This is a genomic window from Enterocloster clostridioformis (genome assembly GCF_020297485.1).
Taxonomy (GTDB): domain Bacteria; phylum Bacillota; class Clostridia; order Lachnospirales; family Lachnospiraceae; genus Enterocloster; species Enterocloster clostridioformis.
Genome location: NZ_JAIWZC010000002.1, coordinates 288,358 through 343,627, shown reverse-complemented (window position 1 = coordinate 343,627; position 55,270 = coordinate 288,358). Strand labels below are relative to the sequence as shown.

Annotated in this window: 67 protein-coding genes and 1 pseudogene (2 of these 68 running past the window's edge); 61 read left to right on the top strand and 7 right to left on the bottom strand. The window is 54.2% G+C overall.

Annotation, left to right across the window (positions count from 1 at the left end):
- The 7 genes from ilvD to ltrA all read left to right on the top strand — a co-directional run.
- Positions 1 to 918, top strand: the 3' portion of a protein-coding gene (ilvD, locus tag LA360_RS28835; RefSeq protein ID WP_022202787.1) for a dihydroxy-acid dehydratase. 762 nt of this gene lie to the left of the window's left edge; only the last 918 of its 1,680 coding nucleotides appear in the window; its start codon lies off the left edge, out of view; its stop codon occupies positions 916 to 918.
- Positions 919 to 947: 29 nt separating this feature from the next.
- On the top strand, positions 948 to 2,219 hold the full coding sequence (locus tag LA360_RS28830) for a GntP family permease (RefSeq protein WP_022202788.1): 1,272 nt from the start codon (positions 948 to 950) through the stop codon (positions 2,217 to 2,219).
- Between the two features lie 18 nt (positions 2,220 to 2,237).
- Positions 2,238 to 3,119: an acetaldehyde dehydrogenase (acetylating) gene (locus tag LA360_RS28825; RefSeq protein ID WP_022202789.1), complete on the top strand. Its 882-nt coding sequence runs from the start codon at positions 2,238 to 2,240 to the stop codon at positions 3,117 to 3,119.
- Positions 3,116 to 4,126 (top strand): 4-hydroxy-2-oxovalerate aldolase, encoded by a 1,011-nt coding sequence (gene dmpG / locus LA360_RS28820; RefSeq protein ID WP_112482536.1) that lies wholly within the window; start codon positions 3,116 to 3,118, stop codon positions 4,124 to 4,126. The genes LA360_RS28825 and dmpG overlap by 4 nt, the downstream gene beginning before the upstream one ends.
- Before the next feature lie 216 nt (positions 4,127 to 4,342).
- A complete protein-coding gene (locus LA360_RS28815) occupies positions 4,343 to 5,107 on the top strand; it encodes a 4Fe-4S binding protein (protein WP_022202791.1) in 765 nt (254 codons plus the stop codon).
- Between the two features lie 102 nt (positions 5,108 to 5,209).
- Positions 5,210 to 5,860 carry a GntR family transcriptional regulator gene (locus LA360_RS28810; protein ID WP_057572480.1) on the top strand — a complete coding sequence of 217 codons (651 nt, stop codon included), beginning with the start codon at positions 5,210 to 5,212 and terminating at the stop codon, positions 5,858 to 5,860.
- A gap of 557 nt (positions 5,861 to 6,417) precedes the next feature.
- On the top strand, positions 6,418 to 7,578 hold the full coding sequence (gene ltrA / locus LA360_RS28805; RefSeq protein ID WP_225537849.1) for a group II intron reverse transcriptase/maturase: 1,161 nt from the start codon (positions 6,418 to 6,420) through the stop codon (positions 7,576 to 7,578).
- A gap of 647 nt (positions 7,579 to 8,225) precedes the next feature.
- On the opposite strand, the gene LA360_RS28800 is transcribed toward ltrA, so the two are convergent.
- Positions 8,226 to 8,702 (bottom strand): helix-turn-helix domain-containing protein, encoded by a 477-nt coding sequence (locus LA360_RS28800; RefSeq protein WP_003499814.1) that lies wholly within the window; start codon positions 8,700 to 8,702, stop codon positions 8,226 to 8,228.
- Positions 8,703 to 8,845: 143 nt separating this feature from the next.
- Between LA360_RS28800 and LA360_RS28795 the strand changes: the two genes are divergently transcribed.
- Genes LA360_RS28795 through LA360_RS28735 form a run of 13 tightly spaced genes read left to right on the top strand, consistent with a single transcriptional unit; the run spans position 8,846 to position 17,695 of the window.
- On the top strand, positions 8,846 to 9,007 hold the full coding sequence (locus LA360_RS28795) for a DUF6906 family protein (RefSeq protein WP_166433712.1): 162 nt from the start codon (positions 8,846 to 8,848) through the stop codon (positions 9,005 to 9,007).
- Positions 9,008 to 9,034: 27 nt separating this feature from the next.
- A complete protein-coding gene (locus tag LA360_RS28790; RefSeq protein WP_003499815.1) occupies positions 9,035 to 10,162 on the top strand; it encodes a hypothetical protein in 1,128 nt (375 codons plus the stop codon).
- A 51-nt stretch (positions 10,163 to 10,213) separates the two neighbouring features.
- The gene (locus LA360_RS28785; protein WP_003499817.1) at positions 10,214 to 10,423 is read left to right on the top strand and encodes a helix-turn-helix domain-containing protein; all 210 of its coding nucleotides are present in this window, start codon (positions 10,214 to 10,216) and stop codon (positions 10,421 to 10,423) included.
- A 19-nt stretch (positions 10,424 to 10,442) separates the two neighbouring features.
- Positions 10,443 to 12,524 (top strand): Mu transposase C-terminal domain-containing protein, encoded by a 2,082-nt coding sequence (locus tag LA360_RS28780; protein WP_225537838.1) that lies wholly within the window; start codon positions 10,443 to 10,445, stop codon positions 12,522 to 12,524.
- A gap of 13 nt (positions 12,525 to 12,537) precedes the next feature.
- Entirely contained in the window at positions 12,538 to 13,509 is a 972-nt protein-coding gene (locus LA360_RS28775; RefSeq protein ID WP_003507806.1) for an AAA family ATPase, read from the top strand.
- Between the two features lie 19 nt (positions 13,510 to 13,528).
- Complete coding sequence (locus LA360_RS28770) at positions 13,529 to 13,861, top strand: hypothetical protein (protein ID WP_044910911.1); 333 nt, start codon at positions 13,529 to 13,531, stop codon at positions 13,859 to 13,861.
- Positions 13,782 to 14,303 (top strand): host-nuclease inhibitor Gam family protein, encoded by a 522-nt coding sequence (locus tag LA360_RS28765; protein WP_003499823.1) that lies wholly within the window; start codon positions 13,782 to 13,784, stop codon positions 14,301 to 14,303. The genes LA360_RS28770 and LA360_RS28765 overlap by 80 nt, the downstream gene beginning before the upstream one ends.
- A gap of 31 nt (positions 14,304 to 14,334) precedes the next feature.
- A complete protein-coding gene (locus tag LA360_RS28760; protein ID WP_003499826.1) occupies positions 14,335 to 14,889 on the top strand; it encodes an MT-A70 family methyltransferase in 555 nt (184 codons plus the stop codon).
- Positions 14,890 to 14,892: 3 nt separating this feature from the next.
- Positions 14,893 to 15,396 carry a regulatory protein GemA gene (locus LA360_RS28755; protein WP_003499829.1) on the top strand — a complete coding sequence of 168 codons (504 nt, stop codon included), beginning with the start codon at positions 14,893 to 14,895 and terminating at the stop codon, positions 15,394 to 15,396.
- Complete coding sequence (locus LA360_RS28750; RefSeq protein ID WP_003507803.1) at positions 15,353 to 15,727, top strand: hypothetical protein; 375 nt, start codon at positions 15,353 to 15,355, stop codon at positions 15,725 to 15,727. The genes LA360_RS28755 and LA360_RS28750 overlap by 44 nt, the downstream gene beginning before the upstream one ends.
- Positions 15,728 to 15,740: 13 nt before the next feature.
- Positions 15,741 to 15,986, top strand: a complete 246-nt coding sequence (locus LA360_RS28745) for a hypothetical protein (protein WP_003499831.1) — start codon at positions 15,741 to 15,743, stop codon at positions 15,984 to 15,986.
- Positions 15,983 to 17,356, top strand: coding sequence for a glycoside hydrolase family 25 protein (locus LA360_RS28740; protein ID WP_003499832.1), 1,374 nt, complete (start codon positions 15,983 to 15,985; stop codon positions 17,354 to 17,356). The genes LA360_RS28745 and LA360_RS28740 overlap by 4 nt, the downstream gene beginning before the upstream one ends.
- A gap of 15 nt (positions 17,357 to 17,371) precedes the next feature.
- A complete protein-coding gene (locus LA360_RS28735; protein WP_003499833.1) occupies positions 17,372 to 17,695 on the top strand; it encodes a Mor transcription activator family protein in 324 nt (107 codons plus the stop codon).
- Between the two features lie 20 nt (positions 17,696 to 17,715).
- Here the strand turns inward: LA360_RS28735 and LA360_RS28730 are convergent, their stop codons facing one another.
- Positions 17,716 to 17,898, bottom strand: coding sequence for a hypothetical protein (locus LA360_RS28730; RefSeq protein WP_044910910.1), 183 nt, complete (start codon positions 17,896 to 17,898; stop codon positions 17,716 to 17,718).
- Between the two features lie 183 nt (positions 17,899 to 18,081).
- On the opposite strand from LA360_RS28730, the gene LA360_RS28725 reads away from it, so the two are divergent.
- From LA360_RS28725 to LA360_RS29870, 18 genes are all read left to right on the top strand, one after another.
- On the top strand, positions 18,082 to 18,519 hold the full coding sequence (locus LA360_RS28725; protein WP_003499834.1) for a hypothetical protein: 438 nt from the start codon (positions 18,082 to 18,084) through the stop codon (positions 18,517 to 18,519).
- 10 nt (positions 18,520 to 18,529) lie between these two features.
- Positions 18,530 to 18,853 (top strand): hypothetical protein, encoded by a 324-nt coding sequence (locus tag LA360_RS28720; protein WP_225537837.1) that lies wholly within the window; start codon positions 18,530 to 18,532, stop codon positions 18,851 to 18,853.
- 3 nt (positions 18,854 to 18,856) lie between these two features.
- Complete coding sequence (locus tag LA360_RS28715; RefSeq protein WP_003499841.1) at positions 18,857 to 19,171, top strand: hypothetical protein; 315 nt, start codon at positions 18,857 to 18,859, stop codon at positions 19,169 to 19,171.
- Positions 19,171 to 19,734: a phage protein Gp27 family protein gene (locus LA360_RS28710; protein WP_003499843.1), complete on the top strand. Its 564-nt coding sequence runs from the start codon at positions 19,171 to 19,173 to the stop codon at positions 19,732 to 19,734. Before LA360_RS28715 ends, LA360_RS28710 begins: the two co-directional genes overlap by 1 nt.
- Complete coding sequence (gene terL, locus LA360_RS28705; RefSeq protein ID WP_003499844.1) at positions 19,724 to 21,496, top strand: phage terminase large subunit; 1,773 nt, start codon at positions 19,724 to 19,726, stop codon at positions 21,494 to 21,496. Before LA360_RS28710 ends, terL begins: the two co-directional genes overlap by 11 nt.
- Positions 21,497 to 21,547: 51 nt before the next feature.
- Positions 21,548 to 23,098, top strand: coding sequence for a DUF935 domain-containing protein (locus LA360_RS28700; protein WP_003499846.1), 1,551 nt, complete (start codon positions 21,548 to 21,550; stop codon positions 23,096 to 23,098).
- Entirely contained in the window at positions 23,091 to 23,834 is a 744-nt protein-coding gene (locus LA360_RS28695) for a phage head morphogenesis protein (protein WP_003499848.1), read from the top strand. The genes LA360_RS28700 and LA360_RS28695 overlap by 8 nt, the downstream gene beginning before the upstream one ends.
- A 135-nt stretch (positions 23,835 to 23,969) precedes the next feature.
- Positions 23,970 to 25,040, top strand: a complete 1,071-nt coding sequence (locus LA360_RS28690) for a phage protease (protein WP_003499850.1) — start codon at positions 23,970 to 23,972, stop codon at positions 25,038 to 25,040.
- Complete coding sequence (locus tag LA360_RS28685; protein WP_003499853.1) at positions 25,040 to 25,438, top strand: hypothetical protein; 399 nt, start codon at positions 25,040 to 25,042, stop codon at positions 25,436 to 25,438. Before LA360_RS28690 ends, LA360_RS28685 begins: the two co-directional genes overlap by 1 nt.
- A 24-nt stretch (positions 25,439 to 25,462) precedes the next feature.
- Complete coding sequence (locus tag LA360_RS28680) at positions 25,463 to 26,407, top strand: Mu-like prophage major head subunit gpT family protein (protein WP_003499855.1); 945 nt, start codon at positions 25,463 to 25,465, stop codon at positions 26,405 to 26,407.
- A 29-nt stretch (positions 26,408 to 26,436) separates the two neighbouring features.
- Positions 26,437 to 26,886: a DUF1320 domain-containing protein gene (locus LA360_RS28675; protein ID WP_003499856.1), complete on the top strand. Its 450-nt coding sequence runs from the start codon at positions 26,437 to 26,439 to the stop codon at positions 26,884 to 26,886.
- Positions 26,886 to 27,389: a phage virion morphogenesis protein gene (locus LA360_RS28670; protein ID WP_003499858.1), complete on the top strand. Its 504-nt coding sequence runs from the start codon at positions 26,886 to 26,888 to the stop codon at positions 27,387 to 27,389. The genes LA360_RS28675 and LA360_RS28670 overlap by 1 nt, the downstream gene beginning before the upstream one ends.
- Positions 27,390 to 27,392: 3 nt before the next feature.
- Entirely contained in the window at positions 27,393 to 27,953 is a 561-nt protein-coding gene (locus LA360_RS28665) for a hypothetical protein (protein WP_003499860.1), read from the top strand.
- Entirely contained in the window at positions 27,907 to 28,134 is a 228-nt protein-coding gene (locus tag LA360_RS28660) for a hypothetical protein (protein WP_003499861.1), read from the top strand. The genes LA360_RS28665 and LA360_RS28660 overlap by 47 nt, the downstream gene beginning before the upstream one ends.
- Positions 28,135 to 29,559 carry a DUF2586 domain-containing protein gene (locus LA360_RS28655; protein WP_003499862.1) on the top strand — a complete coding sequence of 475 codons (1,425 nt, stop codon included), beginning with the start codon at positions 28,135 to 28,137 and terminating at the stop codon, positions 29,557 to 29,559.
- A gap of 14 nt (positions 29,560 to 29,573) precedes the next feature.
- Positions 29,574 to 30,008, top strand: coding sequence for a hypothetical protein (locus LA360_RS28650; protein WP_003499863.1), 435 nt, complete (start codon positions 29,574 to 29,576; stop codon positions 30,006 to 30,008).
- Positions 30,009 to 30,039: 31 nt separating this feature from the next.
- Positions 30,040 to 30,420, top strand: a complete 381-nt coding sequence (locus tag LA360_RS28645; RefSeq protein ID WP_003499864.1) for a DUF6848 family protein — start codon at positions 30,040 to 30,042, stop codon at positions 30,418 to 30,420.
- An 80-nt stretch (positions 30,421 to 30,500) separates the two neighbouring features.
- Positions 30,501 to 30,632, top strand: a complete 132-nt coding sequence (locus LA360_RS29870) for a hypothetical protein (protein WP_263870331.1) — start codon at positions 30,501 to 30,503, stop codon at positions 30,630 to 30,632.
- A 13-nt stretch (positions 30,633 to 30,645) separates the two neighbouring features.
- On the opposite strand, the gene LA360_RS28640 is transcribed toward LA360_RS29870, so the two are convergent.
- Entirely contained in the window at positions 30,646 to 31,044 is a 399-nt protein-coding gene (locus LA360_RS28640) for a hypothetical protein (RefSeq protein ID WP_225537836.1), read from the bottom strand.
- Between LA360_RS28640 and LA360_RS28635 the strand changes: the two genes are divergently transcribed.
- The 18 genes from LA360_RS28635 to LA360_RS28550 all read left to right on the top strand — a co-directional run bounded on the left by LA360_RS28635 (position 30,938) and on the right by LA360_RS28550 (position 49,166).
- Positions 30,938 to 34,282 (top strand): phage tail tape measure protein, encoded by a 3,345-nt coding sequence (locus tag LA360_RS28635; RefSeq protein WP_003499865.1) that lies wholly within the window; start codon positions 30,938 to 30,940, stop codon positions 34,280 to 34,282. The two genes, LA360_RS28640 and LA360_RS28635, sit on opposite strands and share 107 nt — an antisense overlap.
- A 4-nt stretch (positions 34,283 to 34,286) precedes the next feature.
- Entirely contained in the window at positions 34,287 to 34,889 is a 603-nt protein-coding gene (locus LA360_RS28630) for a hypothetical protein (protein ID WP_003499866.1), read from the top strand.
- Positions 34,890 to 34,903: 14 nt separating this feature from the next.
- Positions 34,904 to 35,659: a hypothetical protein gene (locus LA360_RS28625; RefSeq protein WP_003507796.1), complete on the top strand. Its 756-nt coding sequence runs from the start codon at positions 34,904 to 34,906 to the stop codon at positions 35,657 to 35,659.
- Between the two features lie 21 nt (positions 35,660 to 35,680).
- Entirely contained in the window at positions 35,681 to 36,046 is a 366-nt protein-coding gene (locus LA360_RS28620; protein ID WP_003499868.1) for a hypothetical protein, read from the top strand.
- Entirely contained in the window at positions 36,046 to 36,459 is a 414-nt protein-coding gene (locus tag LA360_RS28615; protein WP_003499869.1) for a hypothetical protein, read from the top strand. The genes LA360_RS28620 and LA360_RS28615 overlap by 1 nt, the downstream gene beginning before the upstream one ends.
- Positions 36,452 to 37,609, top strand: coding sequence for a baseplate J/gp47 family protein (locus LA360_RS28610; protein ID WP_003499870.1), 1,158 nt, complete (start codon positions 36,452 to 36,454; stop codon positions 37,607 to 37,609). The genes LA360_RS28615 and LA360_RS28610 overlap by 8 nt, the downstream gene beginning before the upstream one ends.
- A gap of 1 nt (position 37,610) precedes the next feature.
- Positions 37,611 to 38,837 carry a hypothetical protein gene (locus LA360_RS28605; RefSeq protein ID WP_003499871.1) on the top strand — a complete coding sequence of 409 codons (1,227 nt, stop codon included), beginning with the start codon at positions 37,611 to 37,613 and terminating at the stop codon, positions 38,835 to 38,837.
- A gap of 10 nt (positions 38,838 to 38,847) precedes the next feature.
- On the top strand, positions 38,848 to 39,189 hold the full coding sequence (locus LA360_RS28600) for a hypothetical protein (RefSeq protein WP_003499872.1): 342 nt from the start codon (positions 38,848 to 38,850) through the stop codon (positions 39,187 to 39,189).
- Positions 39,186 to 39,629 carry a hypothetical protein gene (locus LA360_RS28595; RefSeq protein ID WP_003499873.1) on the top strand — a complete coding sequence of 148 codons (444 nt, stop codon included), beginning with the start codon at positions 39,186 to 39,188 and terminating at the stop codon, positions 39,627 to 39,629. The genes LA360_RS28600 and LA360_RS28595 overlap by 4 nt, the downstream gene beginning before the upstream one ends.
- Positions 39,629 to 39,790 (top strand): hypothetical protein, encoded by a 162-nt coding sequence (locus LA360_RS28590; protein ID WP_003499874.1) that lies wholly within the window; start codon positions 39,629 to 39,631, stop codon positions 39,788 to 39,790. Before LA360_RS28595 ends, LA360_RS28590 begins: the two co-directional genes overlap by 1 nt.
- Entirely contained in the window at positions 39,790 to 40,173 is a 384-nt protein-coding gene (locus tag LA360_RS28585) for a hypothetical protein (RefSeq protein ID WP_003499875.1), read from the top strand. Before LA360_RS28590 ends, LA360_RS28585 begins: the two co-directional genes overlap by 1 nt.
- Positions 40,166 to 41,305 carry an SUMF1/EgtB/PvdO family nonheme iron enzyme gene (locus tag LA360_RS28580; protein ID WP_225537834.1) on the top strand — a complete coding sequence of 380 codons (1,140 nt, stop codon included), beginning with the start codon at positions 40,166 to 40,168 and terminating at the stop codon, positions 41,303 to 41,305. The genes LA360_RS28585 and LA360_RS28580 overlap by 8 nt, the downstream gene beginning before the upstream one ends.
- 160 nt (positions 41,306 to 41,465) lie before the next feature.
- Entirely contained in the window at positions 41,466 to 42,023 is a 558-nt protein-coding gene (gene avd, locus LA360_RS28575) for a diversity-generating retroelement protein Avd (protein ID WP_225537833.1), read from the top strand.
- Positions 42,024 to 43,271: 1,248 nt separating this feature from the next.
- Complete coding sequence (locus LA360_RS28570) at positions 43,272 to 44,474, top strand: RNA-directed DNA polymerase (RefSeq protein ID WP_003507783.1); 1,203 nt, start codon at positions 43,272 to 43,274, stop codon at positions 44,472 to 44,474.
- Between the two features lie 466 nt (positions 44,475 to 44,940).
- Positions 44,941 to 45,906 (top strand): uroporphyrinogen decarboxylase family protein, encoded by a 966-nt coding sequence (locus LA360_RS28565; RefSeq protein WP_002584630.1) that lies wholly within the window; start codon positions 44,941 to 44,943, stop codon positions 45,904 to 45,906.
- Between the two features lie 33 nt (positions 45,907 to 45,939).
- Positions 45,940 to 47,376 (top strand): ABC transporter substrate-binding protein, encoded by a 1,437-nt coding sequence (locus LA360_RS28560; RefSeq protein ID WP_089776102.1) that lies wholly within the window; start codon positions 45,940 to 45,942, stop codon positions 47,374 to 47,376.
- A 63-nt stretch (positions 47,377 to 47,439) separates the two neighbouring features.
- Entirely contained in the window at positions 47,440 to 48,318 is an 879-nt protein-coding gene (locus LA360_RS28555; RefSeq protein WP_022201909.1) for a carbohydrate ABC transporter permease, read from the top strand.
- A gap of 14 nt (positions 48,319 to 48,332) precedes the next feature.
- Complete coding sequence (locus LA360_RS28550) at positions 48,333 to 49,166, top strand: carbohydrate ABC transporter permease (RefSeq protein WP_002593449.1); 834 nt, start codon at positions 48,333 to 48,335, stop codon at positions 49,164 to 49,166.
- Between the two features lie 280 nt (positions 49,167 to 49,446).
- Here the strand turns inward: LA360_RS28550 and LA360_RS31735 are convergent.
- The 3 genes and pseudogenes from LA360_RS31735 to LA360_RS28535 form a co-directional block, all read right to left on the bottom strand.
- Positions 49,447 to 49,542: pseudogene (locus LA360_RS31735) on the bottom strand (GNAT family N-acetyltransferase); the annotation flags it as partial.
- Between the two features lie 69 nt (positions 49,543 to 49,611).
- The gene (locus LA360_RS28540) at positions 49,612 to 50,196 is read right to left on the bottom strand and encodes a dipicolinate synthase subunit B (RefSeq protein ID WP_022201908.1); all 585 of its coding nucleotides are present in this window, start codon (positions 50,194 to 50,196) and stop codon (positions 49,612 to 49,614) included.
- A gap of 17 nt (positions 50,197 to 50,213) precedes the next feature.
- Positions 50,214 to 51,062 carry a dipicolinate synthase subunit DpsA gene (locus tag LA360_RS28535; RefSeq protein ID WP_022201907.1) on the bottom strand — a complete coding sequence of 283 codons (849 nt, stop codon included), beginning with the start codon at positions 51,060 to 51,062 and terminating at the stop codon, positions 50,214 to 50,216.
- Positions 51,063 to 51,186: 124 nt separating this feature from the next.
- On the opposite strand from LA360_RS28535, the gene dapA reads away from it, so the two are divergent.
- From dapA to yqeB, 3 genes are all read left to right on the top strand, one after another.
- Positions 51,187 to 52,110 (top strand): 4-hydroxy-tetrahydrodipicolinate synthase, encoded by a 924-nt coding sequence (gene dapA / locus LA360_RS28530; RefSeq protein ID WP_022201906.1) that lies wholly within the window; start codon positions 51,187 to 51,189, stop codon positions 52,108 to 52,110.
- A 185-nt stretch (positions 52,111 to 52,295) separates the two neighbouring features.
- Positions 52,296 to 52,685, top strand: coding sequence for a winged helix-turn-helix domain-containing protein (locus LA360_RS28525; protein ID WP_057572492.1), 390 nt, complete (start codon positions 52,296 to 52,298; stop codon positions 52,683 to 52,685).
- 27 nt (positions 52,686 to 52,712) lie between these two features.
- The gene (yqeB, locus tag LA360_RS28520; RefSeq protein ID WP_112482541.1) at positions 52,713 to 53,540 is read left to right on the top strand and encodes a selenium-dependent molybdenum cofactor biosynthesis protein YqeB; all 828 of its coding nucleotides are present in this window, start codon (positions 52,713 to 52,715) and stop codon (positions 53,538 to 53,540) included.
- A gap of 9 nt (positions 53,541 to 53,549) precedes the next feature.
- On the opposite strand, the gene LA360_RS28515 is transcribed toward yqeB, so the two are convergent.
- Positions 53,550 to 53,840 (bottom strand): DUF2325 domain-containing protein, encoded by a 291-nt coding sequence (locus tag LA360_RS28515; RefSeq protein WP_002575462.1) that lies wholly within the window; start codon positions 53,838 to 53,840, stop codon positions 53,550 to 53,552.
- Positions 53,841 to 54,104: 264 nt separating this feature from the next.
- Here LA360_RS28515 and LA360_RS28510 point away from each other — a divergent pair, with 264 nt between their 5' ends.
- The gene (locus LA360_RS28510; RefSeq protein WP_002593450.1) at positions 54,105 to 54,602 is read left to right on the top strand and encodes a CarD family transcriptional regulator; all 498 of its coding nucleotides are present in this window, start codon (positions 54,105 to 54,107) and stop codon (positions 54,600 to 54,602) included.
- 101 nt (positions 54,603 to 54,703) lie between these two features.
- Positions 54,704 to 55,270: the 5' portion of a YoaK family protein gene (locus LA360_RS28505; protein ID WP_002584311.1), read on the top strand. 123 nt of this gene lie beyond the right edge of the window; only the first 567 of its 690 coding nucleotides appear in the window; it begins with the start codon at positions 54,704 to 54,706; its stop codon lies beyond the right edge, outside the window.

Genomic DNA, 55,270 nt, shown 5'->3' with positions numbered 1-55,270 from the left:
GAGGAGTCTATTCGCAATGCTATTAAAGTAACTATGGCGATCTGCGGGTCTACCAATGCTGTACTTCATATTGCAGCCATTGCCAATGAGGCGGAACTGGATATGAACGTGGTGGAGGAGTTCAGAAAGCTGAATCTGACAACACCTCAGATTGCGAAAGTGAATCCGGCAGCGAAGTGGGATATGGAAGCATTTTACCGCGCAGGCGGAATCTCGCGGGTAATGGATCATCTGGCTGATATTATTGACCGCAGCGCCGTCACATGTACCGGGGAGTCTGTGGATGAAAACCTTAAAAAGCAGGTGTACTGGTATCCGGAGAACCGTGAAATCATTAAGACAGTGGATGATCCATTCTCCGTAACAGGCGGTGTTGCCGTATTATCAGGAAATCTGGCGCCTGATACAGCAATCTCTAAACCGGGTGCTATTGCTCCTCCTCTCCACCGTTTTACGGGAAAGGCCAGATGCTTTAATTCAGAGGAAGAAGCGGAAACAGCGATTCTGGGTGGTGTGATCCGGAAGGGGGAGGTTGTGGTTATTCGATACGAGGGACCCAAAGGAGGCCCCGGAATGAGAGAGATGTTTAAGGCCATGAAGTATATTTATGGCATGGGATTGGCAATGGATACGGCCCTTATTACGGACGGACGTTTTTCCGGGACAAATAACGGATGCTTTGTAGGGCATATCTCGCCGGAAGCAGCAGAAGGCGGTCCGCTGGCCCTTGTAGAGGACGGAGATGAGATCCTGATTGATGTTATAGATGGAAAGCTTGAACTCCATGTCCCGGATGAGGTCATCAGTGAGCGCAGAAAACATTGGGTAAAACCGGAAAAAGAGATTCCGAATGGTTATTTAAGGCTTTATTCCAAAGTGGCTTCTTCCGCAGACAAAGGTGCGGTAATTCAGTGTTGATCAGATAGACAATATGACGGGGGTATATTATGGCAACAATAAGTACATTAGGCGCTGCCGCCGGACTTGTAATAGCAATTATATTAATTATTTTGAAGGTCCCGCCGGTATATGGCATGATGCTGGGCGCATTGGCAGGCGGACTGATTGGAGGGGCAGGACTGTCAGAAACAGTCGGCCTGATGGTGTCCGGCGGAAGCGGCATGGCGTCCGGTATCCTGCGTATCATTGCAGCCGGGATGCTGGCCGGATTCCTGATTGAATCTGGTTCGGCGGAAACCATTGCTCATACGATTGTTGTAAAGATGGGCAGTCGTTTTGCTCTTCTGGCAATCATTCTTTCTGCATGGGTCCTTCAGGCGGTAGGAACCTTTGGAGATGTGGTAGTGGTAATTGTGGCTCCCATTGCCCTGGATATCGCTGCTTCTACCAGATACTCTAGGGCGGCTGCGACTATTGCCCTGATTGGAGGTATCCATGCCGGTAATATTATTTCTCCTAATCCGAATACCATTGCCTTATCAGAGAATCTGGGTATTCCCATGACCTCTGTTGTGCTGGGGGGAATGATTCCTGCATTAGCTGGAATTGCATTTACATATATATTTATGACAGTACTTAAGAATAAGGGTGAAATGGTGGGTTCCAAGCCTGTCAATAGTGCGGTTATTGAGATGAAGCAGCTTCCTTCCATTGGCCGTGCGCTGGCCGGACCCTTTTGCACAATTATTCTGCTGATGCTCCGTCCAATCTGCAATATTACCATGGATCCTATTGTAGCTCTGCCCATAGGAGGAGTGATTGGCGCCATCGCTATCAGAAAGCCCAAGGAGATGTTGAAGTACGCCAATACGGGTATTCAGAGAATGAGCGGCATTGTATTGCTTCTTTTGGGAACAGGAACCATATCAGGTATTATCTCTAATTCCGGACTGAAAGATACACTGATTAACCTTGTGGAGGTATCCGGAGTCCCCGGATATATCCTGGCGCCGTTGTCTGGTATTGTTATGGGTGGGGCTACCGCATCCTGTGTAGCAGGAGCTACCGTGGCATCCCAGGTATTCGGCCCAACCATCCTTTCCTTAGAGGTGACGGCGGTCCAGGCCGCAGTAATGATTCATGCAGGCTGCTGTGTATTTGACTGTCTTCCCCATGGCAGCTTCTTCCATATCAGTGCAGGAACGCTGCAGCTGTCAATCAAAGAAAGGCTTAAGATTATTCCGTATGAGTCGCTGATTGGATTGGGTATGACGGTTGTGGCAACATTTGTCTACGGTGTATTAGGATTTACATTTTAATTTTAGGAGGCATTTTCTGTGAAAAAAATAAAAGCAGGTATCATCGGTCCAGGTAATATAGGAACCGATCTGATGTATAAGATAATGAAGAGCAGCAACCTGGAAATGAAGCTGATGGCCGGTATTGTGGAGTCTGAGGGGATAAAGCGGGCTGCGGGACTGGGGTTTGAAACTTCGATTAGAGGCGTGGATGCAGTGGCTGCTGATGATGAAATCCGAATTGTTTTTGATGCAACCAGTGCAAAAGCACATTTACATAACGCGCCTATTTTGAAGCAGGCGGGAAAAATTGTTATGGATATGACACCGGCTGCAGTTGGTCCCTATGTGGTGCCATGTGTTAATCTGGACAGCCTGCCATCTGATACAGATAACTTTAACATGGTGACCTGTGGTGGACAGGCCGCGGTTCCTATCGCTTATGCGATTAATCGTGCAGCTGATTCAGAGTATACCGAGATTGTGTCAGCACTTTCATCTAAAAGTGCCGGGCCAGGAACCAGGGCCAATATAGATGAATTCACGGAGACTACGTCCAGGGCGCTGGAGATAGTGGCGGGGTCGGATAAAGGAAAGGCTATTATTGTATTAAATCCAGCTAATCCTCCGTTAATGATGACCAACACAATATATGCACTGGTTAAGACTCCGGATGTAGCAAGAATAAGGGAATCAGTAGAAGCAATTGTAAAAGAAGTAAAAAGTTATGTTCCGGGCTACCGTCTGCGCGTGCCTCCGGTTATTGACGGAAATAAGGTTACGGTTATTGTAGAAGTGGAAGGTGCGGGAGATTTTCTTCCGGCCTATTCCGGTAATCTGGATATTATTAACCAGGCGGCTGTGGCAACGGCTGAAAAGGTGGCGGCCAGACTGCTGAATGGAAAGGAAGAGATGGCATGAGTGGAAGAAGGATTAATTTAATAGATACAACCCTGCGGGATGGCAGCCATGCCGTAAGCCATAGTTTTACAGTTGAACAGGTGAAGGCGATAGCTGGCGGGTTAGACAGGGCCGGAGTGGATTTTATAGAGCTGAGCCATGGGGATGGAATTGGCGGTTCATCCATTAATTACGGGTTTTCTGCCGTCGATGAACTGACATTGCTGCGTGCGGCCAGTGAGGTGATTAAAAATGCCAAGCTTACCGTGCTGCTTCTGCCGGGCGTGGGCACGATAGAGGATTTGAAACGGGCGGAGGATACAGGAATCAGGGCAGTGAGAGTGGCAACCCATGTTACAGAGGCGGATGTATCGATTCAGCATATACGGTATGCCAAAGGCAAGGGCCTGTTTGTTGCAGGATTCCTGATGATGTCCCATATGGCGGAACCGGACAAGATTGTGGAGCAGGCAAGAATTTTTGAGGCGGAAGGGGTTGATTATATTAATTTGGCAGATTCCGCCGGGTATATGGTTCCGGATGATGTACGCAGGCGTATCTCAGCATTAAAGGAGTCAGTAAGTGTCCCCATCGGATTTCACGCTCATAACAACATGGGGCTGGCTATGGGCAACAGTCTGGCTGCCCTTGAGGCGGGTGCAGAATATATTGATGGCACATGCAGGGGACTGGGAGCCGGCGCGGGGAACACCCAGATTGAGGTGTTGTGTACGGTTCTTAACCGTATGGGTTATGATATTAATGCGGATATCTATCAGATGATGGATGTGGCTTCGACAGCAGTGGAGCCGCTGATGCGCCGTCCGCAGGTAATCCGCACAGATTCCCTTATGCTGGGGTATGCAGGGGTCTATTCAAGCTTCCTTCTTCACGCGCGCCGGGCCGCAGACCGGTTTGGTATAGATATCAAAGATATCCTTATAGAACTGGGACGCCGCGGCATGGTTGGGGGACAGGAAGATATGATTGTTGATGTTGCTTACGAATTATCAAAAAATAAGCTATAGTTATAGTATTGTATTGACAATGCGCGGCCATGTAAAGGTTCATGCAGGAACGAAAAATCAAAGACGGGTATATCGTTGTAAAAAATCTAGTATACTGATGTCCTCATGGACATGCCTGGGCTCCGGTAAACGGCAGATACGTGATGCTTTTCCGCTCATAATGTGATAAAATAACTAGAATATCGAATGAATATACAAAATTCCGGAGGTAACAGCATGAATAAGATGGAACATATAACCGTTGTGTATTTCAGCCCCACAGGCGGAACCAGAAAAGCCTGTCTCAGCCTGGCCATGGAGATGGGGAAGAAGGTAAAGGATGTGGACCTTTGCAGCCTGGAGGGAGAGTATTCCTTTGGACCGGAGGATACCGTAATTGTGGGTGTGCCTGTGTTCGGCGGCAGGATACCCGGATATGCGGCGGAGAAGCTTACATATCTGAGAGGCGGCGGGGCAGCGGCAGTGACGGCGGCTGTCTACGGCAACAGGGCCTTTGAGGACGCCCTGCTGGAACTGGACGACTGCTTAAAGGCGCAGGGATTCAGGATTGGGGCAGGGACAGCGCTGCTGGCAGAACACTCCATGGTCCGGGACGTTGCGGCAGGCCGGCCGGACGGCAGGGACCAGAAGGAAATGGCTGACTTTGCGGCCAAAATTCTGGAAAAGCTGGAAGGGGACGGCTGGCAGGAGCCCCAGGTTCCCGGAAACTGTCCTTACCGTGACTGGAAGCAGATGCCGGTGATTCCGCTTACCAACGCATCCTGCATATCCTGCGGGCTGTGCGCTGCCAGATGTCCTGTACAGGCCATTCCTGTGAGCAATCCTTCCTCAACGGACCAGTCCCGCTGCATCCTCTGTATGCGCTGCATTTCCGTCTGTCCGGTGAAGGCCAGAAGCCTGCCTGAGCAGGCCTGCGCCATGCTGGAGCAGAAGCTTTCTTCTGTCAGGGATATCAGACGGGAAAATGAGCTGTTTTTATAATCCACCTATTGAATCCCGGTGCATTTCGGATTATAATCTTAAGATGTACTTGTAAAAGGATGGAAAACGGGTTTACAAAAAAGGGAAGGCATTGGAGAAAAGATGATGAAAACAAAGAAGACCCTGAAAGAAACCGTGGTGGAGGGAATCTACCGGGAGATAGAAGAAGGTATCTATAAGCCTAACGATATCATCCATGAAGGGGAAATCATGGAAAAGTATGCCATGAGCAAATCGCCGGTGCGGGAGGCCCTTATTGAGCTGTGCAAGGATAATGTACTGAAAAGTATACCAAGGGTGGGCTATCAGGTGGTTCCGGTGACCTTGAAGGAGATACTGGATCTTCTGGAGTTCAGAATTGATGTGGAGACAGGCAACCTGAGGCGGCTGTGCCAGAGGATTACCCCTGAGCAGATAGAACATTTAAGACAGCTGGACACCATCACAAAGGATAACCACGAGAGGATGGTGGCCATCCATTGGAACCGGAACACGGATTTTCATTTAAAGCTCTGTGAGATGGGTGGAAACAGTTACATATGCGATGTGATTGCCGCGGCCCTTCAAAAATCCTGCTCGTATATTTCCCAATATTTCCAGACAGCCTGGAAGAAGAATGCCGAATCCAACAGCTTTTACCACAGGGAAATCATTGAGGCCCTGGAAAAACGTGATACGGAGCGGGCCATTGAAATGCTCCAGAAGGATATACTGAATGTAAAAGAGCAGATTCAGGAGAATTATTCTCTTTGAGAGCAGGCCGCGGGATACGGGAAAATGCATAAATGTTAAGGATGTAAGATTGATGACGTCAATTTTACATCCTTTTTGTTTGCCCAGCATGGGCGTTTTCTAATGGGTGAAAGTCCCAAGTGCGCGTAGGCAACAACGAAGCACATAGCCGAACAGCAAGGGTGTCCGCCGTGAGACGGAATCTGAAAGAAGCTGTAAGCAAACCTCTGACCTGACGGACAGGAACCGCATATAAGGCTCGGAAATACGGATAAGGTGGCAAAAGGCACTGAAGTCCAAAAGGTTGCCGGAAGTACGAGTAAATGCGGCAGGTACATGGAGGAAAAGAACACGCACCTTAACTGGGGAGGTCTCACAGGCGGTCTCATTAGCCGTAGTAACAACGAATTGTGAGAAGTCAGCAGAAGCCATAGTAGTGAGGAAGTTCCTGTAATGGGGACGGAGCGAAGGGCTGAACAATCAATCAGTTGAAGTACGTTCCACTTCGTAGCCGGAGCATACGCCTGTCGATGACTTCAAAGGCGGCAAAGGCAAAAGGGGCAGAAAGGAAACAACGCATGGACACAAGCAGTCTCATGGAGCAGATATTAAGCAGGGATAATCTAAATGCGGCGTATCTGCAAGTCGTAAGGAATAAAGGAGCGGCAGGCGTGGACGGGATGACCGTTGAAGAACTTGGCGCATATCTTTCGGAAAACGGCGAAAACATTAAGGAACAGTTGCGGACGAGGAAGTATAAGCCGAAGCCAGTCCGCAGGGTGGAGATACCCAAACCCGATGGTGGTACAAGAAATCTTGGAGTGCCAACAGCAGTAGACCGCTTTGTACAGCAGGCGGTGGCACAGGTGCTTACCCCGATATTTGAGGAGCAGTTTCACGACCACAGCTATGGATTCAGACCCAAGCGGTGTGCACAGCAGGCAGTCCTTAAAGCATTGGAAATGATGAATGACGGACACAACTGGATAGTGGATATCGACCTAGCGAAATTCTTTGACACAGTAGACCATGACAAGCTGATGACGATTTTCGGACGGACAATAAAGGACGGAGATGTCATATCGGTGGTAAGAAAGATTCTGGTCAGCGGCGTAATGATTGATGATGAGTATGAAGATACGGTAGTCGGCACACCGCAGGGTGGAAATATCTCGCCGCTGTTAGCAAATATCATGTTAAATGAGCTGGACAAAGAACTGGAAGCAAGGAGGCTGGATTTCGTCCGGTATGCAGATGACCTTATTATAATGGTCGGGAGCAGACAGGCGGCAGAGCGGGTAATGAAGAGCGTGGCTCGGTTTATAGAGGAAAAGCTTGGACTGAAAGTGAACGCGGAAAAGAGCAGGGTTGATAAACCAAAGGGCATTAAGTATCTGGGGTTTGGATTTTACTATGACTCATTTGCCAAAGGGTACAAAGCCAGACCACACCCGAAAGCGGCAGCAAAGTTCAAGGCGCAGATGAAGAAATATACAAGCAGGAGCTGGGGAGTGGGCAATGGTTATAAAATTGGGAAACTCAACCGGCTTATCCGAGGGTGGATAAATTATTTCAAAATCGGAAGCATGAAAAGGCTGTGCGCAAAAATGGACGGACAGATTCGGTATCGACTGCGCATGTGCATATGGAAACACTGGAAAACGCCAAAGAACAGGGAAAAGAATCTTATCAAACTTGGTCTGCCGCCAAATGCGGCTGTGACTGTGCAACGTATTTGACAAAACCGGGATAACGCGGGACGACCCGGGAGACATCGAGAAAACCTTGTATTTATGCGAGTTTACGGGAGATGCCCCGCGAACGCCTTGACAAAAAAGATGCGAGCGACGCCGAGAAAATCGACGCCGCTCTTTTTTTGCGTCCGAAGCCCCTTAGACGGCAGATCGACGGACGCGACCTTTTTCACGCAATGCCCGGAAAACCGCGTCAACCGCCGTTTTCAAGGCGCAAAAGAGCCGCTCGGCGCGTCCCGGAAGTCACAGCAGCAGACCATAGAGGACGTCCTCACGGCCCTTTATGATAGTATAGCAGACAGGGGCCCGGATGTCGAGGGGCCCGGCGTGCTAACGGAGCGTTACAACGTGCGGAAATCGACCCGATCGCGTGCGTGGCGTGGACTTTTTACAGCCGATCGGCGCGTCGGAAGACGTTACAAAGCGTTACTCATGGCGTGCCAGCGTTTACGGCGCTTGCCATTTCAGATAGAAAAAGATAGCAAAGCAAAGGGACATTTTCCTCAAAACAAGGGGACAGTGTCCCTTTGCTTTATTTATGCGGGTTTGCGGGCTTTTCTTGAGCTTGTCTATTAGTGCAAACCAATGGGACAAAAAAAAGATTAAAAATTTAATCAAACAGAGCAAAAAAATTAAGCGGTTCCTGTTTTTTCCTCATCACTTTCAATACGGCCTTCTACACCGTTCTCGTCGAAGTATGTCGAGTAGATAGATTCTTTTTTATCTTCAACGGCTCGTTTGTACTTGAAGTAAACGAGATCGAAAAGTTCCTCTTGATGAGACGGAGGCAAGAGGCGAAACATCGCCACAAGGTCAGCCTCTATGGGGGACAATGGGCTTCCATCACAGGCCAGCCCTTGATCCTTTTTGTAAGTATCTAAATCTATGCTATCTCCGTTTGGAGAAGTCTCCGATTCGCTACCGAAGACGAGATAGTCTAATGAGACTTGTAGATATTCGGCGACAGTAACGAGCTTGTCCAGACGGGGACTTTGTTCGGCCCATCGTTTTATTGTTCCGTTTCCGAGACCACATTCTCGCTCTACACGCTTAAAATTAAGCCCTTTTTCTTTTATCTTAGTTTCAATTCTATCAACAAGGGATGACATAGTATTCCTCCTTTTATGGTCTCCGATTGGAGAAATATCTCTTGACAAGTCTCTGAACGGAGATTATAATGATTATAAGATTAAAAAATTAATCAAGTCAAGAATACCACAAATGCAAACAAAAAGATATAGGAGGCGAGAAATTGAGACACGGAAAAAGGCCGACAAGGGCTCAAAAAATCAGGCTCGGACAGGCGGGCCTCAGCCCGGAGAATTGGCTCGTCATCCGGCAGAAGCAGAACGGCGAGCTCGTCATCATACACAAGCACACTGACCGAGTGAGGGTCATTCCGCAACTTGGATAAATTCAGAAATGGAAGGAGCAGCAGAACATGAGAAAGATGAAGAAAATCAACGGCTTTTTAGTCGTGAAGTTTAACGCTCGGGAGCTTCGGGAATGGGAAGGCACGGCTCTCGGAAATTATGGGGTCATCGACGAGGAGCTCTACACGGGCAAGCTCGAAATCGACAGGGGCTCTATGGAGTATGACAACATTGAAACCATTGAGGAGGCCGTCGAGATGGCTCGCGGCCTTTACACGGAGGAAGACTACAACGAGCAGCCCTCGACCTATGCAGTCGTTGAAGCGGCCGGGGAGACGGTCGTCGAGCGTGTGACAGTCGAGCCTCAGAGCATGATCGACGGATGGACGAAGAGCCTCAAAGAGCAGATCAAGAGCCCGCACTATCCGGGCGTCAATGCGAACACGGCCCGACATGAGCTTTACGGGTTCAAGGTCGCCCTCACCGAGCTCGGCCTTTTGGATTCCGATGCTTGCCTCGTTCTCCCGAACGCCTTCGGCCCGGAGGAGCTTCTGCTCTATCAAGAGCCGGAGGAGCTGCTCGCCTACATATGCGACAAGGTTTGTAAGGAGCGAATCCCCGGACGCACACAGGAGGAGCTCGACGCGGTTTGTGCAAAGTGTGAGGTCAATCGGCTTGCCGCTGCTCCCGCACTTACGCCTCCCCCTGAGCCCCGGGCTGCTTTCCGACACATCGGGAACGGCGGAGGCATAGCGCGGGAAACCTACGCTCTCGGTCTCAAGCTCTCGAAGGATTGCCCGATGAATGACTGTCACCTATATCTCAATATTTTCAACATGTGCCGAGAGCTTGACGAGCAGATCGACCGCGTTGAGGGATGGCCTCGAAAGCTCCTCGAGATGGAGCTCAAGCGGAAGTATCTCGAGCTTGAAAAAATGTTCATGTTGAATTATGCCGTCAAGGAATACAAGCACGGGCGGAGGGCCCCCGCCTCTGTAAAGGCCCCGGAAGAGCCGGAGGCAGCGCTCAGGATGTTCACGCTTGAATATCAGGAAAAGACCTACCAGCAGCCGGGAGAGACCGCTGAGACCGCAAAGCGGCATCTCTGTCTCAGGCTCGGAGACGACCCAAACGAGAAGACCATCTTCGAGGCCGTGAAGGTGCTAAACGAGGAGGCGGGCTCCCCCGAGGAGTAGAGGGCCCGAGGCTACCCGATTAAGGCAGATCACAGGAAAGGAGGATATTCGATGACGAATCTCACCCCATTCGGCAAGCTCGTCGTGAAGGCACTCACAGACAAAGACATGACGAAGACCGAGCTCGCCTCGCAAGTCGGCACATCGCCGCAATATTTGAGCTACATCCTTTTCGGCGTCCGCTCCGGGAAGAAGTACATCCCGAAGATCATCGAAGTCCTCGGGATAGACCCGGCCCGCGTTGAGCGGTACATAGCATAGCGGAAAGGAGGGACGCAGATTGTCGGAGGTATTTGTGACGCTGGAAGAGGCGGCAGCTCTCGAAGGCGTCGTGTATGAAACAATGAAAAAACGGATTCAACGCAATCCGGGGGGCTTCAGGACGAAGTCGCAGCCCCGGGAGGGCGGCGGAAAGGATCAAGTCATGGTCGCGGTCTCGTCCCTCACGTCGAAGGCGAGGAGGGCACACAAGGCCGCGCAGAAGGTGGACGGAGGCGATGCAATCATAGAACAGAGAGTAAACGCGACGCCGTGGTACGTGGACGTCGATTTGAATTGGTACATTGAGACACACAAGAAACAGTATTACGAAGCGGTCGAGCTTGCGAAACAGGTGCAGCAGTTTGTCGAGCACGACGAGGCGGAGCGCACGGCCTACGCCGACGAGACAGCCCTGAAGCTCGGGGTCAGTCAGAGAACGCTCTATCGCTACGCTGAGGGCCTCCTCGAGGCGAACGCGTGGGCCCTGAAGATGGAGAAGGAAGAGGGCAAAAACTACGAGTATTTTCGAGCTCTCTCCCTTTGCAGGAAGCCGAGGGATTCGCACACATTCCCCTCTATCACCGACGAACAGAGGGCGCTCATTGAAAATATATGGTTTGACGAACGGTTTGCCCGCAACCTCGGAACGGTCGAGATGCTTTACACAAAGTTCACAGCGGTCGCCCGTGAGAGGGAATGGTCGGGATGTCCTTCCTATTCCACCGTCGCCCGATATGTCTCTTACCTCATGAACGACCTCCGGGGCGAGAGCGCGAGGTTCCTCGCGTCGAACGGTTCCCGGGAGTGGAAGAATCAGCGGATGATTAAGGGCAAGAGAAACGTCTCCGCGCTTCAGGTCATGGAGTTCGTACAAGGCGACGAGCACACGTTCGATTGTTGGGTTCAGGTTACTTACCCGAACGGCAAGGTCGCCGCCGTGAGGCCGAAGCTGGTCGCATGGCTCGACACCCGCTCGCGCTGCATTCTCGGTGACGTCATGTGTATCGACGCGAACGCGCAAACGCTGAAGGAATCCCTCGTCAAGATGCTTTACTCGACGCCGGGCGGCGTCCCGAAGCACTTGCACATTGACAACGGCAAGGACTACACCGCCGAGACCAACCTCGGGCAGAGCCGCAAGGAAAGGGCTTGCAAAGAGCTCGCGTTTGACAGTGAGACGAAGGGCTTTTACAGGTCAATCGGAATCGAGGAATGGAGCCGATCGCTTCCTTATCAGCCGTGGGGCAAGGGTCAGATCGAGCGGTTTTTCGGGACGGTCTGCTCCCTGTTTACAAAATGGATGGACAGCTACGTCGGGACGCTCACCGGGTCAAAGACCTCGGCAAAGCGTAAGAAGGACGTCAAGCAGATGCTCGAGCGTGGGGAGTTGCTCACAATGGAGGAGTTCTTTGAGCTTTGGACGCGCTGGAAGAATGAGGTCTATCACAAGCGGGAGCACGACGGTCTCAAGAAAGACCGGGAGAAATGGGTCACACCGATCGAGCTCTTCCAGCACGGGCAGCGGTACGAGAAAGCCGCGCCTCCTCGGGAATATGCGGCGATGCTGCTCATGAAGGCGGACACGGCCCTCGTCAGGAATCAGGGCATCATGAAGTTCGGCACGCTATACACAGACTACGAGCTCGCGAAGTACGTCGGTGAGAAGGTCGGTATCAAGTGGGACATCGACGACGTGACGAAGCTCTACGTTTACACCCGGGACGGGCGGAAGATATGCGAGGCAGTTTCCGCCGAGCTGCTCATGATTGCCCCGAAGGTATCACAGGAGGCCCTCGAGAAGCATCTCCGCAATCAGAAGCGGCAGCTCAAGGAAGTCCGGGAGACCCTCGAAGAGTTCCGCCGCCCCTACGAGCTCCGGCTTGAGGAGGGGGACGGGAAGGCCCGGGCGGTCGGCGCGCTCGACCTTACAATCAGATCGGAGCGTAGCCAGACGCCGAAGGTCATCACGCTCCCCACCGACAAGGAGTTCCGGGGAGAGGCCGAGGCAAAGCGGAAGGCAACCGCGAAGGCCGGAGGCGATTCGGAGTTTATCACCGCGAAAGCGGAAGCGGCCCTCTCAAAGCTGAGGGGAATCGGATAAGGAGGATTTACACATGGAAGCAACAGCAGCAGCAATTTACACGGGCGAAACGCAGACGATCGCGGAGCGCGTGAATAACTATATCGCCGCCACAAAAGGCAGCATCGCGGGAATTGCCCGCGAGATCAACTACTCAAGGACGACCATCTCCCGCTATCTCTCGGGCAAGTATGACAGCGACCCGAGCGACCTCGAGCGGAAGCTCTCCGAGTACCTTCGGGAGCAGGGCGAAGAAATTGACGCCAGCGCTCCCGGGGAGGCTCCCCGGAAGTTCCTAAAGAAGCGGACGGACATCTTCGAGAGCCGGGACATGAAGAAGGTCATCGGCGTATGCAGCGCAGCACAGGAGGACATCGGCCTCGGCATCGTGGTCGCGAAGAGCGGATTCGGCAAGACCTACGCCCTCAAGTATTACGCAAAGATGCCCCGGGTCGCCTATGTGGAATGTGACGACACCATGAGCAGCCGCGACCTTGTGGAGGCGATTGAGCGGGCGCTCGGAATCCCCTCCTCCTACGGCACAATCTGGAAGCGGGTCAACGGCATCCGGGAGTTTTGCAACGTCAACAAGGGTTATCTCATTATCATCGACGAGGCCGACAAGCTCATAAGCAAGTATACACAGAAGAAGATGGAGATTCTCCGGGGTATATTCGATCAGGCCGACGTCGGCCTCGTAATCGCCGGAGAGCCCCGCCTCGAGGCGCAGATCAAGACCTACCTCAACCGCTTCGCGAACAGGGTCGACTTTTATGCCTCCCTGAAGGGGCTCTCGGGCGCAGAGGTTGAGAGCTACCTCGACGGCTACGACATCGACAGGGACGCCCTCGAGGAGCTCAAGGCCCGGGCGTGCAACAGTCAGACGGGATGCTTCCGTCTCTTCGACCGGACGCTGAACAATATTATCAGGATTCTCAACGCCAACAACGAAACGACGATCACGCTCAAGGTCATCGCTCAGGCGTCCGACATGATGATGCTCTAACGGACAGGAGGCCGAAGCAATGAAAATGATAAAACAGCGGCTCATGGGGCTCGCCCTCGTCGTGATCTCCGTCCTCATGCTGCTCCTCGCCTCCACCGGTGAGACGCTGGAAGACCGGGACGTGACCGCCGTGCTCATCACCCTCCCCCTCGGGGTTTTCATGATGGTAACAAAGCAGTATGTCCTCTATGACGGGGAGGGGCCCGTCGAGGAGGAAAATGAACAGCCGGGGACACAGCGCCCCGAACACATAGCAAGAAAGGAGTTCCAAAATGGGACGAAAAAGAATTGTAGAGGCCCCCGTCTTCAAGACGTGGGAAGAAGTAGATGCCGCGCTCCGGGAAATCGCTGAGGAGGAAATCGCGATCGCCGACATTGAGGGCGAAATGAACAAGCAGATTAACGGCATTAAAATCACGGCAGCGCAGGAGGCAAAGCCTCACCATGACAGAATCAGCACGCTCGAGAAGGACGTCAAGGAGTTCGTCACGGAGCATCGTGACGAGCTCGGAGGTAAGAAAACGCGGACGCTCAACTTCGGCGAGACCGGGTTCAGGAGGAGCACGTCGGTCGTGATTCCGAAAGACAAAGGGCTTGTCGCTGAAATTATCCGCCGTCTGAAGGTGAAGAAGCTCACGGACTGCATCATCACCGAGGAGAAGGTAAACAAGGATGCCCTCCGGCAAAAGGGCGAGGACATTGTCATCGCGGTCGGGGCGCGCTGGAAGCAGGAGGATGCCTTTTGGTATGAGGCCCATCAGGAGAAGCTCGAGGCTTCCCGGAATATTCAGTAAAGGACAGTAAAGGAGACAGCACAGACACAGAATGAAAGTTGACATCTTCAGTACAGACCGAAAATACCGGGTCATATATGCCGACCCGCCGTGGAAGTACAGCAGCAAAGAAGCGTTAGGGAAGAAATTCGTCCCGCTTGAAAAAGTTTACCAGACAGAGGAAACGGCCTCCATGTGTGAATGGGATGTCGGAAGGATTGCGGAAAAGGACGCGGCGCTCTTTATGTGGACGACGGATTCACACATCGAAGACGCGCTCAAGCTCTTCAGAGCGTGGGGGTTCCGTTATGTGACGGTCGCGTTTGTCTGGAAGAAGGTAAGTATCAACGGGAAGACCCTATCGAATCTCAGTCAATGGACGCTTAAAAATTGCGAGTTATGCCTTTTTGGAACAAGGGGGAGGATGCTCCAATATAAGAAAGCGAACAACGTGCAGCAGCTTGTCGAAGCGGTCAGGAAACGGCACAGTGAAAAGCCTGAAGAGGTCAGGAGGCGGATCGAGCAGCTATTCGGAGACGCTCCGAAGATTGAGCTCTTCGCCCGGGAACGTGCTGAAGGGTGGGACTATTGGGGAAATGAGGTGTAAAACATGGCGACAACAAAACAGGGGCGCACGTCCGCCCCCCGCTCTTCCATCCGTACAATATGGGCTATTGCAAAGAGCCCGGAGCTCTCCCTCGAGGAAGCCGACCTCTATGCCCTCATAGAGAGGGAAACAGGCAAGCAGCACATGAGGGAGCTCTCTCAAGGGCAGATCGACAAAGTGTGTCGTGTGCTTCAGCAGATGAAGGACGGCGTCCGGGCCCCGGCCCCTAAACCGGGAAAACGGACGGACGAGGGAGGCAATCCGCAGACGGTCGCGCAGCGGCGCAAAATCTACAAGCTCACGGAGGAGCTCGGATGGAATGACACCCCGGCCCGGCTCAACGGGTTCATTCTGAAGATGTTCAAGGTCAGCCGGATCGAATGGCTCACGGTCTCACAATGCTACAAGTTGATCGAGGCCCTGAAGAAGATGCTCGAGCGCGAACAGGCAAAGGAGGCAGACAGTGACAACGAAGAAGAAACGGCTCACTCAACGAGAGAAAACTGAGAACGCCCGTATCAAAAAGGAGATGCAGAAGGAAGGCATCCTCCCACCAGACAAGGCCCGGCTTAATCGGAAGAAGTTCGCCCGGGAGGTTATGGCGGAGTTTGGGGAGATGGATGTCTTCGCTGCCGACCTTTACCTCCGCAGGGCAATCGGCTGCATGGTCTCGGAGGATATGCCGAGGGTCTCCGAGGAACAGGTCGGCGTCCTGAAGCTCCTGAAGATTGCAGTCGAGACACAGAAGTTCATGAAGGCCCTCGAAGCAGAGGGCCGGACACAGTACACGATCGGGGAGTACGTCGACAAGGTCGTCCTCCCGATCAGGTCATTGTAGGAAGGAGCAGCACATGAAAACCTATCAACTCGCGATCCGGGAGATCGCAGCGGCTCACGAGAAGCTCGGGGAGCCGATGAAGCAGGAGGAGCGACAGCTCCTTGAGAAGATGAACACCTACCAGCTCGCGCAGGAGCTCAACCTTGCAAAGGAGGCGGTCAGCCTCCGGCAGATGGAGGAGTTCCTCGAGCTCACCCGTAAAGTGGAGGAGAATGAGCGGCGCAGGATGGCAAAACAAGAACAGGAGGAAACAAAATGAAAGCTATTGCAAAGGGCATCGACGTCAGCAAATGGCAGGGAACAATTAATTGGACACAGGTCAAGGGCGCGGGCATCTCGTTCGTCATGATGCGCCTCGGGCGCGGAAAGCTGAAGGGCGGGCCGTGTGACTATGACATCAAATTCAAGGACAACATCGCGGGAGCGCTCGCGGCGGGCCTCGGGGTCGGCGTGTACTTCTACAGCTACGCCCTCAGCGTCGCAGACGCGAAGGCCGAGGCGGAATGGGTCATGAAGGCCCTCGAGCCTTACAAGGGAAAGCTCACCTATCCCGTCGCCTTTGATCTCGAGGACAGCTCTCAGGCGGGTCTCGGGAAGGCCGTCCTCTCGGACATGATTGTCGCGTTTTGCGGAGCGCTTGAGACGGCGGGCTATTACGTCAGCCTTTACTCTAACCTCTCATGGCTTACGTCAAAGTATGACGCAGCGAAGATTAAGCGGTTCGACGTATGGCTCGCACAGTGGGAAGTCAGCGCCCCGACCTACTCCGGGAGCTTCGGCATGTGGCAGCACACAAGCAAGGGCAGCGTCCCGGGCATCTCCGGGAACGTTGACCTCGACGTCGCCTATTATGACTTCCCGGACGTTATCAGGAAGAAGGGCCTCAACGGATTCGGTGCAGCTTCCACTCCGGCCCCGGTTCCCGGCCCGGGCACAGAGCTCACCGGGCAGGGCCTCGCGGACTATTGCAAGGGCTTAATCGGAAGACCGAGCGCCTACATGTGGGGCGAGTTTGGCAGAGAGATCACAGTCTCCCGCATTGAGGCGGCGGCGAAACAGTACCCGGGCCACTACAGCGCGCAGCGTGTGGTACACCTGAAGACGCTCGTCGGGAAGGGCTACATCGGGAGCGATTGCGTCGGCATGATTAAGTCCTATTATTGGGGCGGCATCGGGAATGTGAAGTATGTCGCCGCGACCGACAAGTCGGCGGGAATGATGCTCGACGCGGCAAAGGTCAAGGGGGACATCGGGAGCATACCCGAAAGGCCGGGCGTGTGTGTCTGGATGGAGGGTCACATCGGCGTCTATGTGGGAAACGGCGAGGTCGTTGAGTGTACGCTCGGGACGTTCGGGGATGGCTTCGTTCAGACAAAGCTCTCTGCCCGGAAGTGGCTCAAATGGCTTGAGTGTCCCTACATCTCCTATGAGGCCGTTTCCGAGCCCGTGGAGCCCCCGAAGGAGCCGGAGCCGACACCCGTCCCGGATTGGAAGCAGCAGGGCCTCACGGCCCTCACAGAGGCCGGGGTTATCACCGACCCGGACTATTGGGCCGGGCGCATGAATGAGACGGTCACGGTCGGCGAGCTCATGGGAATTGCCGCGAAAATGTTTGGGATTCTGAAATAGGCAAGGAGGGGCAGGATGAACAAACTCGCCGAGAAGCTCACGCTTGAAATGATTCCCGATGGCATATGGCACACGGTCGCTGAAGAGATCGGGGTCAGTAATCTCATAAAGCTCGCGGAGCTCGTGGGCGGGGCGAACATCTACATCCCGAAGGCCGATAGCTTCGTGAGGCCCGTGCTCTATGAGAAGATCAAGGAGGAGTACAACGGATATAATACCGCGCAGCTCGCGCGGAAGTATGGCATCACCGAGCGATGGGTTCGGGAGATATGCGGGGACGACATACCCGGTCAAATGGAGCTCATTGAATACCTCGAAGAGCTATCCCGAAAAAAATAGCTTTAATAAAAGTCGTGGTCTTAATCAACCACGACTTTTATCTCGTCTGTATTATCATTTTTTTTACATATTGCTATTGGTTGAGGTAGACGAAAACAGGAGTTAGATGGATGCTCCATATAATCATTCCAATGTCCCCCCATCTCATAAATTATGTTGTCCTTCCTCCAAAACTGCTCAGTGTTTTGTTCAGTATCTCCCATATAGAACCTCCTTTTTTTTATTATAGAATTGAGAAAATTATTTGTCAATCACAAGCCATATTATCCCGGAAGTAAATCTAAGAATTGCTTCCTATGTAAACTTCACAGAAACACCCTTATCCTATGACATAGGAGCTAACGCTCCTATGTCATTTTTTTAATTCCAAAAAGGAGGAAAAAATCATGGTAGAAATTCAGACAGCGGCGGGTCAGGTACTCGTTTCCCTTGCGCTTGGGGGCATCTCCCTCTTGGGGGCCTTCGGGCTCTTCTACATCCGCAAGGGCGGCATGTGGCTTGACGAGAAAACAAAGCAGCTCAAGGACGAGAAACTCAGGAAGCAGCTCGATGACGCCCTCGACGACGTGGAGAACCTCGCACGGGTCACGGTCGGGGCAATCGAACAGACGACCGCGAAGGCGATCCGGGAGGCCGTAAAGGACGGAAAGACTAACCGGGAGGAGCTCACTTCGCTCTCGAAGATTGCCTTCAGCGAAATCAAGAGCAAAGTCGGGCCAGAGGCTCAGAAGGTCATCACGCAGAACCTCGGCAGCTTCGACGAGTATCTCTCGAACCTGATTGAGGTCAAGGTGCTTGAGCTCAAGGCCGAGACGGGTCAGTAAGGGGGAACACATGGAGGCGGGTCAAATTCTTATGTACGTCCTTCAGACCCTCATCACGATCGCCCTCGGGCTTGTGGGGTGGAGCGTGAAAAACTCCATCGCGGAGCTGAAGAACGGAATCAAACACAATGCGGACGACATTAAGCGGCTCGAGGAGCGGCACAGTTCCGAGATGGAACGGATGAAGGAGAAATTCGACGACCTAAAGAGCGACCTCCCCTTCGTCTACGTCACCCGGGAAGACTACGTCCGCACAATGAACAACGTCGATAAGCAAATGAGCGATATTAACGGAAAGTTGGATCGGCTACTTTCCGGCAGTAAGGAGGGGTAAAGCATGGACGAATTTACCGAAGCCGAGGTCGGCAGGAACAAAGCGATCAGGGGTTATATTGTACGCTCCCTCGTCAAGGGTTTTCAGAACACCCTTCTCGTGAAGCAGATTACAAACGCCTTGATAGCGGACGGGATGATCGTTTCCCCGGACATCTCGAAGCATCTCGATTATCTGAAGGAGGGCGGTTATATCACGTTTACCGACAAAAGCGTGACAGCCTATAACGCCTATCGTAAAGACGCGGTCATCAAGCTCACGAAGGAAGGGGTCGACCTCGTCGAAGGTACAACCGACGACCCGGGGGTCGATGTTTAATGGCGGAGCGGAGGCGCACGCGAATCTCCTCGAAAATTACGCAGCTCCCGGAGGAGGTCAAGGAACAGCTTGACGAGCTGCTCCTCGACACGTCGAACACCTATGAGGAAATCGCGGAATGGCTGAAGGCCGAGGGCTATGAGATCAGCAAGAGCGCGGTCGGGCGCTATGCGATCCGGGCGAATCAGGCAACGCAGCGGGTCGTTGAGACCCTCGAGAAGACGAAGGCAATCGCCGCAGCCGTGGAAAAGAATCCGAGCCTTGACTATACTCGAGCGTCGCGAATGGTTCTCATGGACGGCCTCATGCAGCGCGTCAGCACCGCCGAGGAGGAGTTTCAGGAAATGCCGCTCGACAAGGCGGGGCGTCTGATTGCCTCCCTCTCGAGGACGGAGACCTATGAGCAGCGCGTCCGGCAGGACATGAAGAAGAAGTCCGAGCTTGCGTTTGAGCAGCTCGAGGCCGAGCTCATGGCGGCAATCAAACAAGACCCGGAGCTTGCGAAGGAACTGCACTCGATACTCAGCCGGGCGAGGGAGAAGGTGCTGAAGGATGGCGATTGATCTGAACGAATACCTCGAGAAGCTCGAGGAGCCGGAAGACCGCGAGGCGGTCGCAAACCGGGAATATCAGAAGACGCTCTTCGAGGAGTATGTCGTCCGGGGAACCGACCGCCAGAAGGAACGGGAGCAGCTCCTTCAGGAGTATCGGCAGGGCGCGGCCCTCACCGGGGAGAAGGGGCTCAGGAAGAAGCTCGGGGCGTTCGATCTGGAATACTTCGGGCGGGCCTATCTCCCGCACTACTTCGTCCGGGAATCCCCGGAGTTTCACGGGGAGCTCGATCGGATATGGGCGGAGGGCGTCCTCAAGGGCAAGAATCCGCTCGCAGAGGCGAAGGCGATCGACCGGGCCCCGGGATGCCGAAGGGCAATCGAGGCCCCCCGAGGTCACGCGAAGTCGACGACCTTCACCTTCAAGGACAGTATTCACGCCGGGATTTACGGCTACAAGCACTATGAGATCATACTCTCGGACAGCACGGAACAGGCCGAAGGCTTCCTCGGGGACATCAAGACCGAAATCGAAGAGAACGGAGCCATCCGGGAGGACTTCGGAGACCTTCAGGGGCGTGTCTGGAAGACGGGCGTCATCCTCCTCTCCAACGGGACGAAGATCGAGGCGCTCGGCGCGGGCAAGAAAATCAGAGGACGGCGTCATAAACAATGGAGGCCCGACCTCATTTTGTGCGACGACCTCGAGAACGACGAGAACGTCAACACCACCGAGCAACGGAAGAAGCTCCGCAACTGGTTTTATAAGGCCGTCAGCAAGGCGGGCGACACTTACACGGACATCGTCTATATCGGGACGCTGCTCCACTATGACGCACTACTCGCCAATGTCGCCCGGAATCCGAGTTATAAGGCGGTCAAGTATAAGGGCGTCATCAGCTTCGCGGTCAATACGGAGCTATGGGACGCATGGGAGCGAATCTACACCGACCTCTCGAACGAGGCCCGGCAAGAGGACGCGAAGGCGTTCTTCGAGGCAAACCGGGAAGAAATGCTCGAGGGGGCCGAGGTTCTATGGGAGGCGAAGCTCTCCTATTACGACCTCATGGTTATCCGTATATCGGAGGGCGAGGCGTCCTTCAATTCGGAGATACAGAACGACCCGATCGACCCGGAGAATTGCACATTTAACGAGGAGTGGTTTGACTTCTACGATGACGACGGAAAAGTTCCGCCCGACTTCAGCGAGGGGCGGTTCCTCTTCATCGGCGCGAACGACCCCTCTCTCGGCAAGACACGCAAGAGCGACACGAGCTCGATCATCGGGCTCGCGCTAGACACCAAAAGCGGCTATATGTACGTTGTCATCGCCTCCGTGGAGAGGCGCAAGCCGGACGTTATCATCGAGGACGCAATCGAAACGAGCCGGAGGCTCAAGCGGGAGTATAAAAAGCCCTTCACGAAGTTCGGCGTCGAAACGGTACAGTTTCAGGCATATTTCAAGGACATCATGGTTCAACGCTCGGCAGAGGCCGGGGAATATCTCCCGATCGAGGAGATCAAAAGCATACAGAACAAGGACGTCAGGATTCAGAGCTTGCAGCCCTTCGTCAAGAATGGCTACATCAAATTCTCGAAGCGTCACAAGGAGCTCCTGAAGCAAATGTCCGAGTACCCGATGGGAGCACACGACGACGCGCCGGACGGCCTCGAGATGGCGGTCAAACTTGCGCGGAGCGTGACAGTCGGGACAAAAGTCGATTATAAATCAGTCATCAGCCGGGCCCTCAGATTCAGGCACGGCGGATATTAAGGGGGCGAGGCATTGAGCAGTAAAAAGAAGAACAAACAGCAACGGCAAGCGATGAAGGCCCCGGCCCCGGCAATCAGGAGGCCGGACTTCCATGAGGTCGCGGTCGCACAGATACAAGACAAATATTCGAGCTATCCGTCGAACGGGCTCACGCCGCAGCGCCTCGCGAACATCTTCAAGGAGGCAGACGCCGGGGACATCATGCGTCAGGCGGAGCTTTTCGAGGAAATGGAGGAGAAAGACCCTCACCTTTTTTCACAGCTTCAGACGCGCAAGAACGCGGTCACGGGCCTCGACTATGAGGTCATTCCCTTCGACAGCGACGACGAGCGTGACAAAGAGATCGCCGAGTTCATCGAGAGCGAGCTCAACAGTATCGAGAGTTTTGAGGACGTCATGCTCGACCTCCTCGACGCGGTCGGCAAGGGCATCGCGGTCTCCGAAATCATGTGGGGATTCGAGGAAGGCCGGACAACGGTCAACGACATCCGATGCAGACATCAAAAGCGGTTTTTCTGGGACGACGAGGACGACTTCAAGGTCAGGACGCAGGACGCCCCGGAGGGAATCCTCCTCCCGGAGAATAAGTTTATCGTCCACCGCTACAAGGCGCGCTCCGGGCATCCGGCCCGGGCGGGCGTGCTGAGGGTCGTCGCGTGGTGCTACCTCTTCAAAAATTACGACCTCAAGGATTGGGTCAGTTTTTGCGAAGTGTTCGGGATGCCGCTCCGCCTCGGCAAGTACGCACAGGGCGCAAGCGAGGCAGACAAAAAGGCGCTCATGGAGGCTCTTGTCCAGATTGGGACAGACGCGGCGGGCATTATCCCGGACGGCACAGAAATCGAGTTCAAGAACAGCGACAAGACCTCGACGACCGACTTATATGAGAGGCTCGCGCGCTATTGCGACGAGCAGATCAGCAAGGCAGTCCTCGGGCAGACGCTCACGTCGGACAGTGGCGGCGGCAGCTTCGCGCAGTCAAAGACACATAACGAAGTCCGGCACGACCTCACAGTCGCGGATTGCAAGGCGCTCGCGGCTACACTGAGGCGCGACCTGATCCGTCCTCTCGTGCTTTTTAACTTCGGTGAAGACCGCCGGATTCCTTACCTCCGTTTCGATTGTGAGGAGGGGGAAGACCTCGAGCAGACGGCGAACATTCTCGGCACATTGATTGAAAAGACCGGGCTCAAGGTTCCGACAAGCTACATTTACAAGAAGTTCTCTATCCCGAAGCCGGAAGGCGGCGAGGAAATCGCAACGCCAGCGCAGCCAGCGGCTCCGGCCTATCCCTTCAAATGGGATGCGGGCCGGGAGGTCGCCCTGAAGGGCCCGGCTCCGAGGGCAGACCCGCAGCAGCGCGTCGATAAGATTGCGGACACGGCGGTCAAGGCCAGCGCGGGAAAATTCGGGAAGCTCTTCTCCCCGGTTCTCAAGTTAATTGACAACGCGGAGACTCTTGAAGACCTGAAGCGGCAGCTCGAGGACGAGGAGCTCGCCGAGGCGCTGCTCCGGGAGATGGACGCCGGGGACATTGAGGAGCTCCTTCAGAGGGCGATGATTGTCGCCGACCTCGAGGGGAGGGCGGTCGAGCTTGGATGACATTGAGAGCATTATCACAAGGAACGAGGAGCCCGCCTTCGAGGAAGCCGTTCGCTACTTCGGCGAACGTGTCCCGGTTACTCCGGGGCAGTTCTACAAGATCGCGGAGGAATACCGGGGGCTTGCCTTCACCGTCTCAGGCTATACGAGCGTTCAAGTGCTCAAGAAGTTCTACGACGAGCTCCTCGGAGCCATCGAGGACGGCGAGACGATGGAGAGCTTCCGAAGCCGGATGAACAGCTTCCTCGAGGAGAAGGGCTACGAAGGCGTAACACCGTTTCAGGCCGACAACATCTTCCGCACGAACACACAAACGGCCTATCAGGTCGGACACTATGAACAGATGACAGACCCGGGCGTCTTAAAGCTCCGCCCCTTTTGGCAGTATGACGCCGTCAATGACAGGAGCACACGGCCCTCGCACCTTGCGATGGACGGGCGCGTCTTCCCGGCAGATTCCCCCGTATGGGACACATGGTTCCCGCCGAACGGGTTCCGATGCCGCTGCACCGTGCGGACACTCTCACGGCGTCAGGTGGAGCAGATGGGGCTCAAGGTGGAGGACAGTGTTCCCGCTCAGGCAGAGCTCCCGGATGGGCGCTTCACCCATGTCATACCCGACCCGCACTTTGGGACGAATCCGGCAAAGGTCAGGTATGAGCCCGACTTAAAGGGCTACCCGGAGCCGCTCGTGAAGGCATACCAGAAACGGCAAAAGTCCGGGAGCAGCAAATGAGCCCATAGAAGCCCCTACAACGGATTTTAGGGGCCCGGGGGATAAACGGACGGGGTCAATCTTCTAACGCCGTTATAACGCGGGATAACGCCGTTCAGAGCGATTCTAAAAGCAAGGAAGGAATGGAGTGATAGAATGAAAGGATTTTTCGCCCTCAGCGGGGGCGAATCGGAGCTCAAGGGGGCCCCTGAGATTGTGAAGCTCCTCCCCCTCGGGCATGTCAGCACAAAGAAGGGGGACTTCGAGGTCGACGAGGAGAGCTTCAAGGCGATGAAAGCACAGATGCAGCAGCACGGCGTCGACATCGTCATCGACTACGAGCACCAGACACTCAAAGACATTCAGGCCCCCGCGGGCGGCTGGATCAAGGAGCTCGTGCTTCAGGACGGAGCGATCGCGGCTAAAGTGGAATGGACGGACACCGCCCGGCAGTATCTCAAAAATAAAGAATACCGCTACCTCTCCCCGGTCGTGCTCGTGGGCAGGGACAACAGGGCGACGATGCTGCACTCGGCGGCGCTCACGAATACCCCGGCAATCGACGGGATGTTCCCGATTATCAATTCGCTCGGCCTCGAGGACTACGGGGACAGCGACAACAAAGAAGGAGGAAACAACACTATGAATGAATTGCTCAAAAAGATCGCGGCCCTCCTCGGCCTCGGCGAAGAAGCCACCGAGGAGGAGGTCATGCAGAAGCTCGGCGAGGCGCTGAACGAGGCGAAGCAGCTCAAGGACGCAGCCGGGCAGAAACAGCCCCCCGAGGAGGAGGGCAAGGTCGTCGCGAACAAGGTCGTTTGTGGTCTGCTCGGCCTTGAGGCCGGAGCTAAAACCGACGATGTCGCGGCGGCGATTATGGCGCTCAAGCAGCCGAAGGGGTTCGTCCCGGAGACGGAGCTCCGCGCGCTGAAGGAAAAGATCGAGCGCAAGGAGGCGGATGACGCCGTCCTCGTGGCGCTGAAGGCGGGCAAGATTGCGGCAGCTCAAAAGGAATGGGCGACCGAGTACGCCCTGAAAGACCCGGACGGCTTCAAGGCGTTCGTCGAGAAGGCCCCGCAGGTCGTCCCGATGGGCGAGCTCGGCGTCGAGCCGGACGGCAGAAAGGCCCCGCAGCAGACCAGCGAGGAGACGCTGAAGATTTGCAAAATGCTCGGCGTCAGTGAGGAAGACCTCAAAAAATACGGATTCGGAAAGGATGATAAATAATGGCACTTGAGAGAGGCAGAAAGACCCCGGAAGTCGCGGAGGGCGGACGGTTCCTCGTTCTCCCCGTGGCGGCGGGCGTAAAGATTTACGAGGGTTCCCTCGTAGTAATTGGCGCGGACGGTTACGCGAAGGCCGCAGCGAAAGGCACGAGCCTCACCGCAGCGGGCCGGGCCGAGAGGTTCGCAGACAACACAGGCGGCGCGGACGGCGACATCACGGTCAAGGTCGCCCGGGGCGTGTTCGTATGGGATAACGACGGCAGCGTCACGGCGGCGCACGTCCTGAAGGATTGCTACATCGTGGACGACTGCACCGTCACGGCGACCAGCACAGGCAGCTCGAAGGCGGGCAAGGTCATCGCGGTCAGCGACGACGGCGTCGCGGTTGAGACCCGATAACGGGAGAAAGAGAGGTAAACACACATGATTGTTAATCAGCAGGCCCTCCGGGGCATTTACACGAGCTTTAAGGTCATCTTTCAAAAGGCGTTCGAGCAGAATGAAACCTTGTGGCAGAGAATCGCGACCCTCGTGCCCTCCGAGACAGGCGAGGAAAATTACAAATGGCTCGGAAAGATTCCGCACATGAGGGAATGGATTGGAGACCGCCAGATTCAGAACCTCAGCGCGTCGGACTACACCATCAAGAATAAGGACTTCGAGCTCACGGTCAGCGTGCCCCGCAGCGACATCGAGGACGACCGGATCGGCCTTTACAAGCCGATTGTCGAGAGCATCGGCCAGAGCGCGAAGCAGCACCCCGACGAGCTCGTCTTCAAGCTGCTCCCGGGCGGCTTCGTGAATAAGTGTTACGACGGGAAGGCGTTCTTCGCTTCCGACCATATCGTCGGGGACGGAAAGAAGGCAAAGAGTTACAGCAACAAGGGAACCGCCCGTCTGAGCCGTGCAGCCTACCGCGCAGCGCGCAAGGCGATCATGTCCCTCGTGGACGAGAACGGCGACAGCTTAAACCTCGTGCCCGACCTTTTGATCGTCGCCCCCGCGAACGAGGACGTCGCGAAGGAAATCCTCCTCGCCGACGAGATCAACGGCACGACCAACACCGACAAGGGCACGGCGGAGCTCATGGTCGCGACGCAGCTCGCCGGGAAGAATGAAAACTCGTGGTATTTACTTTGTACGAAGCGCCCGATTAAGCCGTTCATTTTTCAGGAACGCAAAAAAGTACAGTTCCACCAGCTCACCGGGGAGACCGACGAGAATGTCTTTATGCGGGCCGAGTATGTTTACGGCGCGGACAGCCGGGACAATGCGGGCTATGGTCTATGGCAGATGGCCTATGGCTCGGACGGCTCCGACCCGGAGACGCCTCCGGCCTCGGGCGGCGGTGAGCCCCCGACCGCATAACGGGCCGGGCCTGAAAGGAGGCGGAGAAAATGCTTTACTGCACAGAGGACGAAGTCCGGGGGATGATTAAGGACGACGCCCTGAACACATTGATCGGCGATGCCTACATCGAAGAACCAGAGAGGCGGGAGGAGCTGCTCCGCCCGATCGTCACGGAGGCGGTCGAGGACGCGAGCGGCGAGATCGACGGTTATCTCACAAAGAGGTATAACCTTCCCCTCCCCGGGCCTCCGAAGATTCTGAACAAGTTCGCGAAGGACATCGCGGTCTATAACCTGTTTTCCCGGATTGGGATTGACGAGAGCAGCGAACAAAAGAACATTCTCAACCGTTACAATGCGGCGATTAAGTTCCTCACGCTGCTCGCCGAGGGGAAGGTCGACATCGGGGTCTCCGATACCACTGAGACAGCCCGGACAGGGTTCAGCGTCAGCTCGAGCTCCCGCCTCTTTTCCCGGGATAAGCTGAGGGGGATGTAATGGGCTACAGCATCCGCCTCGAGGGAGACATCCGAAAGCTCATGAAACGCCTGAAGCACTACTCCGACCTTGACAAGAAGCACATCACGGCGGCGATGGCGGAGGCGGTCAGGACGTCCACTCTCGAGCGGTACAAACAGGAGAAAGACCCGGAGGGGAAGAAGTGGAAGTCCTCCATCCGAGCGGAGGCGGAAGGCGGCAAGACGCTCACCGACACGGCACGCCTGAGAAATTCCATCCGGGCGAAGTCGGACGCCTCGGGGTTCACGGTCGGCACGAATACGATCTACGCCTCGACCCACCAGCTCGGGGAGAAGGGCCGGAAAATCACCATCCGGGCAAAGACATCGAAAGGGCTCGTCTTCAAGATTGGCGATCAATGGATTCGCAAGAGACAGGTCACGGTCAGGGTCAAGATTCCGGCCCGCCCGTTCCTCGGCCTGTCAGAAGACGACCTTCAGGAAATCAAGGGGACGCTCGAAGACGCCCTCGGGGAGGAGTAAAAGATGTTTGTTCAATGTCAGCAATTCTTAAAAGACGCGCTGAAGGAAGCGGGCATCCATACACCCCCGATCACCAGCCTGAAGAAACTCACGTTATACACCGACAGTCACGTCGGCGCGATACTCTTCGATTCGGAGACTCTCAACCGAAGCGGCTCGAAACGTATTTTTAGGAATGAGAGGGGCGACCAGCAAAAGAGGCGGAAGGTCTACGATCGGAGCATGACATTCGACGTTATTATCGGCGAATACACAGCGGAAAAGGCGGAGGCAATCTACGAGCGGTTTCTGGGCACGGTCGAGCGGGGCCTGTATATCGACGGAAATTTCACAGCGGCGGAAATTGAGGGCGCGGATTGGGTCGAGAAGGATGACAGCATCCTCAAGGCTCAGGTCGCCGTGCAAGTCAAAATCAGGTTTGACGGCGGCGTCTACCGCGACACCGACTATATTGATGTCAGCAGCAAGGAGCTCGGCATCAGCGCCGAGAACATCATCGGAAAGGAGACAGTCACACATGGCGAAGACACAGGAGCCGGCAGCACAGGGGCCGGCAGAGAATAAGGCAGGGCCGGAGCTCTTCAGAATCGAGGAGCTCCGGGCCAAAAAGAAAACGTCCGCCCCGATTTATAGCGGCGTATGCACCGCGCAGAATTGGGGGCCGGGCAAGGTAATCTCGGAGGCGGACTATGACGCAGCGGTCAAAGCGTTCAGCTTCGCCCCGATGGGAAAGAAGGTGGAGTAAATGCTCGGAGATGTATTTGCAACCGTCAGCGACGGCCTCCTCGGGTTTGAGACCGAGAAGGGGACGGGGATATTCGCCGCGATCGGCGTCTCCCCTGTTAAGGCGGACGCACCGCTCACAATCACCGGGAACATGGGCGTCACGAAAATCCGGGAGCGCCTCGGCCTCTCCCCTCTCGCGGATTCCGTCATGGATTCAGTCGAAAACGGAGCGAGCCGGATTTACTGCATCCCGGTCAAAGCAACGACCGAGGGCACAATCAGCGAAATCAAGAAGACAGGCGACAGCTCCGGGAGCTGCACCGCAGAAGGCAAGCCGAACAACGCTTATTCGGTCATCGTGGAGTTTACGGGAAAGGGCGGGTTTAATACGGCGCTCTTCACCTACTCCATCGACGGCGGCTTCAGCAAGTCCGACGAGGTCACGCTTCCCATGACGGGCGAGTTTGAGATTTCCGGGACGGGCGTGACGCTGAAGTTCACGCAGGACACCAGCACACCGGAGGAGAGCTTCCAGATCGGGGACGCCTTCAGCTTCAGCACAACGGCCCCGCAGATGACGAACGCCGACGCGCTGGACGCCATCGGGAAGCTCAGGCAGTTCGACGAGCTCTTCGAGTTTGTCCATGTCGTCGGGGAATCTACTCCGGCTATGTGGGCGGCAGTCTCGGAGGCACAGGCAGAGCTCGAGACACAGAAGCACAAGCCGCTCCTCTTCATCATGGAGGCCGGGAACATCGGAAAAGACGAGGACGTCGGCGACTATGCCCTACGGCTCGAGGCGGAGAAGAAGAAGCTCAAGAACAAAAATATCGCCGTTGTAGCGGCCCGCTCCCTCTACGTGAAGATGGACGGCACGACGGTCGAGATCAACAACGCCGGGATCGTGTGCGGCCTTATGGCAAAGACCAACGTGCAGCAGTCCATCGGACGGACGTCTGAAGCGGCGGGCATGGGAATCTCAAAGGACAAAATGCTCGAGCTCCGTCCGGCAGGAATCAAGGAATACCTTGAGCTCCTCGATAACGCGAAGTATATCACGTTCCGGGAGTACGACGGCCTCGATGACTTCTATGTCACAAATGCCCGGGTCATGTCCCCGGACGGTTCGGACTACCGCTATATCGAGGACGTGCGCGTCGTGAACAAGATTGTCCGGGAAGTCCGTAAGGCCGGGCTCCCGCTCCTTCAGGAGGACATCGACGTCGAGGACACACAGGGCGAGCTTGAGCGCCGGGCAAAGTATATGGAAGCCCCGCTCGACGATATGGTTCGGAACAAGGAAATCTCTTCCGCGCAGATCAGCGTCCCGGAGGGTCAGGACATCATCAAGGACGAACGGATGGACGTCGTCGTCCGCTATGTGTCCCGTGGCTATATCCGTTCGATTCACGTCGACATCGGGCGGGCCAACGTCACAACGTAAAGGAGGGAATACAGATGTTAAGAGTAAACGGCAGGGCCTACGATTGGGGTGACGTTGACTTCCAGATGCCCGGCCTCAATATTCAGGTTCAGGAAATCAGCTACAATGATGAGCTTGAGAAGGAGGTCGTCTACGGGGCGGGCCAGAGGCCCCGGGGCTACGGCGAAGGAAACTATAAGTCGGAGGGCAAGATCAGCCTTCTCCGCGACGATTATGACGAGCTGCTTGACTATTGCAAGAGAAAAAATAAAAAGCTCTACAAGCTCGTTATCCCGAAAATCGCGGTCTCTTATGCGAATCCGGGAAGCCGCACGAGGACGGACATCCTCAGTACGGTCACATTCACAAAGACCGACCAGAAGGCAGCGCAGGGCGACAAGAGCCTCAAGGTCGACATGGACTTCATCATCGTCAACGGAATCACCCGCGACGGCGTGAAGGCGGTCTAATCAAAATAAATGACAAATGGAGGTAACGATCATGGAAGAGAACAGAGACAACAGCACACCGAAGGCGGCAGCGGATGCCGCCCTCACTGAGGAGCAGAGAATCAAGGCGAAGTACAGCGGCGAGAAGGTCTACAAAATCGCGATGACTTTGCACCCGGACGACGAGACGGAGGTTCCCGTCCGCTATTTCTTCAAGCGCCCCGGGAATCCGAGCTATAACCGCTATGTCAAGACCGCCTCGAAGGATATGACAGGCGCGCTCAAGACGTTCATGTTTGACGCGGTCATCGAGGAAAGCAAGGCACAGCTTGAGAGCGACCTCGAGGAATACCCGGCTCTCGCGATCAGCGTCGGCGAGAAGCTGCTCTCGATGATGGGCTTCACCGACTTGTCAAATTTGAAGAAACTCTAAGCGAGAAGCTCCGGGAGGTACGGGCGAACATCTTCGACGCGGGGACGCTCGAGATCCATCGGTTCGTGCCTCCCGCTCTCTTGGAGGGAATAGACGTCGACAGGCTTGAGCTTGAGGAGTTCCTCGAGCTGCTCGCAAAGGCGCGTTATGTTCAGGAGGTAGAGGCCGCGATCATTCAGCGGGGCGTCGTGGAAGCCTTCGGGGAGGAATGAAAAAGCCGACCCTTTAAAAGGTCGGCTCCCGTCGCTGAATCCATGCGCTATACAGTTTTGTCGCGTTCCTCGCGGCCCTGAAGACGCTCTCCTTTTTCTTGTCCAGATGTCGGCCCCGTGTGTTTTGGGCCCCTATCCATAGTGCATAGGGGATGACGTACAGGGTCAACGGCACGAAGACAAGGACAGCAAGGCCAACGCCGACGCACAGAGCAAAGACGAGAATCTTCAGCATGACAGAAAAAAAGACCATCCTCACCGCCTCCTCGCTCCCATTATAACACGGGAAAGGAGTGATTGAAAGCATGAGCCTCGAATCGGTATTCAAATTGAGCCTCATTATGAATCTGATTGACAATCTCACCGAGCCGATGTCGAGGGTCTCGTCGGCAGCGGGGGGCTCAATCAGCAAATTACAAAGCATGGAACAGACCCTCGGAGGCATGACAAAGGGCGGCGCAGTTATGGCGGGCGTCGGTATGCAGATCACAGACGCAGCCCTCGCCCCGGTCGAGGCAACCTTCGAGACCCGGAGGGCGCTCGGAGAGCTCTCCTCCCTCGGCGTGAAAGACCTCGGGGCGCTGGAAGACGCCGCGCGCAGCTTCTCCGACCAATGGGCAGGGACATCGAAGGCGGACTTCATCAGCGCGGCCTATGACATTAAGAGCGGCATCGCGTCCCTCTCAGATGAGGGCGTCGCACAGTATACAGAGCTCGCGGGCGTCACGGCAAAAGCGACAAAGTCGACCATCGGGCAGATGACAGACCTCTTCGCGACAGGCTACGGCATTTATAAAGACTTCTACGGAGACCTCTCCGACATGGAGTTCGGCGAGATGTTCAGCGCCGGAATTGCGACGTCTGTCAAGCAGTTCAAGACGGACGGTTCGCAGATGGCGGGCGCAATCAAGACCCTCGGAGCGTCGGCAACGACCGCACAGGTTCCCCTCGAGGAGCAGCTTTCCGTCCTCGGTATGCTTCAGGCGACCATGTCGGGCGCGGAAGCGGGCACAAAATACAAGGCGTTCCTCCGATCGGCAACAAAGGGAGGCGAGGCCCTCGGCCTGAGCTTCACCGACGCGAACAATCAGCTCCTAAGTATGCCCGAGATACTCGAGCAGCTCCGGGGCAAGTTCGGCGAAACAATGGACGCCGCCGAGAAAATGGAGCTTCAAAAGGCGTTCGGGGACACGGAGGCCGTCGCGCTCATTGATCTCATGTATAACAAGACGGGCGACCTTCAAGACAACATCCTCTCCCTTTACGATTCAATGGGCGGAGGAATAGGCGTCGCCACCGAAATGGCGACGGCAATCAACGAAACGGAGCCGGAGAAATTCCAGCGGCTCCAACAGCAGATACACAATGTCACGGAAGACCTCGGGAACAGCCTCCTCCCTACTGTCAATACAGTCATGGGGAAAGTCGGGGAGTTTATCGCGAAGGGGGCCGAGTGGGTTCAGAGCCATCAAGAGCTCGTCCGGGTCATTATGCTCGTCGTCCTATGCCTCGGGGGATTCCTCACGGTCGCCGGGTCTGTCATCGCGGTCGTCGGAGGCGTGGGCCTTGTGTTCACAAAGACGGCGGGGTTTGTTACCGGATTTATCGGTACGATTAAGAAACTCCCGGGGATGCTGGACACCGTGCGAATATATGGCATGTACGCAGGGGACGGCATAAAAAAGGGCTTTTCGTATATCAAAAGCGCCGGAGCCGGGGCAATCAACGGAATTAAGAACGTCGCCCTCAGTATGGCGAACATGGCAAAGACCGCCGCTATCAGCGGAGTTAATGCCCTGAAGAGTATGGCGACCGGGCTCGTCGGGATGGCAAAGCAAGCAATCGCGACAGCATCGACGGCCCTCGGGCCGCTCATCAGCTCCGTGTGGAGCTTCACGGCGGCGCTCCTTGCGAATCCGATCACATGGGTCGTTATTGCTATAGTCGGCCTCATAGCGGGCCTCGTGCTGCTCTATAACAAGTGCGATTGGTTCCGAAATTTAGTTGACGGAATCATAAGCGGAGTTAAGGAAAAACTCGGCGCAGCCTTCGCTTTTGTGAAGAATATCTTCGGCGCGATTGGCAACGTCATCGGGAAAGTCATGGGCGCAGCGAAGGCGACCGTCGAAGAAAAGCTCGGCAATATGAAGCGGGCCTACGAGGAGCACGGCGGCGGTATCAAGGGCGTGGCAGCGGCAACGGTCGAGGGCGTCAAGGGCTACTACACAGCCGGATTCACTTTCCTCGATAATTTGACAGGCGGGAAGCTCTCCGCCATAACGAGCAAAGTCTCGGCGAAGTTTGACGAGATCAAGAACACGGTCTCTGAGAAAATGTCAGCCGTGAAGCAGCACTTCAGCGACCGACTGAACGATATGAAGTCGGCCTATGAGGAGCACGGCGGCGGCTTAAAGGGCGCGGCAGCGGCGGCGCTGGAAGGCGTCCGGGGAGCCTATCAAGACGGATTCAATGCAATCGACAACCTCACAGGCGGGAAACTCTCCGCCATAACGGGCAAGGTCTCGGCAAAATTCAACGAGATTAAGAACACAGTCTCCGAGAAAATGTCAGCCGTGAAGCAGCACTTCAGCGACCGCCTGAGCGATATGAAGTCGGCCTATGAGGAACACGGCGGCGGCTTAAAGGGCGCGGCAGCGGCGGCGCTGGAAGGCGTCCGGGGAGCCTACGAGGACAAATTCAACGCAATCGACAACCTCACAGGCGGCAAGCTCTCCGCTATTACGAGCAAGGTCTCGGAGAAATTCAGCGAGATCAAGAATACAGTCTCCTCGGCGATGGAAGGCGCGAAGCAATACGCAGCGTCGAAGCTCGAGGGGATGCGGGCCACATACGAGCAGCAGGGCGGCGGAATGAGAGGCGCGATGGCGGCGACCATGACAGGAATCCGTTCAGTCGCACAAGACGGGTTTAACTTTGTTGACAACCTAACAGGCGGGAAACTCTCGGCTATCCGGGAAAAGTTCTCGCAGGGCATCCAAAACGTCAAGAACGTCGTCACCGGGGCTTTTTCATGGTTCCGGCAGTCAGGAGCGAAAATTCTCACGACATTCACGGAGGGCATCAAGAGCGCAATCTCGGCCCCGGTTAATGCGGTCAAGGGCGCGCTTCAAAAGATTCGGAATATGCTCCCCTTCTCGGACGCAAAGACCGGGCCGCTCTCAACGCTTACACTCTCAGGCCATCGGACGATGACAACCTACGCGACGGGCCTTCAACAGGCAGCAGACGCCCCGGCAGGAGCAGCGCAGGGGGCCCTTGAAAAGGTCAGCACGCAGCTCGGGCCAAACATTCCAACCGGGCCAGAAGCACCGAAAACGCCGCAAGGCCCGCCACCTTCGCCGACACCGATGCCGCTCCCGGCTCCCTTACCTGTTTACAGTGAGGAGCCTGAGACGGTCGGCATCGCAGCAACACGGGCCCCGGTTCGGACAATCGAGCGCCGGGAGGTCAGCAAGGAGAAAGAGACCAACACAACAACCAGCGAGAAGGACACCGGGGTCAGCATCAACGAGTTTCATTTGACGGTCGACTTCTCGAAGATTAAGGAGCTCCCGATGCTGCTGAAGTTCCTCCGAGAGATCGAGGACTATGCAAACGCGAACGGGCTCGCAACTCAGGGGGAGGGATGACGGCATGATATACACAGACGACAGCACCGTGAAGATCGACGCCGTCGTCCTTCCCGGAATCTTCAAAAGTATTGAGGTTAAGGGGGACGCGATTGTCGACGAGCAGGACGTCGAGGGGCAGAGCAAGAAGCCCAAACAGGCGACAGGTTATGAAGACATCAAAGTAAACATTGAGCTCATAGTCGATGACGGCCCGCTTCTCACCAAAATTCAGAAGATCGAGCAGATTCAGCAGATTTTCAGAATACCGGGTCAGGAGAAGCCGACCGTCCATGAAATCATAAACGAACACACAGCGGCCCGGGGCGTGAAACAGGTCATTTTCAAGAACCTCACGCACAAGGCCGAAAACAAAAAGGGGCAGCTCGTCGTCACGCTTGAATTTTGGGAGTACACCGTCATGACGGTCACGGCCTCGAAGTCCGCGAGCGGGTCGTCCGGCTCAAAGAAGGCGGCGGCAGCGGCTACGGCGAAGAGCAACCTCAACGAAGATTATCAAAATTATCTCGGGAACCGGGGCAAGGCTCCGGCCCTGAAAAAGTCACCAGCAAAGGACACCGCCAACGGCGCGAAACATGTCGCGACCGTGAGGGCGATGCCCTACTGAGGAAGTGAGACCATATGGAAACGGAGGAATTATTCTATCCTGAAATCAGCGTCGCGATTGGGAGCTATGCCCTTCAAAAGGGAATCGAGGTCGAGGTCTACTCCGACCAAAACAGCTATTTTGATTGGGCGAAGGTACGTTTTACACCGCAATTTCAGGAGAACATCAGCGTCGCAGAGAAGGAGCCGGGGACGGTCATGCTCGGCTATAACGGAGTTCTTGACACCGTCTTCGAGGGGTATGTCTCCGGGCCTTACAGCGGGGGCGGCTACATGGACGAGATCGTCCTGAAAGACAAGATGCTGCTCCTCGAGGAGACAGTCATCTCGAATACCTTCCTCGACGTGACGCCGCAAGAGATCATCTCCTATTGCCTCGCACAGGCGGGGGTCACAGAGGCGAAGCTCTCGGCGGAAATCTATCAGCCCCGGGCGGTCGTGCCTATCTCACAGAAGAACGTCATCGCAGTCATTAAGGAGGTCGGCACAACTTGGGGCATTAAAAACAAATTCTTTTTTTCGGGCGGCGTCTTCTATTGGGGCGAGAAGCCTGAACAGGAAAAGATATACAACTTCGAGTATGGCGTCAACATCATCACCCTTGACAGGCCGCTCGGCTCGTGGGAGCTTGAGACCGTGTCGGCTCCATTCGTGAAGCACTCACACAAGATCAACGTCACCCATCCGAAGGTCTCGGGCGAGTTTGAGGTCAAGAAGGTCGTCTTCAGAACCAATGAGACGGGCTTCGTCAGGACATATATAAATTTCTAATTCAAAGAAAGGGGGGCGCATATGGGCCCGATGGAAAAAATGATTCAGGACGTCATGGACAAAAAGCTGAAGGAAGACTTTCCTCAGATACAACTCCCCGCCGTTATGAAGGCACGGGTCACGAAGGCGACCGCCCTCGCGGAGGAGTATGAAGATGACGAGCTGAAGATCGAAGACAAGGACGCCGGGCGAACCTTCGAGGCGAAACTCACCGGGAAATGGTTCGAGTACAACCTGAAGATTCTCACAAAGGACGGCGACGTCGACACGCGCTTCCCGGAGGTTCCGGGGGTCAGGTCAAAGATTCAGATTCAGGCCGGAGGCACGGCGGCGGTCGCGCTGCTCTACGGGGAGCTCATGCCCCATATCATCGGGGAGGTCGGATAATGGCAGGACTAAACGACACAGACATCCGCCTCGATGATGAATGGCAGCTTACACAGGCCAGCACAGGGGACGCCCCGGTCTGCTCCGGGACGGACTGCTTCCTTCAGGACATCCGCCTCGAGGCAATCACACAGCCCGGGGAGCTCTTCTACGATCCCGAGTGGGGATGGGGCCTTCTCGAGTTCCTTCAGGCGGAGGACGACGACCTCACCCGGCTCGAGATCAGCGAGCGGGTCAAGGAAAAACTCAGGCGGCGAAAGGAAATCAAGGCCGAGACAATCAGCGTCGCCCTCCTCTTTGGGGACGACGTCCTGAAGATTCTCGCACGGTTCCAGTTTGTCGGCAGCGAGGAGACACAGAGCGTCGGGGTCGGGCTCGACCGTGTAAAGGTGGAGGTGATACTTATTGATTGATAAAAAGATATTAGACGAAGTCCTTCCCGTCCCGGAGCTTGAAGAGTTAGCGGACGAGAAGATCGCGGAGCTGAAGGAGGAGGGCTTCGTCGTCACAAACTTCAGCTCGGGCGGCATCTTCTACCACCTTCTCATGATTGTCTGTCAGATCAGGATTGAGCTCATAGTGCTCCTCCGGGCCGTATTAAACAATATGTTTGTTTCCCATGCCGATGGCGTATGGTCGGAGCTGAAGGCGGCGGACTTCTCGAAGAAGCGCAAGGATGCCGTTAAGACGCGCGGCTATGTGACAATCAGCCGGGAGGCCGTAAAGGGCAAAGACGGCGAAGAGATTGTCGGGGACGCGGTCAAGATACCGAAGGGGCACATCTTCAAGACGATCCGGGACATTAACGGCGAGGAGCTCCGCTACTTCGCAGTTGAGAACACCGTGCTCCAACAGGGAGCGCTCTCGGGCGTGGTAGTGGTGGAGGCCGAACAGGAAGGCGCTCGCTACAACGTACCGCCCGGGCAGATCACAAAGAGCCTCACACATATCGAGGGCATTGACAAGATCGAGAACCTCTCCGGCTGGATCATCCGGGAGGGGGCGGACATCGAGGACTATGAGAGCCTCCGGGCCCGGACGCTCGGAGCATGGGCGGAGCTCTCGACACTACCGATTAAAGACAAATACAAAAACGTGTGTGAAGGCGTGCCCGGGGTACTCTTCGTAAATGTTCACGACCTACACCCCCGGGGACAGGGCACAATCGACATTATTGTAACAGGCACGGCAGGGCAAGCGACGGAGGGCCTCCTTGCGGACGTCATGAAGGCGGCGGCAAGCATCCGGGGCCCTTATGACAACATCCTCGTTATGAGCTCAACAACCGTTGAGCAGGACGTCACCGTCACGATCACCGTGTCGGAGCTGATTGATTCAACAGGCATTGAGGAGCGGGCGGCTTCCGTTATCTCGGAGCTGCTTCAGATACGCAAGGGGCGCAACCTCAACGAGCTCACACACGCCGACATTATCTTCGAGCTGAAGGATAAGCTCCCGGACATCCGAAACGTCAAAGTCACAGTCCCGGAGGAGGATGTCTTCCTCGACAGCGACAAGGTCATTATCCTCGGGGAGGTTACTGTCACGGCGAGGAGGGTCTGAGATGTTTGAAAAATTCAGCGACTATATGTATAGCTTGCTTTTCACGCCCCTCAAGAAGGTAAGGCAAGCCGGGAATCAGTTCTATCTGTTTTTCAAGGTCGTCGGAAAGCTATTCGACGACACAAAGGCCGATATATTCCGCGTGCGTGAGGAGAGCATGGTCGCCAGCGCGAGCGAGGTCATGCTCCCGGAGCACGGCAGAGACAGGGACATGACACGGCTCAAGGGCGAGACAGTTGAAGGCTACCGGACGCGGCTCTCCATGAAGGCCCTCATCGCAGAGAAGGCCGGGACGGAGGCGGGCATCCTCCTCGCTCTCGCGGCGCTCGGCTACGAGCACAGCTACATTGAGCGGATGTCGCTCCATGATACGGAGCGATGGGCCGAGTTTATTGTCTTCCTCGGGGGCAAATACCCGAGCGGCGTGAACGACATCGCGGTTATTGACGCGGAGGTCATGAAGGTCAAAGAGGCCAGCTCGAAGCCGTTCTACGGAATCGAGGAGCGGAACATCGTCGAGATACGGGAAAAATACCGCTCCGGCCTTTACGTCTTCCCAATTTGCGGACGTTTCAAGTGCGGACAGTTCCCGTATAAGAATAACAACGTCGGCTATCTGCTCGGGAGCCGGGCCGTCCTCTCCATCTCTTACCAGGAGGGCTGCTTCCATTATGCCCTATGCGGCACTATGCGGGCGCAGGAGCCGCCCTACATCAAGGGCGATATAATCGGGGGCCGCGTGATCGGAAGCGTCACAGAGCTCCGTGTAGCCTATCAGGAGGGGCGCTTCCCTTATCTCCTGAGCGGGGCCGTCCGGCTCTCGCAAGGTATCGACAACGGCAGGAGCTCGGCGTCCGTCATGCGGGAGGAGCAAGAGCTCGGGGCCGGGGAGTTCGCCTACATCCTGAGCGGCTCGTCTCGGCTCTCACAGGGCGTCGACAATGGCAGGGGCTCGGCGTCGGAGCTTCAGGAAGAATCAAAGCTCGGGGCCGGGAGCTTCAGCTACAGGAGGCCCTCGCAGGGCGAAGACAACGGCAGGGGCTCGGCGTCGGAGCTTCGGGAAGAATCAGAGCTCGGGGCCGGGAGCTTCAGCTATAAGCGGCCCGCACAGGGCGAGGACAACGGAAAGACCGGGGCCTCGGATGTTCAGGCAGCGCAAGAGTTCAGCATCGGCCTCGTCAGCTATGCCCGCAGCGGACAACGTAGGGCGGGCCAGAGAAAGGAGTGACAGACAACACATGAAGACATTGACACCCATCGGCATTAACAAGCAGCTCGTCCGTTTGAGGGATTCCCTCGACTATGCGACTTTCCTCGAGGCGGGGAAGCTCCGCAAGGTCTCAGTATTCAAGGCGGACGTCACGGACAACAAGATCAAGATTTACGTCTACCTTGACGACACCGTGACGGGAGCAGTCAAGGACATCTCCCTCGTTGATAAGGACGGGGATGTCATCGCGATTGCAAAACGCGAGTTCACAAAACCGCGCACGAAAGGCATTTACTCCGTGTTCGCTTACACGTTCGTCGAAGTGGAAGACCCGGATGCGCCGATCATGACAGGAGGTGAAAGCAAATGAATCCATACAATCCTACACCGTGGAAAGACGACGTCTATGACGAGGCAAGCGGCGAGCTGATTCAGGAAGGGACGCCCATGAGCCGGACACAGTTCTACAACATGGAGACGGGCATCCTCGGGAACAACGTGCTCGGAGCCTTCCTTGTGTCACAGGTTATGCAGCATCAGCGCAGCCTCGCAGACCTCGAGGGCGAGATCAAGGAGGTCACGCTCACGAACAGCCTCGAATATCCGTTTAACAACTCCGCGAAGACGGTCGCGCTCGAGCATGAGCGGGACACCCTGAAGTATCAGGTCGGCGTCGAGGTCATTTCCTCGGACGGCCTCGTCGGGGACGTGGAGGTTTATGACAAGGCGCTGAACGGCTTCAAACTCCGCTACACGGGGAGCGCGAAGACCGTGAAGCTCCGCTACTATGTGCAAGGAGGGATGCTCTAATGAATGTCATTATCAAGGACGACGAACGCCGGGAACGGCATGAACAGATTCTCAGGGACTTCGGGCACGACCCGCAGACGGCAAACCGGGAAGCCCGGGAACAGGCCGAGATCATCGCGGAGACGTGTCACGAAGCAGTCAAGAAAGGAGTGTTTAAGTAATGGCAACAATAGCGAAAACAATCGAGAAAACAGGCGGCGACAAGATTGACGTCCGCATCAGCGGGACGAAGGTCATCCTCGGCGATGACGAGATGACGCTGAACCTCAGCAAGTACGAACGGGACGACCCGGTTCATATCGACATCGGGCTCAATGCCCGGGGCTTCCTCACCTTCGGCGTAAGCGACCGTTATGCCGTGCAGATCGACATCCCGGGCCGGGAGTACGATCTCGTCGATACGGGGGAGCTTGACGAGAACGGCTCGCCCCGGATGAAGAAGGTCGCGAAGGCGTTCAGCATGGCAAACGTGACGGTCACACTTTGGGGCCGCGCTGCTGAAGAAACGATGACAGACGAAGAAGGAGGAGAAAACAATGAGTAATTTTGACGACCTGAAGCTCGCAGTCGAGGCATTATCCGGGGGCAAGAATACCGTGCTATTCGATGACGACCTCGGGACAGGGGGCGAGAGCTTCCCTTCTATCATGGTACGGATTCCGCAGTTCACAAGCCTCAGCGTGCTCGCAGGGGCCCCGGACGCGCCTCATTCTATGTTTGTTGTGGATGATGTTCCCTATCCCGAGATTTACTTCTCGAAGTACCCGAACATTGTCATGCACGACCGGGCGTATAGCTTACCGTATAAAGACCCGCGTGCTTATGTGACGTTCGATCAGGCGCAGCAGTTCAGCGAAGCGAAGGGCAAAGGATGGCATCTTGCCACAAATGCGGAATATGCGGGAATTGCCTTGTGGTGCTTGAAGAATGGCTTCATGCCCCGGGGAAATAACTATTTTGGCGGCGACCACTCCGCGACCCATGAGAGGGGCGTCGTGACGTACACATACAACGACAACGGCACGATTCGTAAAGGACGCACGGCGACCGGAAGCGGCCCCGCATCGTGGAATCATGACGGCACTAATGCGGGAATTTGTGATCTGAATGGTAACGTCTGGGAGTGGGCGGGAGGTTTCCGCATTGTTGACGGAGAAATTCAGATTATTCCCCATAATAACGCCGCGAAACATGTCGACCAGAGCGCCAGCAGTACACAATGGAAAGCAATCCTTCAGGACGGCACGATTGTCGCTCCGGGAACGGCGAATACACTGAAGTTTGACAACTCCGTCGCGGGCGATAATACTCAGGTGAATCATAAAGTCGGCGGCACAACAGTCATTAACACGGCCCGGACGAATCCCATGTATACGGGCGCGAGTGTTGACGTTTATAACTACTTCGGCTATCAGGTACACACCTTCGAGACACTTGCCGCGAAGAGTGGGGTCACGGTTCCGATGCTCCTGAAGATTCTCGGAATTGCTCCTCCGACAACAGGGCTTGACGGTGACAACTTTTGGATTCGCAACTACGGAGAACGGCTTCCTTTGCGCGGCGGCTCGTGGGGCGATGGAGCCGGGGCGGGCGTGTTCGCGCTTCATTTGTATTACCCGCGCGCGGCTAGTGGGCCTGGCAATGTAGGTTTCCGCGCCGCTTTTGTCTCTCTGTAATCTGTTTTTTGTGTTCTGGTTTCCGACGCGATAGCGGCGGTTTTCCCCTCCGGGGCTTTTGCCCCGGAGGGGTCGCGATTTTTGGCTTTTTTTAAGTAGCTTTTTTCCGTTGTATATGGTAAAATTTCTGAAGTATTTTATCGAAGAAAGGGGGGAGGAAGTGGAGGAACAGGACACTCAAGAGGAGCTTGAAGGAGCCGCAGATCAGGAAGAGCTCGAAGAGGAAGAAGGGAAACCGAGCAAGCATAAGCTACAGGTTCAACAAAAGGTTTATGACATGATCCTTTATGCTTATCCGGCCCTTGAGCAGATGCCGAAGTCGCAAAAGTTCAGCCTTGCACAGGACATTAAAAAGTGTATGGACAAAATTCTCCGGCTTGTCATTACGGCAAATAAAAAGTACACGAAGAAAACGACCCTTCAGGAGCTCGACATCGAGGTCGCGGCCCTGAAGGTTTACATCCGGGTCGCGGCAGACCTCACCTATCTCCCCCTCAAAAAATACGAGGTTTGGTCGGGTCAGCTTGTGGAGATTGGCAAAATGGTCGGCGGATGGATTCGTTCTAATCGGGAAGCAAATGAGCCAGTCAAGGCAGACGCAGAGATTTATCATTGTGCAGATTGTAACGAAGAAATACCGAGGAAGGCACATAAATATTCGATGGAACACTTCGGGAGGAATTTGTGTTACAAATGCCAGAAGAAGCAACGAAAATGACAAAACACCGGGGACGGATCGGCGCTTCCTTTGCGCGGCGGCAATTTCTGGGATGGAGCCGGGGCGGGCGTGTTCGCGCTGAAACTGAACAACCCGCGCGCGTTGAGCACTCACAATGTAGGTTTCCGCGCCGCTTTTCTCTCATAGCCAGATATTCGGGGCTCAAGGGTCTCGTCTCAGAGCAGAGAGACAAAAGGGATTCGTCTCCGTGCCGACTGAGAAGGTCGGCAAAAAATAAAAACCTCATGGAAGCCGTTAGTAGCTTAGGGAGCAGCTCCCCGAGCGAACGCCGTGACACATGAAAAAATGAATATCATCGGGAATGAATCGGCGCTTCCTTTGCGCGGCGGCGATTGGGGCAATACCTCCGGGGCGGGCGTGTTCGCGCTCAACCTCAATGATGCGCGCGCGAACAGTAGTCATAATGTAGGTTTCCGCGCCGCTTTTCTCTCATAGCCAGATATTCGAGGCTCAAGGGCTTCGTCTCAGAGCAGAGAGACAAAAGGGATTCGTTTCCGTGCCGATCGGGAAGGTCGGCAAAAAATAAAAACCTCATGGAAGCCGTTAGTAGCTCAGGGAGCAGCTCCCCGGGCGAACGCCGTGACACATGAAAAAATGAACATCACCGGGGATAGGTCGGCGCTTCCTTTGCGCGGCGGCTCGTGGAACAATGGAGCCGGGGCGGGCGTGTTCGCGCTTAATTTGAATAACCCGCGCGCGGATAGTGGTAACAATGTAGGTTTCCGCGCCGCTTTTCTCTCATAGCCAGATATTCGGGGCTCAAGGGCTTCGTCTCAGAGCAGAGAGACAAAAGGGACTTGTCTCCGTGCCGATCGGGAAGGTCGGCAAAAAATAAAAACCTCATGGAAGCCGTTAGTAGCTCAGGGAGCAGCTCCCCGGGCGAACGCCGTGACACATGAAAAAATGAACATCACCGGGGACGGGTCGGCGCTTCCTTTGCGCGGCGGCTCCTTCAATGGCAACAGGGCCGGGGCGGGCGTGTTCGCGCTCAACATTTATGAGCCGCGCGCGTATACAGGCCATAGCGTAGGTTTCCGCGCCGCTTTTCTCTCATAGCCGGATATTCGGGGCTCAAGGGTCTCGTCTCAGAGCAGAGAGACAAAAGGGACTTGTCTCCGTGCCGATCGGGAAGGTCGGCAAAAAATAAAAACCTCATGGAAGCCGTTAGTAGCTCAGGGAACAGCTCCCCGAGCGAACACCGTGACACATGAAAAATTATGGAGCCATATGAGAACAATCAAGAATATCAAGGAAAAAGTCACCGATTTTCAGAACCTATACACCGCCTATTTACACGCGCGGAGAAATAAGCGTTACAAGCAGGAAGTCCTTGAGTTTTCCGCGAATCTCGAAGAGAATCTTCACGATATTCAGGAGGCTCTCAGGAATCAGACCTATGTCCCCGGAGCCTATAAAAGACGGATCATTCACGACCCCGTCGACCGTCTTATTATGTGGCAAGACTTCATTCATCGGGTCATACAGTGGGCCGTCTATCAGATCATCAACCCTGAATTTGTGCGCGGCTACATTGAGGATTCCTACGCTTGCATAAAAGGCCGTGGTTCCGATGCCGCAGCACAACGTCTGTTTTATTTCATGCAGCAAGCCGATCGGATAGATAAAAGCGCAGGAATCGACCTCAAGGGCCACCCTCTAAGGCGTACTCTTTTGGAAAAGCTCGATACAAGCAAATTTTTCTATACAATCGACCATGAAACATCTCTTAATTTAGTCGGGAAGAAATGTAACTTCGATCCGTGGTTAATGTGGCTTATGGACTTATTTGTCAATGCTCCGGGCGAGAAGTTCGGATTCCCTCCGGGAAAGGGCGTTAAAGACGTTACTCCTGAAGAGATGCTTGAAGACGTCGGTCTCGCCGTCGGTAATCTCTTGAATCAAATGCTTGCAAATGTAAATCAGAATGAGGTCGACCAATATGCGAAGCGTGTGCTCAGGATTCATTACTATGTCCGTTATATGGACGATATAGTGATATTGTCAGATGACAAAGCGCAGCTTCACGAATGGAGGGAGCAGATCAGCGAGTTCATGCACGAGAAACTCAAGCTCGAACTCAATCCGAAGAAATGCTTTATCCGTCCTATCACTCATGGGGTCGACTTTTGTCAATATCGTATATACCCCGATCACATCAAGCTCAAGAAGGCGACGGCGCTCCGCATGAAGCGCAACCTCAAGAGGATTCAAAACCTTTATGCAGCCGGAGAAATAAGCCTCGAGCGGGCTCAAAAGACCGTCAGCTCTTATATGGGCCTCCTCTCCCATTGTGACAGCTACCAGCTCAAAAGGGCCATATTCGGCGAATATAGCGCGACGGAGTGGTTCGATGGATGGTTCTATCTTCAGCGGGACAGCGACCTCATAGCAGCGAGGGCCGAGGAAAAAAAGAACGGGCGCAGCGAGTAAAATCGCGGCGTCCGTTTTGTCATTTATCTTGCACACGTTTGTCAAAAATTTTGCGCAGCTACAGCGGCACATGGCATTTCATATGCCAAAGGATATGCCAGAGTGTGCAGAAGCTGGAATCTCCACATTTGTATCAGTAAAGAGAGACTAGCTAAGTTTGGTCTTGTATCCATGGAAGACTACTACGCCGAAAAGGCTGTTACATGTTAAGTTGATTGAACCGCCGTATACCGAACGGTACGTACGGTGGTGTGAGAGGTCGGAAGGCGAAATAATCGCCTTCCTCCTACTCGATTTGAAGTAAAAATCTAACACTGTGTGAAAATAAACAAAAATAATGCTGTATGGCGAAAATATTTTATATAAATGGATAAAAATTATTTGACATGGCCGGTCGATAGTGTTATAATCACGATTAGTAAGATTACTAATAATATCAGTAATGTGATTAACGGAGGAGACAGCTATGACAAAAAAAGAGAGAGTGACAGCAGCCATCCGGGGAGAAGAGGTTGACAAGATACCCAGCGGTTTTTCCCTGCATTTTCCTAAGGAATCAGCTTTTGGAGACGCAGCCGTAAAAGCTCATCTGAAATTTTTTGAGGAATCAGATACGGACATTCTTAAAATCATGAATGAGAACCTGGTTCCCTATATGGGAGAGATTAACCATGGATCCGATTACAGCATGGTAAAAGAGATGACCATGGAGGACGGCTTCATGCAGGACCAGGTGGAGCTGGTTAAGAAGATTCTGGCCGGATGCGGCAGGGACGCATTTATCCTGGGTACCCTTCACGGCATTACGGCGTCAGCCATCCATCCCCTGGAGAAGATGGACCCCAACTATACATACGATCAGGTAAGGGAGAAGCTCTGCCGCCTTTTACATGAGGATGAGGATACGGTACTGGCAGGGATGAAGCGTATTGCGGACGTGATGTGTGAACTGGCCGGGACATACATTGAACTGGGCGTGGACGGCGTGTATTATGCGGCCCTGGGCGGCGAAACACGGTTCTTCACGGATGAGGAATTTGATAAATGGATTAAGCCCTTTGACCTGCAGATTATGAAGGCCATCAAGGACGCGGGAGGCTACTGCTTCCTCCACATCTGCAAGGATCAGCTGAACATGGACCGCTATAAGGATTACGGCCCCTACGCGGACGTGGTGAACTGGGGCGTATACGAAGCGCCGTTCAGTTTAGAGGACGGACGGAAGATGTTTGCGGGAAAAACCATCATGGGCGGCCTGCCGAACCGTCACGGCGTACTGGTGGACGGACCGGCAGAGGCAGTGAAGGAAGAGACAAGGAAGGTGATTGAGGACTTCGGAAGAACCCATTTCATTTTGGGAGCTGACTGCACCCTTGCCACAGAACAGGATATGGACCTTTTAAAGGCAGCCGTAGAGGCAGCCAGGGAATAATGTAACAGCGAATATCAAAAGGAGGAACAGAGAATGATGAACAGAAAGTTAGCAATGGCACTTGCGGTATCCATGGTGGTGGGCTCTCTTGCGGCCTGCGGCGGCAAGACCGACCAGGCAGGCACCACCGCGGCATCCAAGGCAGAGAACGCCCAGGGCGGCCAGAGCGGGACGGCTGAGGGCGCTGAGGCAGCGGACGGTGAAAAGACCGTATATCCCGCGGGAACCCTGGTGGTGTATGCCATGGGAAACCCGCAGTACAGGCAGCAGTGGTTTGAGACATGGCTGGAGGACCACAAGGATATTGCGCCGGACGTGAAGATTGAGTTTGTCCAGACAGAGGGAACCGCGGACATCCGCGAGAAGATTACCATGACAGCATTGTCGGGAGCCACCGAGGACCTTCCCGACGCAGCTATGCTGGACCCTGTAACCATCATGGATTTGGCAGGTGCAGGCCTCTTAAAGGATGAGACGGAATATCTGACTCCTCTACTGGATAAGATGGTAGACGGAGCCGCCACAGACGCCACCATCGGCGGACGCATTTACGCGCTGCCGGATTCCGTAAGGCCCCAGGTGCTGTTTTACAACCAGGAGATTTTTGACAAGTACGGCGTGGACGCGGAGCAGATGAAGACCATGGAAGGCTACATAGAGGCAGGACGCCAGCTAAAGGAAAAGAGTAACGGGGAAGTTTACCTTTCCTACATTGATCCAACCAGCAAGACCTGGAGATACTGGGGCCGCAGAGGACTTATGCCGTCGGCAGGCGCTAAAATCTGGGATGAGAGCGGCGAAGTTGTAATCGGAAGCGACGAAGGGACGCAGAAGGCATTGGGCGCCCTGGACACCATGAATTCCGAGGGATTGCTGTTAAAGACAACCATCATGGAACCGGCTCTCTACGACGCCATCAACAAACAGCAGGTAGCCACGTTCTGCATCGGCGCTTTCTGGGATGAGTTCATGAGAAAGAACTGCGAAGCCACCAAGGGACAGTGGAGAGTCATGTCCGCTCCTGAGTTTGAAGGCGTTGGCAAGGCAGGCGCTCCTGTATCCCAGTACATGGCCATCATCGAGAAGGGCGACAATCCTTACTCAGAGCTGTTCCGCCAGATGTGGTATGATTTCACCTTTGACACACAGGCAAAGGAAGTATGGGTGAATTCCATGGAAGAACAGAACGCGCCATATTCCAACCCTGTATCCAGGGAAATGCTGGAAGACCCGTTCTGGAAAGAGCCATCTGACTTCTACGGCGGCCAGTCCTTCCGCGAGATGGAGGGCAAGTGCCTGGAGAACGGCGCGGCAAACCTGGTGGTGACACCTCAGGATGCGGAGGCAGATGAAATCATTTCTGCCGAGCTGGAGAAGTACGTGGCAGGCAACCAGTCCATGAGCGACGCCATCGCCAACATGGATAAGAACTTAAAAGCTAAGATCGGCAAGGCTGAAATCAGCCAGTAATGCATGAAAAGGCTCCCGCCCCGAGGAGGGAGCCTTTTATAAAACTTAAGGAGGAGGCAGCGAATGTTAAAAGCACTGAAAAAATACAGGGCTCCCTATTTGTTTATCATGCCCTTTTTTATCCTGTTTCTTGTATTTCAGCTGGTGCCCACCATATGGACGTTCTACATCAGCCTGACAAACTGGAAGGGAATCGGGACTCCGGATTTCTGCGGGTTTGACAACTACAGGAAAATGCTGATTGACGATATGTTCTGGGAATCCCTGGGCAACACAGTGGTCTACTGGCTCACCGGACTGGTATTCATTATCTGCTGTGCCCTGCTCATCGCGTCCCTATTAAACAGCAGATACTTAAAGAGTAATTCCGCCAGGGCATTTTTCAAAACGGCTACCTTCCTTCCGAATATATGTGCAGCCATTGCCATGGGTCTTATTTTCCGAATGCTGTTTGATGAAAACGTGGGCCTGGTCAATGAGCTGGTGACAATGCTCGGGGGCAGCAGGCTCCCCTGGCTTACCAGCACCACATTTTCAAAGATACCGGTCATTATCCTGAATGTCTGGAGATATACCCCATGGTTTACCATGATTCTCTTATCAGGACTGCTTAACATATCCAAGGATTACTATGAGGCAGCCACGGTGGACGGGGCCAACGGGTGGCAGCAGTTCTGGTTTATAACCCTGCCGTCCTTAAAGAACATCCTGTTTTTCTGTTCCGTCACACTGACAGTGGATATGTGGAAGCTGTTCAATGAATCCTATATTCTTCCGGGGCCGGGAACCTCCAACTCATCCCTGTTCCAGTACATGTACGAGTCAGGCTTTAATGTATTCAACATGGGTTATGCATCGGCAATCGGCGTTATCCTGATTCTTATTCTGATTGTCATATCCATCATCCAGTTTGTGGTAAGACACAAGCAGGGCGAAATATAGAAGGAGGGAATGAAATGAACAGAAAGAAAAATACGTCTGCTGTCCTGGTTTACGGCGTACTTGTATTTATCACCATTATCTGCCTGTTTCCCATTGTGTGGATGTGCCTGATTTCCATAAAGAGCGCCAGTGAGAGCATTACGGGATTCAATTCCCTGATGGTTTCAAATCCCACCATGGCAAACTTTAAGCGCCTGTTTGAAATGATTCCTGTTGGACAGAATGCCTTTAACAGCGTGTTCACCACCATCATGGGAACCATTACCTCCCTGTTTTTCTGTGCCCTGGCAGGCTTTGCCTTTGCAAAGTACAGGTTTCCGGGCAGGAAATTCCTTTTTTACTTTGTCATTGCCACCATGCTGGTGCCGCCGGAGGTGGGAAGCGTGCCTTTGTTCATCATCATGAAGAAGGTGGGACTGATTAACAGCCTCTGGTCTTTGGTAATCCCCAGGATTGCCACTGCGGTGGGTATCTTTTACATGAACCAGTACATAACAGATGTGCCGGATGAACTGGTGGAGGCGGCCAGGATTGACGGATGTTCTGACTTCGGCATCTTCACCAGAATCATTCTCCCGGTTATCAAGCCGGCCATGGCCTCATGGGGAGCCATCACCCTGATTGCCAGATGGAACGATTTCTTCTGGCCTCTGCTGTACTTAAGGAAGCAGGCAAAGTACACGCTGATGGTGACGATTTCACTGCTGCCGGTCAGCGAGGGGTTATCCACCCCGTGGCCCGTTATACTGGCGGGCACCACCCTGGTTATCATACCTATCATCATCCTGTACCTGATTCTGGAGAAGTTCCAGAAGGCGGGTATGATGGAGGGCGCTGTTAAGGGATGACCTGGTGCGTATAAAAGCACATTGACAATCCAATGTTTTTTGCCTATGATTATGGCATAAGCAAAGACAGGAAAAGCAACAGCATTTTCAGGAATATTGCATAGGCAGTAAGCCTGGACGGACAGCGGTTCGCTGCCCGGAGCCGGCATGGGTTCCAGGAGGGAAGAGATATGACCCGGAAGGATTTGTGGAAATATTGCGGGGTGGAGCAGTGCAGGGAGATGATGGGGCAGGATAGTTGTCTTTAGACGCTGTCAGGTTAAGAAATTATTTTGTCAAATCCTTTTTTTCCTTTTTCTTTACTGTCCCTGATACATTCGTCCAGCAAAAGGGTTGAGTAGCCATGTCCCTTAAATTGTCCGGATACCCACAGACAGTGAGGATCGGATTCATACTTAAGCAGTATGATTCCGATCACCTTTATTTTTATTACCGTGAAAGGGTCTTACACCCCTTGTATAACCGGCTGTATCTGCCTGCCCTCCAGGGCCTCCTTCAGGGTGTTCTCTATGAGCCCGGTACGGGCAATCATGGAGGTGGGCTTTTTCACCGGGTCGTCCTGGCCAAAGGGGACAAAGTAGATGTTCTTCATGTTGAACAGCAGGCCGATGTTCTTAAGGTTGATGCCCAGGGCATCGTTGGTGGATACGGAAATCACCAGGGGCCTGCCGTTTCGCAGATGTGCTTTCGCGGCCATGAGGACCGGGGTGTCCGTTATTCCGTTGGCCAGTTTTGCCAGGGTGTTGCCGGTGCAGGGGGCGATGAGTAGGACATCCAGGTACCCCTTTGGACCAATGGGTTCGGCCTCCTCGATTTTTAGTATGGGCTTCATTTCCGTGATGGATGTTATCCGGTCCATAAACTCGCCGGTATCCCCAAAACGGGAGTCCGTGGACTGGACGCTCCCTGAGAATATGGGGTGCAGGACGGCTCCTGTCTCCTTCAGATGTCTGATTTCCTGTTCTATCTTTGCAAAGGTGCAAAAAGACCCGGTGACGGCCAGGCCTACATGTTTTCCTTTTAATTCCATATTGTTCTCCTTATTTCTTACTGAGTCTGTGAATCCCGGATATGCTCCATGACGGCCTCATAAAGAATGATGGCAGAGGAATGGGGGGAGTAACGGCCGGGAAGTCCGGGGCATAATCTGGCCCGTATATTCCGGCGTTTAAGGGCCTGGAAGTCCACCCCTCCCGGAGCGGAGGCAATGTCGATGACAGCCGCATTTTCCTGAAGCTGTTTTACCAGGGCACCATCCAGTACCAGGGACGGTATGGTGTTGAATATAAAGTCAAACTCTCCTATGACGGATTCCAGTTCCTTTAACAGGCAGGTATCGTATCCCAGACAATGGGCCTGGACCAGCCGGGAGGCATCGCGGCCTGCCACGGTTACGCCGGCACCCATGCCCTTCAGCCGATCGGCCAGAATGGAGGCGCATCTGCCGTATCCGGTTACCAGGCAGCGGCTTCTGTAAAGGTTCACCGGACTTAAGGCTATGGCCTCTGCCACGGCGCCCTCTGCGGTTGCCACGGCATTCCTCCATGCCACCTCCTCCATCCGCATGAAATCATGGCAGGGAATGGAAAGGGAATCACAGCGCTCCCTGACAGAGGAAGGGATATTACCTCCAAAAAGTATATGGGTGTTTTTCAGGCAGTCTGCGAGGGCTTGTATTTCCAGGCCGGGCAGGCTGTTTTCTGAGAAGATGGTTTTACCGTCCTTTGTAAAAGGAACGGGGCAGAGGATGATATGGGAATCTTCCATGGCTTCTCTGAGAGAGAAGGGGGAAGAGGGTCTGTCATAGTAAAAGAGGGTCCTGGCTCCGGACTGACTTAGAAGCCGGTTCAGGCAAATATGCCTGGAATCTCCGCCCAGTATGAGGAATTGATGCATGGATACGCTCCTTATGAGATTGGTTTCATATTGTCACTATATGACAGAAGGAAATAATTGGTACCATAAAGATGAGTTTGTCATATTTTCATAGTATAATGATTGAATCGGGGGACTTATGTTTATGAGACACAGTATTTTTGAGGGCAGCGCTACGGCAGTGGTGACGCCCATGAACGGATATGGAAATCTTGATTTTGACGCCTTTGGAAGGCTTTTGGAATGGATGATAAGGGAAGGGACGGACGCTGTGGTGGTGAACGGTACCACCGGGGAGTCGGCCACTTTGGACGACAAGGAAAAAATGGCTGTCATCCGCTATGCCGTAAGGCAGGTGGACGGCAGGATTCCTGTTATCGCGGGTACGGGGAGCAACTGTACGGAGCATGCGGTGGAGCTGTCCAGAAAGGCCCAGGAGCTGGGGGCAGATGCCCTGCTGCAGGTGACGCCTTATTACAATAAGGCATCCCAGGATGGGCTGGTGCGCCATTTTACCCAGGTGGCGGACCATGTAAGCATACCCATCCTTTTATACAATGTGCCAAGCCGTACCGGGGTGACCATCCAGCCGGAAACCTACAAGATTCTGTCGGAGCATCCCAATATACGGGGGACAAAGGAGGCCAGCGGCAGCCTGTCCCTGATTGCCAAAACAGCGGCTTTGTGCGGGGAGGGATTTGATATCTATTCCGGCAATGATGACCAGACCGTCCCCATCATGTCCCTGGGCGGCAAGGGGGTGGTGTCGGTGCTGGCAAATATCATGCCCAGGGAGACACATCAGATGTGCCGTCTGTACCTGGACGGAGATGTGAAGGAGAGCAGGCGGATGCAGCTTAAGCTTCTGGAAATCATGGAAGCCCTGTTCTGGGATGTAAACCCCATACCGGTGAAAGCAGCTCTTTGCATGATGGGAGTCTGCGGGGATGATCTGCGCCTTCCGCTGACGCCCATGGAGCCGGAGCAGAGGGAGAGACTGGCAGAGGTCATGAAACGGCAGGGAATCAGTCTGAAAAAAGAATTGCATAATCAGACAAATCTGCTATAATAAAGGGAGTGAAAGAATAGCAGTTTGGAGCTTTATGCACAGAGAATCAAAAGCCGGCAGCAACCATTGCTTCAGGGTGTTTCTGAAAATGTCAGATGCCTTTTAATAATGGTTTGCCCGGCTTTTATCTTTGAGGACGTTATTCTTTGAAAAATATAACCAATCAGAAAAAGGGGGGCATATCATTGGACCAGAATCAGCTTCACTATGGGATATCACTGAAATTATATTTTGAAAATAAGGCATTCGGACCCGGCATGTCAACACTGCTGAGGGGAGTGGAATCCACCGGTTCCCTTCAGGGGGCGGCTCAGACCATGAACATGGCTTACAGCAAAGCGTGGAAGATGTTAAAGGAGTCGGAAAAGGCATGGGGGTTCATGCTGACGGAGCGGGAGACTGGAGGAAGGGACGGTGGCGGTTCAACCCTTACGCCTCAGGCTGTCCGGCTGTTGGAGGCATATGACGCCTTCATGGCAGAGACAAGGCAGGAACTGGACCGGTTATTTGAAAAACATTTTTCCCGGGAATGGGTGGAAGAGCTGAAGCAATCTGCTGAGCTGGCAAAAGAATAATATAAGATGGAAGGAAATGGATGTAAAATGACGGAACGTACAAAACAACTGGTAATTGTAAGAGGCGGCGGTGATATTGCTACCGGTACCATCCATAAGCTTTGCCGCTGCGGATACCCGGTGCTGGTGCTGGAGTCGGGGTATCCCTCGGCAATCCGCAGATGTGTGGCCTTTTCCGAAGCAGTATATGACGGTACGTCCGAGGTGGAGGGAATCACCTGCATCAAGGCTTCCGGTTACGATGAAGCCTGCACCATCATGGAACAGGGAGCAGTGCCCGTCATGATTGACGAGAACTGCGGGGTGCTGGAAAAAGTGCGGCCCTGGGCGCTGGTGGATGCCATCCTGGCAAAGAAAAACCTGGGTACCACAAGAGATATGGCGGATAAGACCATTGGACTGGGGCCGGGCTTCACAGCCGGACAGGATGTGGACCTTGTGATAGAGACCATGAGAGGCCACAATCTGGGGCGCATCATTGGAAACGGAAGCGCAGCCCCCAATACCGGAGTTCCCGGAGTTATCGGCGGCTATGGGGCTGAGAGGGTCATTCATTCCCCGGCCAAGGGGATTTTCTTTGGCAAGGCCCTGATTGGGGATATGGTGGAACAGGGCCAGGCCATTGGCGTCATTGTGACCGGACAGGGCGAGGTCACGGTGGAAGCTTCCCTTACAGGGCTATTGAGGGGAATCATAAAAGACGGGTATCCGGTAGTGGAGGGATTTAAGATTGCTGATATAGACCCCAGAAAAAGTGAATATGAAAACTGCTTCACCATATCGGACAAGGCCAGATGCATCGCGGGCTCCGTGGTGGAGGGCCTACAGATGCTGGAGGTGAAGCAGGGGTATTGATTGGAAAGCCTATACGGCACAGACCGCGCATTTTTCTTCCAGGATTTCTGTGAGGGCTGTGCCGCTGCTGGTATGGCAGCGGACAATCTCCGTGCCGCTTCCCACCTCGTCCAGGGCGCAGCGTATCATTTTGTGGGACACTGTGTTGGTAAACAGGACCAGCAGGTCAGGACTGCCAATCTGTTTATCCAGGCTTGCGCTCATTTGGGTAAATACTTTTGCCTTACACTTGTAATTCCTGCAAATCTTTTTATATTGGCTTACCATGCGGTCATGGCCTCCGATAATGACAACGCTCATGTAAAATCCTCCTTTTGTGGTGTCTATTTGGTTAGTTGCAACTAACTGTGTAATGACATAATACAATAATTTTGTAAAATTGTCCAGCCCTTTACATGAGAAAGTTTATCATATTTCCGGGGCCGATTTTGTGTTGTTTTGGCATCAGGGCTCTTCACAGGAATTTTTGCCGGCTGCCGGCATTTTACAAATGGGGAAAGGTGTGATATACTATACAGATACCCCGTTAACACTTGAACAGTATCTGTTCGGAAAGGTGGGAATTTGTTTAAAAAAGGAGAATACATTCTCTATGGAACCGTAGGCGTATGCCAGGTGGAAGGCATATTGAAACCTGACTTCTCTAATAATGACAAGGTATATTACAGCCTTGTGCCAAAGTTTGACCAGGATACAACCATCTATATACCGGTAGACAGCCCAAAGGTAAAGATGAGGGAAATCATGACCAGACAGGAAGCAGAGCAGTTTATACTGGCCCTGCCGTCTGTTGCGTGCAAGCGGTATGCAAACGACAAGGAAAGACCCCAGGTATACAGGCAGGTTCTCGAGTCCGGCGATTGTGTTGAACTGGCATCCATGATTAAGGAGATATCAGAGATGGAGCAGCACCGCAGAGGAAAGGGAAAGCCCCTGTCCATCCGCGAGCGGGATGGCGTCAAGAGCGCCCGGAAGCTGCTGTTTGGTGAGCTGGCCACTGCCCTGGATATCTGTCCGGAGGAGATTCCGGATTATATTACCAGCCAGATTGGGGAATCGTGATATATCTGTGAAACATTTAACTATTTTAATTTAGTCTGAACTGTGGTAAAATCTTGAGTTGAAAGAATCAGATTCTTAACTTGGGAAAGGCGGCAGGAGAGATGGAAAAGAGTATGGGTACCCGTGGACAGATGTCGGAGGCTGTGTCAACGGGTATTTTTTTGACTTTGTCCGGAGGCTTTCAGGATGCTTATACGTATTACTGCAGGGGAAATGTGTTTGCCAACGCACAGACAGGCAATATCGTGCTCATGGGGAGCCATTTGGCTGCCAGGGAGTGGAACGTGGCCCTGCGGTATCTGGCTCCTGTCCTGGCCTTTGCAGGCGGAGTGTACATGGCGGAGCATGTGAAACGGCTTCACCGGCAGGACAGGAGATTTCATTGGAGGCAGCTGATTGTGGCCATTGAAATCATCCTTCTTTTTGTGGTGGGATTTCTGCCCCAGGATATGAATATGGCGGCCAATATCATTGTTTCATTCGTATGCGCCCTTCAGGTCAATGCCTTCAGGAAAATCAAGGGAAGCCCCTACGCCACCACCATGTGCATCGGAAATCTGCGCAGCGCCACAGAAAACCTGTACTGGTACCGCCACACGGGCCAAAAGGACCATCGCGATAAATGTATCCGCTATTACGGAGTTATCGGCATATTTGCGGTGGGAGCC

Excerpts from the sequence above, each read along its gene's own strand:
- LA360_RS28675 (WP_003499856.1), top strand. The coding sequence starts at position 26,437 with ATGCTTTACTGCACAGAGGACGAAGTCCGGGGGATGATTAAGGACGAC.
- LA360_RS28580 (WP_225537834.1), top strand. The coding sequence starts at position 40,166 with ATGAGTAATTTTGACGACCTGAAGCTCGCAGTCGAGGCATTATCCGGG.
- LA360_RS28785 (WP_003499817.1), top strand. The coding sequence starts at position 10,214 with ATGACGAATCTCACCCCATTCGGCAAGCTCGTCGTGAAGGCACTCACA.
- LA360_RS28720 (WP_225537837.1), top strand. The coding sequence starts at position 18,530 with ATGGAGGCGGGTCAAATTCTTATGTACGTCCTTCAGACCCTCATCACG.
- LA360_RS28740 (WP_003499832.1), top strand. The coding sequence starts at position 15,983 with ATGAAAGCTATTGCAAAGGGCATCGACGTCAGCAAATGGCAGGGAACA.
- LA360_RS28725 (WP_003499834.1), top strand. The coding sequence starts at position 18,082 with ATGGTAGAAATTCAGACAGCGGCGGGTCAGGTACTCGTTTCCCTTGCG.
- LA360_RS28760 (WP_003499826.1), top strand. The coding sequence starts at position 14,335 with ATGAAAGTTGACATCTTCAGTACAGACCGAAAATACCGGGTCATATAT.
- LA360_RS28715 (WP_003499841.1), top strand. The coding sequence starts at position 18,857 with ATGGACGAATTTACCGAAGCCGAGGTCGGCAGGAACAAAGCGATCAGG.
- LA360_RS28625 (WP_003507796.1), top strand. The coding sequence starts at position 34,904 with ATGGAAACGGAGGAATTATTCTATCCTGAAATCAGCGTCGCGATTGGG.
- dmpG (WP_112482536.1), top strand. The coding sequence starts at position 3,116 with ATGAGTGGAAGAAGGATTAATTTAATAGATACAACCCTGCGGGATGGC.
- LA360_RS28800 (WP_003499814.1), bottom strand. The coding sequence starts at position 8,702 with ATGTCATCCCTTGTTGATAGAATTGAAACTAAGATAAAAGAAAAAGGG.
- terL (WP_003499844.1), top strand. The coding sequence starts at position 19,724 with ATGGCGATTGATCTGAACGAATACCTCGAGAAGCTCGAGGAGCCGGAA.
- LA360_RS28590 (WP_003499874.1), top strand. The coding sequence starts at position 39,629 with ATGAATGTCATTATCAAGGACGACGAACGCCGGGAACGGCATGAACAG.
- LA360_RS28660 (WP_003499861.1), top strand. The coding sequence starts at position 27,907 with ATGGCGAAGACACAGGAGCCGGCAGCACAGGGGCCGGCAGAGAATAAG.
- LA360_RS28605 (WP_003499871.1), top strand. The coding sequence starts at position 37,611 with ATGTTTGAAAAATTCAGCGACTATATGTATAGCTTGCTTTTCACGCCC.
- LA360_RS28645 (WP_003499864.1), top strand. The coding sequence starts at position 30,040 with ATGGAAGAGAACAGAGACAACAGCACACCGAAGGCGGCAGCGGATGCC.
- LA360_RS28710 (WP_003499843.1), top strand. The coding sequence starts at position 19,171 with ATGGCGGAGCGGAGGCGCACGCGAATCTCCTCGAAAATTACGCAGCTC.
- LA360_RS28515 (WP_002575462.1), bottom strand. The coding sequence starts at position 53,840 with ATGAGCGTTGTCATTATCGGAGGCCATGACCGCATGGTAAGCCAATAT.
- LA360_RS28630 (WP_003499866.1), top strand. The coding sequence starts at position 34,287 with ATGATATACACAGACGACAGCACCGTGAAGATCGACGCCGTCGTCCTT.
- LA360_RS28755 (WP_003499829.1), top strand. The coding sequence starts at position 14,893 with ATGGCGACAACAAAACAGGGGCGCACGTCCGCCCCCCGCTCTTCCATC.
- LA360_RS28650 (WP_003499863.1), top strand. The coding sequence starts at position 29,574 with ATGTTAAGAGTAAACGGCAGGGCCTACGATTGGGGTGACGTTGACTTC.
- LA360_RS28810 (WP_057572480.1), top strand. The coding sequence starts at position 5,210 with ATGATGAAAACAAAGAAGACCCTGAAAGAAACCGTGGTGGAGGGAATC.
- LA360_RS28730 (WP_044910910.1), bottom strand. The coding sequence starts at position 17,898 with ATGGGAGATACTGAACAAAACACTGAGCAGTTTTGGAGGAAGGACAAC.
- LA360_RS28550 (WP_002593449.1), top strand. The coding sequence starts at position 48,333 with ATGAACAGAAAGAAAAATACGTCTGCTGTCCTGGTTTACGGCGTACTT.
- LA360_RS28585 (WP_003499875.1), top strand. The coding sequence starts at position 39,790 with ATGGCAACAATAGCGAAAACAATCGAGAAAACAGGCGGCGACAAGATT.
- LA360_RS28690 (WP_003499850.1), top strand. The coding sequence starts at position 23,970 with ATGAAAGGATTTTTCGCCCTCAGCGGGGGCGAATCGGAGCTCAAGGGG.
- LA360_RS28595 (WP_003499873.1), top strand. The coding sequence starts at position 39,186 with ATGAATCCATACAATCCTACACCGTGGAAAGACGACGTCTATGACGAG.
- LA360_RS28685 (WP_003499853.1), top strand. The coding sequence starts at position 25,040 with ATGGCACTTGAGAGAGGCAGAAAGACCCCGGAAGTCGCGGAGGGCGGA.
- LA360_RS28535 (WP_022201907.1), bottom strand. The coding sequence starts at position 51,062 with ATGCATCAATTCCTCATACTGGGCGGAGATTCCAGGCATATTTGCCTG.
- LA360_RS28790 (WP_003499815.1), top strand. The coding sequence starts at position 9,035 with ATGAGAAAGATGAAGAAAATCAACGGCTTTTTAGTCGTGAAGTTTAAC.
- LA360_RS28655 (WP_003499862.1), top strand. The coding sequence starts at position 28,135 with ATGCTCGGAGATGTATTTGCAACCGTCAGCGACGGCCTCCTCGGGTTT.
- LA360_RS28565 (WP_002584630.1), top strand. The coding sequence starts at position 44,941 with ATGACAAAAAAAGAGAGAGTGACAGCAGCCATCCGGGGAGAAGAGGTT.
- LA360_RS28765 (WP_003499823.1), top strand. The coding sequence starts at position 13,782 with ATGGGACGAAAAAGAATTGTAGAGGCCCCCGTCTTCAAGACGTGGGAA.
- LA360_RS28770 (WP_044910911.1), top strand. The coding sequence starts at position 13,529 with ATGAAAATGATAAAACAGCGGCTCATGGGGCTCGCCCTCGTCGTGATC.
- LA360_RS28560 (WP_089776102.1), top strand. The coding sequence starts at position 45,940 with ATGATGAACAGAAAGTTAGCAATGGCACTTGCGGTATCCATGGTGGTG.
- dapA (WP_022201906.1), top strand. The coding sequence starts at position 51,187 with ATGAGACACAGTATTTTTGAGGGCAGCGCTACGGCAGTGGTGACGCCC.
- LA360_RS28635 (WP_003499865.1), top strand. The coding sequence starts at position 30,938 with ATGAGCCTCGAATCGGTATTCAAATTGAGCCTCATTATGAATCTGATT.
- LA360_RS28665 (WP_003499860.1), top strand. The coding sequence starts at position 27,393 with ATGTTTGTTCAATGTCAGCAATTCTTAAAAGACGCGCTGAAGGAAGCG.
- yqeB (WP_112482541.1), top strand. The coding sequence starts at position 52,713 with ATGACGGAACGTACAAAACAACTGGTAATTGTAAGAGGCGGCGGTGAT.
- LA360_RS28680 (WP_003499855.1), top strand. The coding sequence starts at position 25,463 with ATGATTGTTAATCAGCAGGCCCTCCGGGGCATTTACACGAGCTTTAAG.
- ltrA (WP_225537849.1), top strand. The coding sequence starts at position 6,418 with ATGGACACAAGCAGTCTCATGGAGCAGATATTAAGCAGGGATAATCTA.
- LA360_RS28745 (WP_003499831.1), top strand. The coding sequence starts at position 15,741 with ATGAAAACCTATCAACTCGCGATCCGGGAGATCGCAGCGGCTCACGAG.
- LA360_RS28620 (WP_003499868.1), top strand. The coding sequence starts at position 35,681 with ATGGGCCCGATGGAAAAAATGATTCAGGACGTCATGGACAAAAAGCTG.
- LA360_RS28815 (WP_022202791.1), top strand. The coding sequence starts at position 4,343 with ATGAATAAGATGGAACATATAACCGTTGTGTATTTCAGCCCCACAGGC.
- LA360_RS28570 (WP_003507783.1), top strand. The coding sequence starts at position 43,272 with ATGAGAACAATCAAGAATATCAAGGAAAAAGTCACCGATTTTCAGAAC.
- LA360_RS28700 (WP_003499846.1), top strand. The coding sequence starts at position 21,548 with ATGAAGGCCCCGGCCCCGGCAATCAGGAGGCCGGACTTCCATGAGGTC.
- LA360_RS28670 (WP_003499858.1), top strand. The coding sequence starts at position 26,886 with ATGGGCTACAGCATCCGCCTCGAGGGAGACATCCGAAAGCTCATGAAA.
- LA360_RS28600 (WP_003499872.1), top strand. The coding sequence starts at position 38,848 with ATGAAGACATTGACACCCATCGGCATTAACAAGCAGCTCGTCCGTTTG.
- LA360_RS28540 (WP_022201908.1), bottom strand. The coding sequence starts at position 50,196 with ATGGAATTAAAAGGAAAACATGTAGGCCTGGCCGTCACCGGGTCTTTT.
- LA360_RS28555 (WP_022201909.1), top strand. The coding sequence starts at position 47,440 with ATGTTAAAAGCACTGAAAAAATACAGGGCTCCCTATTTGTTTATCATG.
- LA360_RS28775 (WP_003507806.1), top strand. The coding sequence starts at position 12,538 with ATGGAAGCAACAGCAGCAGCAATTTACACGGGCGAAACGCAGACGATC.
- LA360_RS28830 (WP_022202788.1), top strand. The coding sequence starts at position 948 with ATGGCAACAATAAGTACATTAGGCGCTGCCGCCGGACTTGTAATAGCA.
- LA360_RS28615 (WP_003499869.1), top strand. The coding sequence starts at position 36,046 with ATGGCAGGACTAAACGACACAGACATCCGCCTCGATGATGAATGGCAG.
- LA360_RS28735 (WP_003499833.1), top strand. The coding sequence starts at position 17,372 with ATGAACAAACTCGCCGAGAAGCTCACGCTTGAAATGATTCCCGATGGC.